Source organism: Deinococcus betulae (assembly GCF_020166395.1).
Taxonomy (GTDB): Bacteria; Deinococcota; Deinococci; order Deinococcales; family Deinococcaceae; genus Deinococcus; species Deinococcus betulae.
The window spans coordinates 1-43,606 of the sequence record NZ_JAIQXU010000035.1; the positions used below are offsets into that span (position 1 = coordinate 1).

Consider the following 43,606-nt stretch of genomic DNA (forward strand, 5'->3'; position numbering starts at 1 on the left):
TTCACTTGGAGCAAGAAGGACTGCCGGCGTGCCAGGAAGTCATCAAGCGAGGCATACATAGCCAAATCACTGTCGAGCCAGTAGAAGCGACCAGTGGCATCAATGAAGTAGGGCAACCACCCAGATTCCATCCCGATGGGGAATAATGGCGTCAACGTGAGCCGCTCTGCGCTTCTCACTTCCCAGCGGTCGGCGATATGTTCACACTGAAAGACCGTATCGCTGATCGTCAGACCATGCACCTGTTCCAGGAACGATCGAGCCGCGTCAAACACGGTCCAGCCTTGGCGTTCCATGCGCGCAAACACGTCGGTTAGGTCAACCCGTCGGCCTTCGAACCAACCACCTTGCTCGAACGCGCGTCGCGCCAATTCACTGAACTCAAGCTGCATCCCGCTCACTGTAGACGTTGACTGTGCCGTCCCGGAACGCACCTCAATCGGCCAGTACATTGACTCAACGGGTATGGCCGAGCAATTCCGTCGTGGACACGCCACTACCACTTGGCCGACACGCCCTAGAGGACCGCAGAACAGGTGGTGCTGGAAGTGGTCTGGCGCACCCGCTGTCTGGCGCTGATTCGCCCTGCCCGGACGGCGCACACCGGCCGGTCTCCTGGGGGGCTCGGCGCCCGTGTTAGCCTCGGGCCGATGACGTTTGCCCAGGCCGTGACCGACCGCACCCGCCGCCTCAACACGCGCCTGTGTGTGGGCCTCGATCCGCGTCTGGACGCTTACCGCGACCTGGCCCACCTGCGCGCCCACACCCTGGACGTGCTAGAGGCCACCGCCCCCTACGCCGCCTGCGTGAAGCCGCAGTTGGCCTTCTACGAGGCGGCGGGTCTGGCTGGCCTCCAGGTGCTGGAGGAGGTCTGCGCCGCTGCCCGAACCTTGGGCCTACCCGTGCTGCTGGACGGCAAGCGCGGCGACATCGGCTCGACCGCGCAGGCGTATGCCCAGGGCTGGCTGACTGGCCGCCACGCCGGCGCCGCTCTGACCGTCAATCCCTTTCTGGGCTTCGAAACGCTGACACCTTTCGTGGAGACCGCCCGCGCCCACGGCGGCGCGGTGTTCGTGCTGGTCAAGACCAGCAATCCGGGCCAGGCCGACCTGCAAGGCGGAGGCGTCAGCAAGCGGATGGCCGACGAGGTCACGCGTCTGAATGCCCAGGAAGACGGCGAGTACGCCAGCGTAGGCGCGGTGGTGGGCGCCACCCATCCGCGCGACCTGGCCACCTTCCGGGCCCAGATGCCCCGCGCCCTGCTGCTGCTGCCCGGCCTGGGGGCACAGGGGGCCACCGCCGCTGACCTGGCCCCCGCCTTTGACCCTGGCGGCACAGGCGCCCTGGCCAGCGCCAGCCGGGGCGTGCAGTACGCCCGTGGACTGGATGTAGACGCCAGTGTGGCGGCCGCGCAGACCTTCCGCGACGAACTGAATGCTGTGCTGAAGGCCTGATACGGATTCCGTCTATTGCGCGAACGCAGCGCGGGAAAGAACCGATTCGTTCACGCTACGCCCTTCAGCCCCCCGTTCTCCTGCTCGCTTTGCGGTGCAGCTGTCCCAGTTCACTCCGCTTGGATCATTGTTCCCAACGATTGAAGCGGAGTCCGTCTGAGGCTCAGGCCAGGCCGTCCAGCAGCCGCGCTATGTCCTCCTCGGTCGTGTAATGGGCAATGCTGGCGCGCACCACGCCCTGCGGATACAGGTCCAAATCCTTGAGGGGCTGAACGGCGTAGAAATGTCCGGCAGCCACATCCACTCCACGCTTGGTCAGGCGCAGCGCTGTCTGTTCGGGCGTTTCCCCCACCACACGGAAAGCCACCGTGCCCACGCGGCCCTGGATGCCCTGCGGGCCGTACACCGTCACGAGGTCGTGGGCCAGCAGGCCGTCCACCAGCCCCGCCATGACGGGGGCCTCTAGGGCCTGAATACGGGCCGAGGCGGCCTCCAGCGCTGGGCGGGTCAGCTCGGCGTGGCCGCCCAGGTCGCGCAGATAGTCCAGCGTGCCCAGCCAGCCGGCCAGCAGCTCGAATTGTGGAGTGCCATGTTCCAGGCCGGTAATGTCGCCCTGGGGAATAAACTCCAGCCGTGGCCAGGGCAGCGTGGCGCGCAGGTCGGGGCGAATCCACAGGGCGCCCAGATGCGGCGCCCAGACCTTGTAGGGGCTGAAGGTCACGAAGTCGGCGCCCCAAGTCTGCACATCCGGGAAGCTATGCGGCGCGGCGTGAACAGCGTCCACGATGGTCCAGGCGCCAGCGGTGCGGGCCAACGCGGTGATGGCTGGAATCTCGGGCGTGACCCCCAGAGCATTGCTGGCGGCCGTGACGGCCACCAAGCGCGTTTGGGGCGACAGCAGCGCCGAGAGATCGTCGGGGTGCAGGGTCATGTCCGGCTGGCGGGCGTGCCAGACCTTGACGGTGACGCCTTGCCGCTCCAGTTCGCGCCAGGGGCTGGCGTTGGACTCGTGTTCTAAGCCGCTCAGAATAATTTCGTCGCCGGGTCCCCACAGCCGGGCGAAGGCAGCGGCCAACCGGAAGGTCAGGGCCGTGGCACTCTGCGCCAGCGCCACATCTTCGGGGGCGGCATTCAGGAATAAGGCGGTGGCTTCCCGTGCCCGGTGCTTGAGGGCCAGAATCTCGCGGCCCGGTTGGTGGCCCGGCATGGCGTTGGTGGCTCCGTAGCGCGTGAGGTGATCGGTCACGGCGGCAATGGCACGCGTGGGCAGCAACCCGCCTGCCGCATTGTCCAGATACGCGCGCCCGCCCTGTAGGGGTGGGAACTGGGCGCGCAGGTCGTCACGGGTGGGCAGGGGGGCGGTCAGGGTCATGGCTGCGAGTCTAGTCCTCTGACTCGGGCCATAGACCAGACAATAAACGCCTCGGCCTAAGCCCTTTTTCAGAGGCTCTACGCGGGCAGAGGGCAGATGCCGGAGAACAGCCACCGCTTTAGCGTGAGACATGACAGAAGCCCAGCGCCCCCCCCGCACCTTTAGGCGCAATTATGTCGGCCTGGAGCACCGAACTGTCGGCCGCGCCAGCTTCACCACCCCGCGCTGCCCCATATGTCAATCGGCTCTGCGCAGCTGCGGAACACGCTGGCAGATTCCGGAGCGGACAGACGACCGAGGTTGGCAAAAGCTTGAGAAGTTCGCGCAGCGGCTAGAGAGCTGGACAGCAGAGCACCGTTTCACTGACGGGCCGCTCAGAGGACAGCAGAGTGAATACCGGGGCGAGGACCACCTCAGGCGAATGGTCCACCGACCCGGCGCCTGAAGGCAAAGCCCCCTATCTTCCCACCCTTTAACTCCGGTCCAATCGTCCAAAGGTGTGATGCGGGCCTCATGCGGTTTCCCTATCCTGCGGCCATGAGTTTCGTGCGTAAGCCCCGGCCCTACTCGTCGGGTCTGCCGTCAGCGCCGCTGCCCCCACCCGCCGCGCCGAGGGTCCGCCGCGAGCGTTCTCCCCGCACGCCGCGTGCCCACACGCCCCGCCTGCGCGCACCCCGGTCCTCATGGGCAGGGGCGGTGACCGCACTGGCGGGCCTGGGCGCCCTGCTGGTGCTCGTGGTCGGCCTGAGTGGACTGTGGAATCAGGTCACGCGCGACTGGCAGTTTCGCGCCGCCGCCGGCAGCGTGCTGGATGTGGTGCGCTGAGTGACCCGCGCCCTGCTGCGCCGCTGGCGTAACCCCTGGCCCCGCACCCCTTTTGTGCGGCGGCCCCAGCCGTGGACGCTGCGCCGAATCCTGCGGGCCACGCTGGCCGGGATAGGCGCCCTGACCCTGGCCACGCTGGGCGTAGGGCTGGCCGGTGCCCTTGCCACCGGAGCTCTGGGCCGGGTGTGGAACCTGCGGGCCGAACTGCAACCTATTGAGGTGCAAGACCGCCGGGGCGCGCCGATGGGCGTCATTGACCACTGCCAGGAGGGTGGCGCGGTGAACGCCGTGCCCTGCCGAGAGTCGCTGAGTGTGCCGCTGACCGGCGTGTCCCCCGCTTTCCTGCTGGCTTACATTGCCAAGGAGGATGTGCGGTTTTTTGCCCACTCTGGGGTGGACCCTGGCCGCCTGCCGCGCGCCGTGCTGACCGGCGCTGGCGGCAGCACCATCACCATGCAACTGCTGAAAAACAGCGTGCTGGCCGGGCACTTCGACTACGACACCGACCGGCGCGGGCCGCTGCTGACCCTGACCCGCAAGGCCACCGAGTTTGTCCTGGCCCCCCTCGTCACCTGGCGTTATGGCCGGCGCGAGGTGCTGGCCATGAGCGTCAACAGCCTGCCCTGGATTGGGATTGGGCAGCGCAAGGGCATTTACGACGCTTCACGCGCAGTCTTCGGCGTGGACCCCGCCGACCTGACCCTGGCCCAGAGCGCCTTTCTGGTGGGCCTGCTGCCCGCGCCGGGGCGCTATCTGGTGAGCGAGGACACCCCGCCTGAAACGGCCACCGCCCGCTTCCGCTGGATGCGGACCCAGCAACTCACCACCCTGAACATTCTGCGCGCGCACGGCCTGATCAATGAGGAACCATACCAGGCAGCGGTCGCCGCGCCACTGCAACCCCGGCTGTGGCAGGTGGAGTACGCCGGCAGCGGCGCTGACCTGCGCGTCGTATCGGCCACCCGCAATCCGGACTACAGCAACGAGCCAGAGCCCGTCTGGGCCATGCAGGGACTCGTGCGGCGCGAACTGCGCACGGCGGGCCTGGAGCCGCGCCGGGTGGGCCGGGTGGTCCTGACGGTAGACGCCGCCGCCCAGGCCGTTCTGACCACGCGGGTGCGCGGTGAGGGCGTCACTGGCGAGCGGGCTCCCGGCGTGGCCGAGGGCGCGGCGATTGTGGACGTGCGCGGCGGCGGCATCGTGGCGCTGGCCAGCAGCACGGGCGGCCTGCAAAGCAGCGAACCGGGCCGGCAGTGGGCAGCGTCAGCGGGGCGGCCCGTGGCCAGCACGGTTAAGCCGCTGCTGTATGCCCTGGCCTTTGGCGAGGGTGTCACGCAGCTGAGCACCTATGCCGACCAGCCCACCCGCTACGCCGGGCAAGCCATCGGCAACAGCACCCAGACCTTCCTGAACCGCCCAGTGACCGTGCGTGAAGCCAATGCCCGCAGCCTCAACACGGTGGCGGTGCAGGTGGGCACGCCGCGCGAGGAGGCTCTGCGGCGGACCCTCAGCGCCCTGAACTACCGCCCCGACCCCGAAAACCGCTCCAGCCCCGCCCTGGGCACCTTCCGCGCTTCGCCGCTGACCGTGGCGGCGGCGTATGCCAGCTTTGCCAATGGGGGCAGCCTCTGTCAGCCGCACCTGCTGGCCGAGGTTTATGACCGCGCCGGGCGGCCCCTGCCGCTGCCGCGCCCAACCTGCGCCCCCCTGTGGGATGAGGTGGTGGCGTACCAGACCTTTGACCTGCTGACTGGGGCGGTCAGCAGCAGCGCCGGCCACGTTCCGTTCCTGCGCCCCAGTCTGGCCCAGCGCTTTGCTGGCAAGACCATGCCGCTGGGCGCCAAATCCGGCACCACTGACGACGTAAACGACACCTGGTGCGCCGCCGTGACCCCGCAGTACGCGATGGCCGTCTGGATTGGCGACCCCGACGGCCGCCAGAGTGTGCCTGTGAACCTCTACCGCGCCCAGACCGCCTGCCGCGAGGTGGGCCTGCTGCGCGACCTCCCCCACGACCGCCGTTCCCTCACGCCCCCACCCGGCATCACCCTGGTCGGCGGGGTCGCCGTGCCCCTGGCAGGCCTGAAGCCGCGCAACCCCACACCACCCACGCCCTAGAGGTCTTTGAGTTATGGTTCTGTCTTCCCTCCTGACTTTGTCTCTCCTGCTGCCCACCCCCATGAGCGCCTCCAGCCTGCTGGGCCTCTCCACGCCGCCGCTGCACTTCACCGTGGCGGTGGACATGACCGGCAGCAGCAAGAATCCCGCCTTCAAGTACGCCGACCAGGCGCGGCTGCTCTCGCAGAGCGTGCTGCTTAACCAGCTGCGCTCGGGGGACACGCTGACGCTGCTGCGCATCTGTGAGGGGGTGCAGACAGTGGCCGATTTCAAGTTTTCTTCCAAGAACGGGGCCAGGATGGCCAAAGCCGACATCCTGCGCTACACCGCCGCACTGACCAAGCCGTGCACCGGCAAGGGCAGCGCGATTACGGCGGGCCTGGCCCAGGCGGCCCGGCGGTCCACCCAGACGGCCAGCGTGGGCGACGTGGTGGTGCTGTTTACCGACGGCGCCCTGCTGGACGACCCACAGCGGGCGTCGGTGAGCAGCACCGTGAAAGGACTGTTGGCGGCCCAGACCACGCGGCTGCTGTTCGTGGCGGGCCTGAGCCCCGAGCCAGGGGCGGGGGGAGTGTCGGTGCGCGACTCGTTCGTGAAGGCGCTGGGCACCAGTGGCAGTCACAGCAAGCTGCTGCTGGCCGGGGCCTACGACCTCTCGAACGTGTACCCCACCTTTGCGAATGTCGTGAAAGGAGCGCGGCGATGACCGAGCGGCCTGAGCCTCTGTCTCCCCCCGCCCTCTCTCCCGACCTCGCCCCCGAGTTTCGGCCCCTGTCGCGCGTGACCCTCAGCGGCCCCGACCTGGGCGACGTGAATCTGGAATTTGCCGAGGAGGAGGCCGCAGCGCCTCTCCCAGCGCCTCCGAAGGTGCCGGACCTGGTTCCTGCTCCAGACGACTTTGACCCCCGCCTCTACGAGCCGGCCCTGCCGCGCCCCGACCCGCTGGCGGCCGAGGGCTTTATGCCGGTGCTGACGCCAGGGCACTTCGTGACCCTGCTGGACGAGTTGCGCGGTGAACTGCAATTGATCCCGGCCGAGGCCGCGCGCGCCGCCCTGGTGTCGCGCTCGCGGCTGCTGACGCTGAACGTGGAACAGTACCGGGTCAACTACGACCTGGCCCGCGTGACCCTGAACCGGGTGCTGGCCGAAACCGGGGTGGGCGTGCGGGGTAGCTGGGCGCGGCAGCAGGAACACCTGGCCTTTATGAATGCCGCCAGCAGCGGCGTAGAGCGCGCCTACGAGCAGGCCACCGCCGAAATCGAGCAGGCCCGCGCCGAGCGCTTCGAGGCCCTGACCCGCGCGGGCGTGCGCCCCGACACCGTCACGGCCGAGGACTTTTACACCCAGCAGGCCGCAGCCCAGCTGGCCGCCGAGGGCCACACCGTGCGCCCCCCAGAGCAAAAAAGTGGCTCCAAGCGCGTATTCAACGGCTTTGCGGTGTTCAGCAAGTTCTTCGTGGGGATTATCAGCGGGGTCAGCATCAACCTGCTGTTCAACCCTGAATCCCGGCTGTACCTCACCCTGATTGCCCTGACCGCCGGGGTCATGTTCAGCGTGCTGCTGCTGTGGCTGGTGGACGAACTGGCCTACCGCGCCAAGCTGGCCCCCAGCACGCCGGGGATGGCGCGCCCCAGCGCCTACCTTGCCGGAATTGCCGCCGTGGTGGTCCTGTATCTGGGCGTGGAAGGCTACCTGAACTGGGACGGCATTCTGCGCACCACCCAGGAAATTGCCGCCAATGCCGCGCAGCAAGGGCAACTGACCGACCTCAGCGCCGCGCCTGAGGACACAGGCTTTACGCCGCACTGGTCGCTGCTGGTCTTTACCCTGGCCCTGGTGGGGATGGCAGCGGGCGCCGCGCTGATTCAGGGCCGCGAACGGGCCAGAACGGTTCTGGAACGGGAGCGGCTGGGCGCGCGCATGGCACTGCTGAGGGGACAGGGGGCGTGGCAGGAAGCCGCCCGCGCCGCCGACCGCGTGGCATATCTGGAAGACGCCCGCGACCGCCTGGCCCCCCCGCGCGACGTGACCAGCCCCGACCACGCCCGCCTGAACGAGCGCGTGCTCAGCCACTGGGAACAGGAACGCGACACCCAGGTACAGGACATAACCGCCGCTCTGATTCGGGAAGCCCGAGTTCTGCAAGAGACGTTGGAAGAGTTTGCCGCGCAGGTGCAGGCCGCCCGCTTTCCAGCGCCGCGCCGAGGCCTGGGGCGTCTGCTGGGCTAAGCGCTGGTAAGCGGAACGAGGGATGAACCGCAGGGACTAGCGGTTCATACGGACTCTGATTGAATTGAGCAGAATGCTCGCTGAGCTCCGAGCGGACTTGGAAAGCTGCGCAGCAGGCTTGAAAAGCTCCGCAGGAGAGCGAGCAGAAACAGATGCGGATTTCGCGATATGGAAGCGCAGATGGTGCCTGTCCGGCTGTGCTGCAATTCAGCGGAATCCGTATCAAAGCAGAGACAAGGCGCCGCTCTGGCTTAGATCTGGGCAACTCCGGGACACTTACGACTAGAGGCTCTTAAGGCTCACCGCTGGGCGGCGCCAGCACTCCTAACCTCTGTAACTTCCGCCTCACCCCTCCCACGACAGAGGCCCAGGCAACTTTCCCTGGGCCTCCACCTTCTTCTGCGTTACTGCCGCGCCTCTTTAATATCCAGGCGGCCCGTGAATTTGCTGTAATCCACCACCAGTTCGTATTTGCCCTGGGCACCGTTGGCCAGCACGTTCAGGCCCCACTGGCCTTTGGGGCAGACCTGGCCGGCCACCTGCACGCCACGGGGGTCCAGCAGGCGCAGGGTGATGGTGCCCCGGTCCACCTTGCAGATGCCGCGCACCCCCAGGGTTTGCTTCTCGTCAAAGGCATTGAAGCCGTAGCGGCTCTCCCCCGTCGCGTTCAGCATGTACGTGGGGGTCAGGGTGACGTACCCAAATCGCAGACCAAACGTGAAGTACATCAGCGTCAGGACAAGGGCCAGAGCCGCAAAAAGCAAGCGCATTGTGAGTCAGTGTACTCCGCCCACACGGGGGGGCAGGCGCAGAACGGCACTGCCCCCCAGCCGGGGGCGGTTACATCGGCCCAGGCCGCAGCGCTGCCCCCAGCCGGGCCGCCCCGCCGCGCAGGGCTTCAGGCGGCAGATGCGCAAACCCCAGCAGCACGGCTGGCATGCCCATACCGCTGACCAGTGGCCCCACCGGCGTCAGGCCCACTCCCTGTGCGGCGGCCTGGGCCAGCACATCGGCCTCGGTCCAGGGATCAGGCAGAGGCAAGTAGACATGCAGCCCGGCGGCGACAGGCACGGCAGACCAGCCGGGCAGGGCGGCGCGTAGAGCCTCCAGCAGCACCTCCTGCCGGTGGGCCAGCACCTGCCGGGCGCGGCGCAGATGGCGGCTGTAGGCGCCGCTGCCCAGCACGTCGGCCAGCGCCAGGGCGTCCAGGCGGCCCGGCACCCGGTCAGTCAGGGGGCGGGTGCCAGTCAGCACGCGCAGCACCTCGGGCGGGGCCACCAGAAACCCGCTGCGGGTCACGGGGGCCAGGCTCTTGCTGAAGCTGCCCAGCAAAATCACCCGCTCGGGGGCCAGCCCCTGCAGGACAGCAGGCGGGCGACCCGCGTGGTGCAGGTCGGCGGCGTAATCGTCTTCCAGAATAAAGGCGCCCGTGTCCCGCGCCCAGGCCAGCAGCGCCTGCCGCCGGGCGGCGCCCAGGGTGACGGCCGTGGGGTACTGACACCCCGGCGTGACGTAGGCCAGGGTCGCCGCGCCCGGCAACTGCTCGGTTTGAAGACCTGCGCCGTCCACGGGCACCGCCACCACCTGCGCCCCGGTAGCGGCCAGAGCGGCGCGCGCGCCCGGATAGGTGGGGTCTTCGGCCACCGCCACCCGCCCCGGTTCCAGAAACACGCGGGCCAGGGCGTCCAGCGCGCCCTGCGTGCCGCCGGTCAGCATCACCATGTCGGGCGTGACCTGCGCCCCGGCCGAGGCATTCAGGTGCGCGGCCAGGGCGCGGCGGGTGTCCAGCGGCCCCAGCGGATCGGAGTCCCCGCCGCGCGTGGCCTGCCCGGCGCGGCGGGCGAGCGCCTGCGTCCACGGCCCCTCGGGGTACAGCTCGGGGACCGGCTGGCCCACCCGGAAATCCACGGCAAAGGTGCCGCCTGCCTCCTGCACCTGTCCGGCCAGGGCGCGCTGGGCCCAGCGGCTCAGGGGCAGGGCAGCCGGCATGGGGGGCGCGGCCGTCAGGGGCGGCGCGCTAACGACCGTGCCGCTGCGGCCCAGGGCGCGCACGTACCCTTCGGCCTCCAGCTGGGTCAGGGCGTCCACCAGCGTGTTGCGCGACACGCCCAGCGCGCTGGCCAGGCGGCGGTGACCGGGCAGGCGAGCCCCCTCGGGAATCAGGCCGCGCGACACGGCCTCACGCAGCAGGCGGGCGGTGTGGGCGCGGCGCGTTTCGCCGGGCTGTGCAGGCGGGAGCGGCAGGTCTTCCAGCCAGGCGCCACTGGCCTCTGTGCTAGTGGGGAACGTGCTCAGCGGCGCAGCTCCCGTTCCAGCCAGGCGCGCTGCCCCCCCTCGGCTTCCAGCGCCTGCCCAGCCAGCGTCAAAAAGCGCTCGGCGGCAGCTTCGGCGGCCGCCGTGGTGGTTCCGTACGTGGCCGGGTCGCGCAGCAGTTCGCGCAGCAGCGGGAAGACTGGCGTGGCCGGGTGCAGTGTTGCCCCCACCCGCACATCGGCTGGCCAGTTCAGCAACCAGTCCAGGGCGTAGGGCGCAGGTTCCAGCACACAGCCGCCAGGGTAAGGAATCCGGCCTGGCGCAGGAAAGGTCACGGCGTCACTCATACAGCCAGCATGCGCCTCAGGAGACAGGGTTGACCAGAGAGAAGAGCACGAATGGAGGTTTAGCCGAGGGACAGTGATGCAACTGGCGAACGGTTGACAGGCGGCCCTCTTCCAGATGTCTGTGCTGCTGGTGGGACAGAGCAGGACCGCTCTCTCCCCTTCAGCCTCAGAGACCGCCGTTCCGAACGCCAGAAACACCCGACGCCACAGCTGCTCCCCAGCACACCCCACAGAAAAGAGGCCGCACGGGCCTCTCTTCTCCTTCCCCGTCCTGTTTAACCCACCGCTGGAGAAGTTTCCAGGGCGCTCAGTACGGCGCGGGTAAAGGTCGCCGTGTCGGCCTGGCCGCCCAGGTCGCGCGTGGGGTGCGCCCGCAGCGCCAGGGCCACGGCGCGGTCAATCTGGTTGGCGGCGTCGGGGCGTTTCAGGCCGTGGCGCAGCAGCATGCCGGCGCTCTGAATGGCAGCGGCGGGGTTGGCGATGCCCTTACCAGCAATATCCGGTGCGCTCCCGTGAATCGGCTCGAACAGTCCTGCACCGTCGCCCAGCGACGCGCTCGGCATCAGGCCCAGGCTGCCCGGAATCACGGCGGCCAGGTCGCTGAGGATGTCGCCAAACAGATTTTCCGTGACGATCACGTCGTAGCGGCTGGGGTTGGCCACGATGAGCATGGCCACGCTGTCCACATACTCATGGTTCAGGTGCACCGTGCGGTACGAGCGGTCACGCAGCGCCTGCACGTCGCGGCGCCACAGTTCAGAAACCTCCAGCACGTTCGCCTTGTCCACGCTGGTGACGCGGCCCTTTCGCTGCTCGGCGGCCCAGAACGCGACTTTGGCGACCCGCTCCACCTCTGGGGTGGTGTACCGCATGGTGTTATAGGCCGCCCCACCCTCAATCTGGCGGTCTCCATCAAAGTAGATGCCGCCCAGCAACTCACGCACAATCAGGATGTCCACGCCGCGCGCCAGATCGGGTTTCAGGGGCGAGAGGTGTTCTAGGCCCGGCTGAACGCGCACCGGGCGCAGGTTGGCGTAGCAGCCCAGTTCTTTACGCAGCGCCAGCAGGCCGGATTCTGGTCGCAGGGCGCGGGGCAGGCTGTTCCAGGGGCTGTCGTGCGCGCCGCCCACCGTACCCAGAAGCACCGCATCGGCGTCTTTCAGGGCGTCACGGGTGCGCGGGGGCAAGGGGTCGCCGTACTGGTCGTAGGCGCCGCCGCCGATAGCATGTTCTTCCAGGGTCAGGTCGGGGGCCACTTCGCGCAGCACGGCCACTGCCGCCGCCGTGATTTCGGGGCCGATACCGTCGCCTGGCAGGGTCACAACTTTGGACATAGAAACTCCTTTGAAGGGGTGTGGAAGGTTGGCTGTGTGAAGAGAGAGGGAAAAACCCTACAGCCTCCGCTCTACACCTTCTTGCTCTTTCATATATTCCAGCCAGCCGCCCGCCTGTTGCACGTCCAGGGCAAACTGGGGCACCGGCACAAAGGTCAGGGTCTGCCCGGTGCGGGTGTTGGTGATGGTGCCGCCGGCCAAGTCCAGCTCGGCCGGGTCGCCGTCCTGAAAGGCCTCGACAATCCCGTCGCATTCCAGGGCCAGGAAGCCGTTGTTGATGGCGTTGCGGTAGAAGATGCGCGCAAAGTTGGGAGCAATCACGGCCCCAACCCCCGCCCCCCGCAGCGCCCACACCGCATGTTCACGGCTGGACCCACAGCCAAAGTCGGCTCCGGCCACGATGATGTCACCCGCCTGCACGCGCCGCACAAAGCCCTGGTCGTAATCTTCCATCGCGTATTTCGCCAGTTCGCTTTCTATGTCGGTGGTCAGGTGGCGGGCGGGAATAATTTCGTCGGTGTTGATGTGATCGCGGGCAAAGACGTGCACGGTGGGCATAGAAACTCCTTAGGTAGAAAACGCAAGATTCAACAGCAGAGCCAAGGCGCCCGTGACCGGAACACCCAGGGGCGGCCATATTGCCGAACGCTGGTGGTGCTGCGCGGTAGCCAGGCCCAGACAGATCAGCCACAGCGCTGCCCACAGCACCCATGACACCGGAAAGGTCAGGTGACGCCACGCCACCGATTCATCCAGAGTGAATTTCATCAGCAGGGCGACAGGCACTGCAGTCACCGCGCTGGCCTGCACCAGCCGCGCCCGGTCGACAGGCCAGCGCCACAGGCCATAGCCCAGCCAGGCAGCCCACAGCAGGGCACCCAGGCTAAGCAGGCCCGGCACGGTCATCTCAGGCGTCTCCAGCGGCGAAGGCCCGCAGCTCCTCGGGCACTTCCTCGCCGTACAGGTCGCGCCAGGCAGCGCCATCAAAGGTCACCTCAGATTCCATGAAGGTCTGAGCCAGTGGGTCGGGGTCCGTCAGAGCGTCCACCGGCACGTCCAGCCGCACGGCCACGGGCACCGGCAGCGCGGCGCCTTCGGGCACACTCAGTTCGTCCGCAAAGGTGCCCAGCAGCAGCTCGGTGGTCCACTCGGCCCACTCGGCCGGGTCGCCAGCTCCAGTGGCGTCTTTCAGTTCGGTGCGCAGGCGCTCGGCGTCCTCATCGGGCACCTCGCCGGGCGCCCACTCTATGCGGCCATCGGCGTAGACGGTCACGGCCACCGTGTCCAGGTCAAAGATGTCTGCCAGTTCAGGGGGAAGGCCGTCCTCGGTGGCCTCGCCGTCTTCATAGGAAATCCAGGTGTCACCGTTTTCGGTGTAGCTGCTGCCGCCCGCCTGCGGGGTGACCTCGACATTGCCCAGGGTGGCGAAGGCCAGGCTCAGGGGCGACTGCAAGGGGGCGGGCTGGCGCAATTCAAAGGTCACACGCCGGGCCAGAGGGGCAGGCGCCGCCTCGTCCTGCACGGCGTCCTGGTGCAGGGCCAGCCAGCCGGCGTCGTCCTCGCCGTGCCACTCGCGCGTCAGGGCTTCCAGGGCTTCAAGCAGTTCAGCAGGTGGCTCGGGTTCGATGTCCACGCGGCCCTCGCGCCACTGCTCGGCGCGGTAGGCGGCCACCACTTCACCCTGAAGGCGCGCCGCTGGGTGCTGCATCAGGTAATTCAGGGCCGCGCGGGGGTCGGCGTTGGACGGAAACGAGGTCCACTTCTGGCCGTCAAACGAGTGCCCTTCTTCACGGACCCGCACCCGGCCGCCTTCCACGCGCAGGTCACGGCCCTCGGGCTTGGCCCCAATCGCCAGTTCGCCGGTCAGGCGGCGGTGCGGCGGCACGGGGATGGTCTCCACGTCCTCGGCCGTGTCCAGAAACTTGTCCACCCGCCCGTGCATGACCAGTTGCGTGCGGTAAGCGCTGTTCCAGGCCGCGCCGTAGGGGTGCGCCAGCTTCAGGGCCGATGCCAACTCTTCTCGCAGCCGGGCGTCCTCAGGGGCCCTGACGAACGTCAGCACCCCATCGGCGTCCATCAGGGCTTCAAAGGGATGCACGGCGGGCATCAGGCCCAGTTGTTTGCGTCGTTTGGCTTCTCCCATAGCGGTTAGCTTAGACCGGCCTGCGCAGCCTGGGGCGGGGTGAGGCGTCGGCGCCCTAGGCCCGTAACCGTTCGCGCAGCGCCCACACTACGACGAACAGCGCTATGGGCCTGACGGGCGACACCCCTAACTTCAGGAGGCCCACCAGCACCAGCCCACTGGCGCCCGCCACGATAGCTTGCCGGGCGACCTCCCAGAACCGGTCGCCAGAACGCCACCAGGCCATGAAAAGGACGAGCGTGAGCGCCAGCACCAGGCCTCCGGGCACCGCCTGCGCGGCGCGCCTGGACAGCGGCAGTTGCTCGGCGCCCAGCAGGCGAAAGGCCAAGACCATGCAGGCCAGCACGTAGCCCCCAAACAACCCTCCCTGCGCCCAAATCTCCACTGTTAATCGGCAGCATTGTACTCACGCGGGTCGCTGATGTAGCCCGCAATGGCGCTGGCGGCCACCGTCGCCGGACTGGCCAGGTAAACCTGCGCGCTGGGGTCGCCCATGCGGCCCACGAAATTGCGGTTGGAACTGGAGATACACACGTCGTCCGGGCCCAGCACCCCCGAATGCATGCCCAGGCAGGCCCCACAACTGGGGTAGCTGACGCTGGCGCCGGCGTCCACGAAGACTTCTAACAGACCTTCCTGCGCCGCCTGTTTCCAGATGGCCTGGGTGGCGGGCACCACGATCATCTGCACGTTCTCGGCCACCTTGCGGCCCCGCAGAATCCGTGCCACATCGCGCAGGTCGCTGATCCGGCCGTTGGTACAGCTGCCCACGTAGGCGTGAGTCACAGCGATCTGGTCGCTGCCCGCCACCCGCCCGTTGCTGGGAATGTGGGGGTAGGCCACGGTGGGCTCGACCGCGCTGGCGTCAACCTCGACCACCACCTTGTAGGCCGCGTCCGGGTCGGAGTGATATTCGGTGTACTGCTCGGGCGAGACGCCGCGCGCCGACATGTAGGCCCGCGTGGTGTCATCCACCGCCACGATGCCGGTTTTGCCGCCGGCCTCAATCGCCATGTTGGTGAGGGTGAAGCGGCCTTCCATGTCCAGCGCGTCGATGTAGTCCCCGACCCACTCCATGACCATATAGTTAGCGCCGTCAGCCCCAATCCGCTTGATGACCTCCAGCACGATGTCTTTAGGCGTGACGCCCGGCTGCGTCTGCCCCGTGACCCGAATGAGCATGGTCTCGGGCACCTTGAACCAGACCTTGCCCGCGTAGATGGCGCCGGCCAGGTCGGTGCTGCCCACGCCTGTGGCAAAGGCGCCCAGTGCCCCAGCGTTGCAGGTGTGGCTATCACCGCTGACCAGGGTCTGCCCCGGCTTCATCAGGCCCGTGTTTTCCAGCACCACATGGGCGATGCCGCCGCGCCCCACGTCGTAGAAGTGCTTGATACCTTTGGCCTGCACCCAGCTCTTGAGCTTCTGGTACATCTTGGCGGCCTTGATGTTCATGGCGGGAACGCTGTGGTCAGGGACCGCCACAATCTGGTCAGGATTGAACACCTGGTCCATGCCGCGTTCTTCCAGCATGCGCAAGGCAGCGGGCGTGGTGATTTCATGGCACAGGACCCAGTCGGTGGCGCACTCCAGCAGTTGGCCGGGCACCACCCGGTCGTGCCCACTGTGCGCCGCCAGAATCTTTTCCGCGATAGTCATTCCCATAAGAATCCCTCCAAACAAAAAGCCCCCGGCGCAGGTGGCCGGGGGCGCGGTGAATGAACGCTAGGCTGCGCTCAACGCCCCCAACGAAGAAGAAGAAGGTTGGTCTGGGCGGTGAACATGGCGGCAGTGTACGGGGTACGGCGAAGGGGCTGGAAAATTGGTGTAGATGGGTGCGAATCAGCAAAGTTGCCTGATGACTTTCTGATGAGAGGCCTGCCCCCGTCGGGTGGATAGGCTGGTCGGCGGGTCAGTGGTCAAGTTCGTATGTCAAACCGTTTAAGGTCCATTAGAATCCTGAGCGGCTATGAAGAAACTGCACCTTCCCACCGCCATGCTGGGCCTGACCGTTCTGCTGACCGCCTGCCCTCAGCCTGATCCGCCGCAGCCTCCTAAACCAACTCCCTTCGCCTTCACGGTCAATCTGACTGGTGTCAGCTCTGCACCCGTCAAGGTCACGAACACCACGACGAACGCCGTCTTGAATGAAGGGGCGCTGGCCAGTGGGAAGACGTTCAGCGACCTGAGCGCCGGCACTGTGCTGAAGATTGAGCCCGGTGCAGTGAACGGGTACACTGCGCCTGCGGCTCAGACCGTGACGCTGGACGCGAACAAGACGGTGACGCTGGAGTACAAGGCCGTACAAGCCCCCGGCAACGCTGTTAAGAATGACAGCATTCAGGGCACGGTGACGGGTATTCCTTACGCGGGTAAAGTCGTGCTGGCGGATGCCAGAGGATTTGATGCGAAGAACGCAGGGACCCTGAGTGCCTCTGGCAGCGTGTCACTGCCACTTAATGTTGCCCCAGCAAACCTTTTCCCCATTCTGCCCACTTATGGAAGCGACTGCACCTTTACTGGCACAGCTAGCGACAATCCCAGCGTCCGCTTCTTCACCTCAATGGATGTCATGAACGCCGAAGAAGACCTGTTGGCCTCTATTGAGGAAATTGCGTTAACAGGTGCAGTTGCTGGTAGTCGTGTCGTTCGCGTGTACAGCACCTCAGCGGCAACGATTAAGGGCACAGTAAACTGCATGTACACAGGCAGCTACACCTTGGACCTAACGCTACAAGCGGGCTGGAACGCGATCACCTCAAGTTCGACCGCGTCAAGCTCTGGCCTGAAAAGCGTCACTGGCGATGTCCGCAGTGAGCTGCGCGCCAGATTATATGAGCCCCGCGTCACGGTCCAACTGCCCGACGCCGCGCTTGATTTTACCGCCAACGATACGGTGACTGTTCCCGTTAACTTCTATCAAGACGGAGCCTTCAACGGTCAGGTCAGCTTGAGCACCAGTTTTCCCGGCCTGACGGTGGAGCCGGCCACGCTGACGCTTCCTGCCCTCAGCACCCAGAGCGCGGGCGCCGCAGCCTACCTGCGTGGCCTGGGCCTTTCGCCACAGCGCGTCAAGACCAATCTGACCTTCCGTTACAGTGGCGGCTACGCTGAAGGGCCATTCCGCCTGATAGTCAAAGACGCCGCAGGTAAAGAGGTAGGCGGGGGCAGCGGTACTTTTGATGCGCGGCGCCCAGGTATCGGGCTGAGCGTCTCCGATTCTTACAATCTCGTCTTGCGCCCCGAAAAGACACTGAATATTAATGTCAGTGCGCAGAGTATTGGGGGCTTTACCGGAGACGTGACTTTTAGCGCCACCGACCTGCCCACAGGCGTGACAGTTACGCCAGTCACTAAGTCTCTCAGCAACTTCGCTTCGGCGCCCGTTACACTTCAGGCCGCTGCCAACGTCGTGCCCGGCGCCTATAGCATCACTATGACGGCTGAAGTCAACGGTGTCATCAAAGCCACAAGTAAGGTGAATATCACCATTCCTAAGCCGAGCGTGAGTATCTCGGTGCCCTTCTACAGCAATGTGTCAGTTCATCAGGGTAGTGAAAGTACCGTTTCGGTTGATGTCAGAAGTGTGGAAGGCTTTACTGGAGCCACCACTGTCACACTGACAAACCTGCCAGCTGGGGTGACAGCCACAGCGAAGCCGGTCAACATTACTCCTGGTACCACCACAACGATGCAGATTCCGGTGCGTGCCGCCGCCGACGCTGGGCTAGGCAATGCGACTATCACTGTTACCTCGCCTGACCTGACCTCGAACTCTCAAGACACCACAGTTACGTTGAGCGTGCGTCCGGCCCGCACTGCCCTGAACGGCAGTGTCAGCCAGGCAACGCGCGCCACTGAAGGTGTATGGGGCATCACTGGCGGTCAGTATGACAACGCGGCAGGCATTTATATGTCGGCCCTCACCCGCTTGACCATGGCGGGCGCGGCTACCACAGTCTATGTACCTGGTGCGTCCCCGCGCCTGATTACCACCAGCGGCGGCATCATCGCTGGCGAGGCCACGAAAGAAGTGCTGATCAGCGATACAGGGATCAAGACGACTTTGCCTGCGGGCCCTAGCAATGCCGTAGTGATGAGTAGCCAGACAGATAGCCTGGGCCGCGTCTGGCTGATCCGGCGGGTCATAAGTGGTGTGGGCGGCTACACGGATAACCTCGCCGTCTGGAACCCCAGCACCGGCACCGTGCAGGACGTGAACGTTGAGGCCAACTACGGTTACTCTGGTGGGCAGTTCATCTTTAGCCCAGATGGCAAAAAGGCGCTGTACATCAACGAGTCCATCGGTGACACGCTTAAGATTGATACGGTTGCTACCACAGCCAGCAAACTGACGATGGTAAGTGGTGCCAGCGGTGGCGCTATTGCCAATGACGGCACTGTTTGGTTTAGCACCTACAACCAACTGGCCCGCGTCAATGCCGACGACAGTGTGACCAAGTTCAACGTCAACGTTGGGCGCCTGAAGGGATTCGACTTTAATAACTCCGGTGTGCTGTGGGGGGCTGATTCCTACTCAGTGTTCCGGGTTAACGCTTCTACGAGCGCCGTAACCTCTATCACGGTAGGCGACATTACCTCGGCAGTCCTGGCGACTTCAGGTGGCCTCAATGTTATTACGCAGGAGTATCTGGTCTCTGGCAATCGGCCTTACTACCTGTCTTATCTGAAGTAAGCTCCGATACGGGAAAGGCCGCCTCTTCCGATCAGGAACGAGGCGGCCTTTCTTATCGTCCTTGCGCCTCTATTCCTACCCCAAATCCAGATCAATCATCGGCGGCGCCTCTGCCCTCACAGGCTCTGCCGTCCGCTGCACGTTGGGAATGGCCACTGGCGTACTGCGGTCCAGTGGTTCATGGGCCTGCCCAGGCTGCACCCAGACGGTGCCGGGGCTAGCAGGACCGCCCAGTGGGCGCGGGCTTCGGGGCTGGGCCTGCTGGCGGGCGGCGCGAATGATGCCGTCTACCTCTTCTTTACTCAGCAGGCCTTTTTGTTCCAGGGTGCCCAGAATGCCCAGCACCATCTTGCGGGTGAACTCGGCTTCTGTGGCGGGGTCTTTGGTGCTCATACGCAACAGGGTAGCGCGGAAGTGATGTCCCACCAGGGCGCGCGGCGTTCCGTGAAGTGGGCCAGGGCACGGACGACGAACAGCTAGGGAATGATATCCTTGTGCCCGTCTGAAAGCGTGGTGTGAATGGTCACCCACACGGCATAACAAGTCGCCCTACAGTGGCTGAGGGCGAACGCAGGTCGGCAACACAGGGCAAAGCTGCCGAGGAGGAGTTAAGGATGTACCGAGGAAGAGAAGGGCAGTGGGCCTTCCTGCTTCACCGCCTGTCAGGGCTGGCGATTCTGACTTATTTGCTGCTGCACGTCTTCAGCATTGGGTCGTTTATTTTTGGCGAGCGCTTTTACATGGCCATTCACGAGACCTACGACTTGTGGCCCTTCCGGATTGGGCTGTTGTTTGTCACGGCCGGCGTGGTGTATCACGCCTTTAACGGGCTGCGCATCATCATCATGGACTTTACGGGGTTTGGCGTCGCCTACCAGCGGCAGATGTGGTACGGCGTGCTGCTGATCAGCGTGGTGGCCTTTATTGGCGCGGCCTGGACACTGTACCCGCGCCTGATGGGAGGCTACTGATGATTCGCGCCCGCACCTTCACCGATGCCCGGCAGCAGTCCCACAATAATGCCGAACTGAACTGGTGGATTTTCATGCGGATCAGCGGCCTGATTCTGGTGTTCCTGATTCTGGGGCACATCTACATGACCTTTATTCAGGTCAGTGAATCGGACGCCACCTTTGACGCTGTGGTCAATAAACTCGCCAGCCCCGCCTGGAAGTTCTACGACTGGCTGATCCTGGCCCTGTCCCTGATGCACGGGGCCAACGGCGCGCGCTACTCCATTGAAGATTACGTGCGCTCGCGTCCCAACCGGGCCTGGGTCAAAGGCGTGTTTTACACCGTCATTGCCCTGGTGTTCGCGTTTGGCACTGTGGGCCTGTTCTCCATCTAATCCGGCAAAGGAAGACTGAAAATTATGCATCATCGTTATGACGTGCTGGTGGTCGGCGCAGGCGGCGCAGGGCTGATGGCCGCGCTGTACGCCGCCAAGGGCAACGTGAGCGTGGCCTGCATTTCCAAGCTGTACCCCACCCGCTCACACACGGGCGCGGCGCAGGGCGGCATCGGCGCGGCGCTGGGCAACGTGCAAGAAGACCACTGGGAATGGCACATGTTCGACACCGTCAAGGGCGGCGACTATCTGACCGACCAGGACGCCGCCGAGGTGTTCGCCAAGGACATCATTGACGCTGTGTACGAGCTGGAACACATGGGTCTGCCCTTTTCGCGTACGCCTGAGGGCAAGATTGCCCAGCGCAAGTTCGGCGGCCACACCCGCGACTTCGGCAAGGCGGCCGTGGAGCGCAGCTGCTACGCCAAGGACCGCACGGGCCACATGATTCTGCAGACGCTGTACCAGCAGAACGTTAAGGCGGGCACCACCTTCTTTAACGAGTTCCATGTCACCGACCTGCTGATTGAAGATGGCCGCTGCCGGGGCCTGGTGGCCTACGAACTGTCCACCGGCGAGCTGCACACCTTCCATGCCAAGGCTGTCATCTTGGCGGCGGGTGGCTACGGACGCGTGTTCAAAATCACCTCGAACGCCCTGACTCTGACCGGCGACCTGATGAGTATTTATTACCGCAAGGGGCTGCCGCTGGAAGACATGGAGTTCTACCAGTTTCACCCCACCGGCCTGGCCAAGCTAGGCATTCTGGTGACTGAAGGCATTCGCGGTGAGGGCGGCATTCTGCGCAATGACAGCGGCGAGCGCTTCATGGAGCGTTACGCCCCCACCATTAAAGACCTCGCGCCGCGCGACATCGTGTCGCGCTCGATCATCACGGAAATCCGTGAAGGCCGGGGCGTGGGCCGCGATAAGGACGCCGTCAACATTGACCTGACGCACCTGCCGCGCGAGGTCATTGAAGGCAAGCTGGCCGAAATTACCGACCTGGCGCGGACGTACCTGGGCATGGACCCGGTTAAGGACCTCGTGCCGATTCAGCCCACGGCGCACTACGCGATGGGCGGTATTCCCACTGACCTCAACGGCCTGTGCCTGAGTGATGGGTCCGGCGGCAGCATTGAAGGGCTGTATGCGGCGGGCGAACAGGCCTGCGTCTCGCTGCACGGCGCCAACCGCCTGGGCACCAACAGCCTGGGAGACCTCGTGGTGTTCGGCCGCCGGGCGGGCATCTACGCTGCGCAGTACGCCCGTCAGGTCGAATACCCCGACATGCCCGAGGGCGCGCAGCGGGACAGTCAGGACCTGCTGGACCGCCTGCGCGATGCCAGTGGCAAGGACAACGCCGCCGCCATCCGCAAGGAACTTCAGGAATCCATGATGAACAACGTCGGGATTTTCCGGAACGGCAAGGACATGGAAAAACAGGTCGGCATTGTGCAGGAACTGAAGGCGCGCTACCGCAACGTCAGTGTGTCGGACCCCAGCCGCCGCTACAACAGCGAGCTGATCGAGGCGATGGAACTGGGCTTTATGCTCGACTGCGCCGAAGCCATGACCAGCAGCGCCCTGAACCGCACCGAGTCGCGCGGGGCCCACGACCGCGAGGACTACGCCGAGCGCGACGACACCAACTGGCTGAAGCACACCATGGCCTACAAAGACCTGAACAACGACGGCAACGTCGTCATCGGCTACAAGCCGGTGGCCCTCAAGGGCTTCACACGGGCCTTTGAACCCAAGCCGCGCGTGTACTGACCCGTCTCTGCCCGGTGAAGGGGCTCTTTGCTCACTCTTCACCCCAGGCAAAGCGAGTAGGAAGAAGAGGCCGGACTTCCCTGGAGGCCCCGCAAATGAGCCGCCATGAACGCGCCGGAATCCAGCTGACCCCGCAAGGAACCCCATGACCCAGATGACTGCCCCCACCAGCACCAGCGCCGCCCCCGTGGGCGTGCTCATGCTGAACCTGAAAGTCAAGATTCTGCGCTTTGACCCCGACAAGGACAAGAAAGCGCACTGGACCACCTACGATGTCGAAGCCCAGCCGGGCGACCGTGTGCTGGACGTGATTAACCACGTCAAATGGTACCTGGAGCCCAGCCTGACCTTCCGCCGCTCGTGCATGCACGGCATCTGCGGCAGCGACGCCATGCTGATTAATGGCCGCAACCGCCTGGCCTGCAAGACACTGGTGCGCGACGTGGCCAAGAACGGCGGCACCATTACCGTCGAGCCGATTCGCGGCCTGAAGGTCGAGAAGGACCTGCTGGTGGATATGGAGCCGTTTTTTGACTCCTACAAGGCCATCATGCCGTACTTCATCAACGAGTCACCGGCTCCTGCCACTGAGCGCGTTCAGAGTGAAGAGCAGGCCGAGCGTATGGCGCACTCCAGCAACTGCATTCTGTGCGCCTGCTGCACGACTTCCTGCCCGATCTTCTGGGTGAACGGCTCTTACCTGGGGCCGGCGGCGATTGTGCAGGCCCACCGCTTCATCTTTGACACCCGCGACGAGGCCACGCACCAGCGCCTGGGCATTTTGAACCAGAACACGGGCGTCTGGCGCTGCCGCACCGCATACAACTGCACCGAGGCCTGCCCGCGCGACATCCCGATCACCCAGTTGATTGAGGAAGTCAAGCGCGCCGTGATGTACGGTCAGGCGTAAGACGTAGCAGCACAGGGAGTCCCGGCCACCGCGCCGGGGCTTTTTGTTAGGTGGAGGTTGGCTATGAAACCTCTCTACCGCCTGTAAACAAGAGGATGCCTTTCGTCCAACTCCTCAGGGGCGGCCCTCAGACCAAGAGGCTTGGAGTTCGGGAGACAGGCAATCTTCCATTCCGCACGCCGGGTTACCAAGGTCATGCCTTTACATCACTCTGCGCCACTGCTCGTACACCTTCCGCCTGTTGCGTTGACCAATTGGGAAAAGGCCGGGGTGTCCCCCCTCTCTTGCTTACCCCTCCGACACTGTCCCGAGCCCCTTGAATGCTTGCCAAGCCTGCTGGGCTTTCACCGTCTTCGCGCACAGGGGGTCAGAGATTTTCTGAACTTGCTCGGACTCCAGCCTTCCCAGAAACCCTACTCTCCGAGTCCGTCTTCCCTAACTGGCCACAGCGTCCTGGGTATAGACCCGGTGGCCACCGCTCCGCTTGGCGGCGTACATCCGGGCGTCGGCCAGCGCCAGCGCCGCGTCGAGATCGGGGGCCGTGGCCTGCACCACCCCGATGCTGGCAGTAACCCCCAGCGCCTCGGGCAGGCCCCAGCGGTGGGTCACCAGCGCGTCGGCCAGGAGGCTCAGGTCAGCGGCCAGGTCTGGGGCACCTAGCCCCGCCCCTGAAGGACGCACTACCACAAACTCCTCGCCGCCGTAGCGGGCGCACAGGTCGCCGGGCCGCAGAGCCGCCTGCAACAGTCCCGCCACACCGCGCAGCACCTCATCACCAACATGGTGGCCAGCAGTGTCGTTAATGCGCTTGAACTTGTCCACGTCCAGCAGGGCCACCTGCGCAGGCTGAAGGGGCGTGGCCAGCGCCAGGACGGCGGCGCCTGCTTCCATCAGGTGCTGGCGGTTATACAGCCCGGTCAGCCCGTCGCGGCGGCTCAGTTCCTGAATGTGGTCGTGGGCGGCGCGCAGATCACTCAGGGCCGTTTCCAGCTGCACCGCCCGTCCCCGTTCCCGCTCGGCGTCGGCACGTGCCTGGGCTGTGCAGTGCCAGACTTCTAGGGCGCGCATGGTGCGCTCGCGGCGAGTGCCTTCGGCGGCCTTCCAGTTCTCGCTGTGCTGGCGCTCGGCGCTCAGAGCGCCGGCCAGGTCACCTGCCTCTTCCAGAGCCAATGACAGGGCGTGCAGCAGTTTGGGCTGCTCCCACAGGGTCACGAGTGGCAACTCGGCGCGCAGCCGCCCGGCCGCCTGCGCGCCCTGTCCCCTGGCCCGCAGCAACTGGCATTCTGTGACCAGCAGGTCGCTGCGAGTCTGCCGGATCGACAGGGGCGGCAAGGCATTCAGGGTCGCCAGATGCGCCTCGGCCGCTTCCAGGTCGCCCTCGGCCAGGGCGTCTTCAGCCAGCACCATGCGGGCCACGGCGTACAGGTCAGGCCAGGCGTCGGCGGCCAGGGTCAGGACCATGTTCAGGTGGTGCCGACGTTCCTCGGCGGTCAAGCCCAGGGACGCCGAGTAGGACGCGATATTGAGGTGCGCCACGATCAGGGTATCTAGCTCACCTGCGGCGCGGGCGCCGGCAATCACTTCACGCAGCGGCCCCAGCACCCGTTCGGGCGCAATATCCAGAAAGAGGTTAGTCAGGTCGTGCCGGGCGCGCCACTCGCCGTTCACGTCACCGCACGCCTGAGCCACCCGTAATTCTTCAGCATATAGGAGGTGGGCCTGATCGATTTCCAGCGAATCGGACAGGATGTTGGCCTGCACATTCAGGGCGCGGCCCCGCCACGGACCAGCCAGGTCCGGCAGCACCGTCACCAGACTCTGCATGGCCCGGTCAGGCGACCCCTCGCGCCAGTCCAGATAGGCCTGAACGACCGTCAATTCCGGCGAGGCCCGGCGAGTGCCGAGCTCAGCGCGCACCCCACGCGGGTCGCGGTTGCGGGCCTGCCACAGCTCTTCCATAGCTCCCGTTATAGGGGCCGCACCCTGACAAGTCTGTGGCAGGGTGCGGCATCAAGGCCGGGTGATACGGCTTCTGTCTGTACCGCTGACAAACCGGGAGGGCACCGATTGGCCAACTGCACGCCCAGAACCCGTTTTTCTTCTCGCTCTCCTGTGGACTTGAAGAGCGGCTTTACAAAGCCGTGCTACTCCGCTCGGAGTCCATGATCTCTACGATTCAATCAGCGTCCATAGGAGCGAGTCAACTTCGCTCCCGTTCACCGTTCAGTCTTTTGACACTTCGGGAAGCCACTGCCCTTCTTCTAGCAATGTCAGAAAAGCGGCCACCACCTGCGGGTCGAAGTGGAGGCCGGCCCCGCGCTGAATCTCCTGCACCACCTCCACGTGCGACCACGCCGGCTTGTAGGGCCGCACCCGGCCCAGCGCGTCGTAGACATCGGCCAGCGCCACCACCCGGCCCACCAGGGGAATGGCCTCACCGGCCAGGCCACGCGGATAGCCGCTGCCGTCCCAGCGCTCATGGTGGGTCCAGGCGATTTCCTCGGCCATGGTCAGCAGCGCCGAGTCACGCCCGGCCAGCATCTGGGCACCGCGCGCCGCGTGGGTCTGCATCAGCGCCCATTCGTCGGGGCTCAGGCGACCTGATTTCAGGAGCACCTCGTCGGGAATGGCAATCTTGCCGATGTCGTGCAGGCGCGCGGCCAGTTGCAGCATGGCGACTTCTGAAGCGGGCAGACCCAGCCGCTGAGCCAGTAGGGCCGCCAGAGTCCCCACGCGCCGCGTGTGGTCGGCGGTTTCCGAATCCCGGAACTCGGCCACCACCGCCAGGCGTTCCAGCAGGGCAAAGTGGCTGGCCTCCAGCTGGGCGGTGCGCTGGCGCACCAGGTCTTCCAGGGCCTCGGAGCGGCGGCGCTCCTTTTCGGCCTCGGCCCGGTGCTGCTGGGTTTCCAGTCGGAAGCGGGCGAGCTGAAAGCGCGTCTCGTTGGCCTCGTCCCGCAGGGCCAGTTCAAGGGTGTGGGTCCGGCGCTGGGTGTCCAGGGCCAGGGCCAGGTCGCCGGCCTGCTCCTGCACCCCAGCCGTCTGACGCAGCACGCTGACCAGACCGCTCTGCGCCCCAGCCGCTTCCATCAGGGCACAGGCCACGTGAAGGGTCCTCAGGGCCCCAGCAAGGTCGCCGCGCCGCTGCTGCTGCCGGGCCTGCTCTTTGTGCAAATAGGCCTCGCCCAGCCGGTCCTGCGCCGTGCGCGCCGCCTCAAAGCTCCGCTTCAGCCAGGCCTCAGCCACGTCCTCAAAGCCCCGGTCAAATTCCACCTGGGCCAGGGCTGCCGCCGCTGTGCGCAGCAGCCGCGCGTCGTTCATGCGCGCGGCTATCTCGGCGGCCTCGGTCAGCAGCGGGACGGCCTGAGCCAACGTCGTGCGGCCTTTCTCCGGGTCGTGGTCCAGAGTGGCCATGCCCAGGTCGGCATAGGTCTCGCCCAGGTAGGCCAGGCCGTACCCGACGCTGCGCTCCTGGCCCAGCGCCCGCTGCATTTCCACGCCCCGCAGGTGCAACGGCACCGCCGCCTCGTATTCCATGCGTTTGTGGAGGGTCAGGCCCAGGGCCTGCACCGCGTCTGCTTCTTGCAGGCGCGCTCCCATCGCCGCGTACTGACTCTGGGCCTCGCGCTGATAATCAATGGCCGCCGGGTCGCCCAGCTCGCCCAGTGTCTTGCCCAGGCACAGCGTGGCGTCGGCCAGCAGATAAGCCGCGCCCGGCCCAGTCGCCAGTTCAACGGCTTCGTTCAGCAGCGCCAGAGCAGCGCGCAGTTGCCCCGTCATCATGTGCCCCAGGCCCAGCAGGGTCAGGACTTCGGCCAGGAGGCGAGGATCACCCTCCTGACGTGCTAGCGGCAGGGCCTCTTCCATCAGAGGCAGGCACCGCCACACCTCGGCGGTGCGGGCGGCACGGGCCTCCTGAAGCAAAGTCTGCAGGTGCCCCGCCGGAAGAGGGGTCTCCTGGGAACGTGCAGCGTTCCCGTGCGACTCTTGCATGGTGCATTCTGACAGTTGCCGTCAGGGTTCGGGAGGCACCCCCGAAGAGGGTATGGAGAGGAAAACTCGGCCCTTCCACCCCACCTGAAAGCTGCTCAGGTCAGAGGGAGGCCCTCTCAGCGGCTCTGCTCAGCACACCCGTCCGCTCTGCATGTAAGCACCAAGATCTCCTGGTGAGTGCTGTTATTCATCCGGTGATGGATGACGGCTCGTCGGTCAGCGCAAGGCTCTGGCAGTTCAGGCGCGGCCCAGCAATTTATTCTGCTGGTAACGAGAGCAGCTGATCGGCTTCGCCGCACGGTCAGCGGCGGCCCAGTCTCTTTGCCCAGCCCTGGCTCAGAATTGCAGGGCGTAGCGCACGCCCGCGCCGTCAATGCACTCGCCCACCCCACGCTCTCGGGTGTCTACCGTCAGGGTGCAGGTCAGCAGTGCAGGTGGCTCGCCCTCGGCGCGGGCAATCAGGTTGCCGGTATAAGCGGGCACGGGCCGCCCAGCATCCACGCGCGTCTGGGCCGCCACAGCCGTCGGCTCGCCACTGACGTTGGATGTTCCAAACGCCACACTGACGCCCAGGCCGCCCGGCAGGCTGCCGCCCCCGATCAGGTAGGTGCGCCCGGTATAGGTGCGGCCACCGATGGTCAGCGTCGCGTTGTCCGGCGCAAAGGGGTCACCCAGGCGGGGGCTGAGGGTGCCCCGCGTGAAAGACACGGTGCCTTCGGCGCCGCTCTGGGTGTTCACGATGCGGCCAGGCTGAGCGGCAGTGACCGCTGGCGCACAGGCAGCCAGCAGGGTCAGCAGCGCCGCGCCAAGAAGCGTCTGTAGGGCAGTCATGGTGCGGCCAGTCTAGGCGCTGAACCCTGACCCAGCGTGAGGGTTACGCGCAGCGGGCTGCAGGCCCCCCCGACCTCCTACTGGGCAAACGCCTGCAAAAAGGCTTCCTGCTGGGCAGTTTCGACAGCGTGGGGACTACGGGCCTGGCGCACCAGGATCAGGGCGCTGTCAGCGTCCATGCCCGCCTGCACCAGCAGACACGCCGCCGTCAGGCCAGCGCGCCCCAGTCCACCCCGGCAATGCACGACCACGCACCGACCCTCAAGCAGATGCGTCATCAATTCGTCCAGGTACGACGCAAAATCGTCCGGGTCGTGCGGCGCCCGCCCATCGGGAATGGTATAGGGCACGACCTCCAGGCCATGTGTGCCAGCGGCGTCGTGGTAGCCGTCCATGCCCAGCAGGTCAAACTCAAAGTCCTCCAGCAGCGGCGCAATAACGCCCGCGCCCTGCTGCGCCAGGGTCCGCATATCGGTCAGCATGTCCCGGTCATGGGTCACACCGGGCTGATAGACGCTGCCCCCCTTCTTCCCCGGCGCGAAGGTCAGGCCCAGCTGGCCCGGCCACAGGCCCGTGGGCACCCAGTCAATGCGGATGGGCGACTGCGCACTTGTCATGGGCGCTCCCGGCGGATAGTCATAGGTTGACCCAACCTCGTAGACAGACTTTTCCATTCTCGATTCGTTGACATAGCCTCACCTGCTCTGGAAGCTTCAGCCTCAGAGGCGGTCCCTCGCCTTGCCCAATTCGTCATCATAGGCGCACCTGCTCTTCCTGGAGCCACCGCGCCGCGTCCAGCGCGTGATAGGTGATGATGGCGTCCGCTCCGGCGCGGCGCATGCCCGTCAGGGTTTCCAGCACGGTGCGGCGCTCATCCATGTAGCCGGCCTGGGCGGCGGCCTTGACCAGCGCGTACTCGCCACTGACGTTGTAGGCCACCACCGGCAGGTCAAACTCGCGCCTCAAGAGGCTCAGCACGTCCAGGTAGGCCAGGGCCGGCTTGACCATCAGGGTGTCGGCGCCCTGTTCGGCGTCCAGGCGGGCTTCGCGCAGCGCCTCACGGTGGCCGCCCGCCGGGTTCATCTGGTAGCCAGCGCGGTGCCCCACGCTGGGCGCACTGCCCGCCGCGTCCCGGAAAGGACCGTAGTAGGCGCTGGCGTACTTCACGGCGTAGCTCATGACGGGAATGTGGGCAAAGCCCGCCTCGTCCAGCGCGGCGCGAATGGCGGCCACCTGGCCGTCCATCATGGCACTGGGCGCCACCACGTCGGCCCCCGCCTGCGCCTGAGACACCGCCGTTTGTGCCAGCAGGGTCAGGCTGGCGTCGTTGTCTACCGTCCAGGCGTCGGCGCCGCTTAAGCCCGGCACCTCACACAGGGGGCCGCAGTGGCCGTGGTCGGTGTATTCACACAGGCAGGTGTCCGCGATGACTGTGACGCCTGGCACCTGCGCCTTGATGGCCCGCGTCACCCGCTGAATCACCCCCTCTTCGGCGTAAGCCTGGGTGCCCAGGGCGTCTTTGTGGTCCGGAATGCCGAACAGGATGACGCTGGGAATGCCCAGCGACAGGGCCTCCCGCGCCTGCTCCACGGCGCTGGCCACCGAGTGCCGGGACACACCGGGCATGGTCGCAATGGGCGTGACGTCCCCACGCTCATGGACGAACAGGGGAGAGATGAACTGAGAGGGGTGCAGCTGCACTTCCTGGGTCAGGGCGCGCAGGGCAGGCGTGCGGCGCAGGCGGCGGGGGCGGTCTTGCATGGCCTCACGCTAGCGCGGCCTGGCCGGGGCAAATGCAAACCCGCCCTGACCTCAGGCCAGAGCGGGTTCGGAGTGATGGGACAGCCTCTTTGCCCTACGCGCTGCCCAGCAGGCGGCGCACGGCAAAGCGGATGCGGCCCAGGCTGGCCACCTCGTCGAAGGCGGTCAGCAGAATCTGGTCGCCGTGGGGGGTCAGCAGTACGGGGCCGCCGTCCACATCCAGCAGCAGCTCCTGCCAGCCGCCGCTTTTCAGGTTGGTTTGCAAGCTGCCAATCACAGCGCGGCCAGCCGCCACCAGGGTCAGTTCGGGGCCGGTCTGCTCGTCACTCAGGCCCACTTTGGCGACCACCTGGCCGTCAGGGGCCACCAGCGCCGCGTGGCGCACGCCGCGCACCGACAACAGCTCACCAATCACGCGCCCTCCGGCCGGGGCAGGTTGGGCAGGTCCAGCACGATGCGGGCCAGCGTCTGCTGGGCGTTGCGGGTGTCGGTGCCGCGCGTCATGGCGGCCCCCAGAATAAAGTCGGCAATCGTGACTGCCACCACTTCAATGCGCTCGCTGGTAAAGGCGATGCGGGTGACCTCGCCCGCGCCCAGGCGGCGGCAAGTGCGGTCCATGCCGACCCGCAGGGCACTCAGTTCGGCGGCCAGCGCGTCGCCGCCGTCGCCGTGGCCTTCAATGGTCAGGCCGTCGGGGCCGACCAGGGCAGCGGCCACCACACCTGGCAGGGTCCGCAGAGGGTCAAGAATCACAGCGTGGCCTCCAGTTTGCGGGCGGTATCGCGGCCGTACAGCCGGGCCTGACCCAGGTTGCTGCGCCCGTCAATGGCCAGCAGCAGAAAGTAGTCGGTTTTGATGGGATGCAGGTACACCGCCAGACGCTCGCCCCGCAGGTACAGTTCACGGGTCTGCCCGCCGTTCAGCGTCACGTCGTAGGCGCTGCTGGCGGCGCGGAAGATGCCGGCGTGTTCGGCCACCATCAGGCTCAGGTCCAGGTCGGTGGTGCTGTGCCATTCAATCAGGAGGCCGTCTAAGCCAGCGAGAGCGGCGGCCCACGCGCCGTCCACGTCCTTCACAAGTTGGGAAAGGTGTTCGAGCATGCTGAGGACATCATAAGGGCCGGCGCCAGGCCAGGCACCGACACGCCCGGACAGCCCCGGTGGGGGCCACTGGGGGCACTGGCCCAGCTGGGCGCCGGGTCAGGGAGTTGCCAGCCGCTGCGCCAGCTGCCGCTGCTCGGCGAGGCTGAAGCCGTAGGCGTCCAGATAGGCGGCTGGGCTGCCCCAGATCTGGTCCAGATACGCCAGCGGGCGCAGGACAGCCTCCGGCGCGCTGGGCACGAAGGGCAGCAACCTGGTCCATTCCTCCGGCGTGCGGCGGGCCTGCTGGTCGGCGTAGAACTGGGTCAGGGCCAGGCCAGACGCCGCGTAATCTGCGCCAATCTGCTCTCTGGACAGGCCCGCCAGTTCGCCGCACAGGGCCGCCACCAGGCCTGTGCGGTCCTTGCCCGCGTGGCAGTGAATCAGCAGCAGCCCTTCAGGGGCGTCCAGGAGGGCACCCAGCACGGTCACCATCCCATTTGCGCCGTGTTCAAGCAGCGCCACACCGATGTCGGCGTTGCAGGGCGCGGCTGCGGTAAGGCAGCAGCGGCAGATTCAGGTAAGCCGGGTGGCCCAGAAACGGCGGCGGGTCCTGCCCCCGTTCAGCGCGGGTGCGGAGGTCCAGAATGCGGGCCACTCCCAACGCCAGCACGCCGCTTCTCCCCTGCCCACCCAGGCGGCTGAAGTTCCCGCTGCGGTACAGGCCGGGCAGGGTCTGGCGGAAGTTCAGGGCACCATCTGGCACAGGGGTCATGAGGCGTGACGATAGCTGGCCCCAGCCGCCGGGCGGGGTGGCCTGAATCCCGATATAGGCGCGGCTTTTAGGCTACAATAGGGCTATTGAGGGAGTCGGTTCTATTACGCCCCAGGCATAATTTCGTGATAGAATCTCTCCATTCCCGGAAAGGCCGGGCCTCACCATTCTGGCTGCCGGCTGACCCAGCTGCTGCAGCCGCCCTGACTGGAGCCACATGACTGGAATTCATCCTGTTGACATCACCAGCGAAGTCAAGACCAACTTCATCAACTACGCCATGAACGTGATCGTGGACCGTGCGCTCCCGGACGTGCGCGACGGTCTGAAGCCCGTGCAGCGCCGCATCATGTACGCGATGATGCTTGAAGGCCTGTACGCCAACCACAAGCACGCCAAGTCGGCGTCGGTGGTCGGCGAGGTCATGAAGAAGTACCACCCGCACGGCGACAGCAGCATCTACGACGCGATGGTGCGCCTGGGCCAGTGGTGGAACATGCGCTACCCGATGGTTCACCCGCAGGGCAACTTCGGGTCCATTGACGGCGATCCGCCCGCCGCCATGCGTTACACCGAAGCGCGCATGACCAAAGTGGCCGAGGAAGTTCTGGCCGACCTCGAAAAGAAGACGGTGGACCTCAAGCCCAACTACGACGAGACCACCGAGGAACCGTCGGTGCTGCCCAGCGCGGTGCCCAACCTCCTCATCAACGGCGCGTCGGGGATTGCCGTGGGCATGGCGACGAACATTCCGCCGCACAACCTCACCGAAATCTGCAATGGCCTGCTAGCGCTGATTGAGAACCCAAATATTGGCCTAGATGAGATGATGACCCACGTACAGGGGCCAGACTTCCCGACTGGCGGGCGCATTTCCAAAGCCGGCATCCGCGAGGCCTATACCACCGGGCACGGCGGCCTGAAGGTGCGCGGCAAGGCCCGCATTGACGAGAAAAACGGCCGCACGCAGATCATCATCTCGGAAATTCCCTATCAGGTGAACAAGACCAACCTGATTCAGACGATCAGCGCCATGTACAAGGCGGGCAAAATCCCGGACATCAGCGCCCTGCGCGACGAGTCGGACCGCAAGGACCCCGTGCGCATCGTGATTGACCTCAAGCGCGGCGCGATTCCCACACTGGTCCTGAATCAGCTGTACAAGTACACGCAGCTGCAAGGGACGTTTACCGTCATCAACCTCAGCATCGTGAACGGCGAGCCGCGCGTGCTGCCGCTGATTGACACCATGCAGTATTTCCTGGCCCACCGCCGGGACGTGGTGACGCGGCGCACCCAGTACGAGCTGGACAAGGCCCAGGAACGCGCCCACATCCTCGAAGGGCTCCTGAAGGCGCTGGACCACATTGACGAGGTCATCAGCCTCATCCGGGCCAGCAACACCGGCGCCGAGGCGCGCGACGCCCTGATGGCCCGCTTTGGCCTGACCGAAGTGCAGTCGCAGGCGATTCTGGACATGCGCCTGCAGCGGCTGGTGGGCCTGGAGCGCGAGAAGCTCCAGGGCGAGTACGACGAGCTGCAAAAGACGATTGCCTTCCTGCAGTCCATCCTGGGCGACGAGAAACTGCTGTGGCGCGAGATCAAGAAAGAAATCCGCCACATCCGCGACAGCTACGGCGACGAGCGGCGCAGCGCGATTACCCTGCTGGAAGAGGACATCAGCAAAGAAGACCTGATCGCCGTTGAGGACATGGTCATCACCATGACCAAGGCCGGCTACCTCAAGCGCACCAAGCTGGACGCCTACCGCGCCCAGAGCCGGGGCGGCCGCGGCGCGTCGGGCGGCAAACTGCGCGAGGAGGACGTGAATACCCGCGTCTTTGTGGGTAGCACGCATGATTACCTGCTGTTCTTCACCGACGCTGGGCGCGTGTTCCACGAGAAGATTTACGACCTCCCAGAAGCCGGGCGCGACGCCAAGGGCACCCACATTCGCAACCTGTTGCCCAGCCTGCGCGAGGACGAAAACATCGCCTCGGTGCTGAGCGTTGGGGGCTTTGACGAGACCGGCTGCTTCATCTTCGCCACCCGCAAGGGCATCGTGAAGAAGACGCTGATTACGGATTACGGCAACATCACGTCGGCGGGCCTGATTGCCATCAACCTGCAACCCGGCGATGAGCTGATTAGCGTGGGCATCGTGCAGGACGGCGACCATGTGGTGCTGGCGACCCGCAACGGCAAGGCCATGCGCTTTGAGAGCAGCGAGGTGCGGGACACGGGCCGCGCCACCCAGGGCGTCATTGGGATTCGCCTGCGCGACGGCGAGGATGACGCCGTGGTCAGCATGGCGCTGGTGCCGGGCAGCGACGTGGACAGCGAACTGCTGGCCGTCAGCGAATGCGGCCTGGGCAAGCGCACCCCCGTGGCCGACTACCCCGCCAAGGGGCGCGGCGGCATGGGCGTCATCACCCTGGATGTCACCGACAAGACCGGGAAACTGATGACCTTGGCGCGCGTGGGCGGCAACGAGGAACTGATGGTGCTGACCGAGAAGGGCACCGTCATCCGCACCCGCGTGGAAGAGGTGCGCGTGACGGGCCGCAACGCCCAGGGCGTGAAGGTCATCAACATTGCCGACAAGGACAGCGTGATCAGCGCCTTCCCCATCCGCCGCGAGGACGACCTCTAAGCCTGCGGCCTCTTGGCCGGCCCAGGGCGCGACAGCCCTGGGTTTTTTCTTCCCTGCGATGTGGATTGGGTGAGGCCTCTTCCCTTTCCCTGCGCGGAGTAGACCTGCGCCCAGCGCCGTTGCATTGCCAGATGACCCGTCAGCCAGTCTGTAACCTCAACGTGGATTAAAGAAACAAAACTGTTTACAAAAAAGTGATTTTGGGTTACACTGTGACCATGTCGGGAATGGTCCCGGCGCACAGTTCTCCACACCTTCCGCCTCAGGAGGCGACCACAATGACCACGACAAATACCCGCACCTTTGTTGATACCGTGACCTACCGCCCCGGCGCCGTCATCCTCTACCCTGGCAAAAGCGACATGCTCTACCGCGTTTCGACCGGTCTAGTCCGCGTGCACACCATGGACGACGACGGCAACGGCCTGACCCTGCGGTATGTCAAGCCCGGCGAGTACTTTGGCGAGGAAGCCCTGGCGGGCGTCAACCGCGCCTACTTTGCCGAAGCCGTAACCGACAGCGCCATTGACGTGATCAACCCCGCCCTGATGAGCGCTGAAGACAACCTCGTGGTGACCACGCACCTCGTGCGTACCCTGGAGCGCGCCTACGAGAGCATCTACCGCCTGGTCGGCAAGCGCCTGCGCGCCCGCATCGCTGGCGAGCTGCTGGAGCTCAAGGACACTGCCCTGGCTACCCAGTTAGACAGCGGCGAGACCCTGATCTACGCCACGCACGACGAACTGGCTGCCGCTGTGGGCAGCGTGCGCGAGACCGTGACCAAGGTGGTGGGCGAGTTGAGCCGTGAAGGCGTGATCAGCGCCGGCTACGGCAAGATCACCCTCAAGAACGAGGCCGCCCTCAGCGAGATTGCCGCCGCATAATCCCAGCTGTTTAGCGCCGCCGTCCCCCCGGACGGCGGCGTTTTGCTGTGTCTCTGCCTGTTCTGTTTCTGCCTACGTGACACCCAGACTGGACACCGGGCATTCCCACCGCTCTCGCCTCTGCGTACACTCAGCCGGTGACCCCGATCTATACCCCAGAGCGTCCCCTGCGCGTGGCTGTCATTGGCAGCGGCCCCAGCGGCGTGTATGCCGCTGAAGCCCTGTTCAAGCAGACCGACGTGCCGGCCGAGGTGGACGTGTACGACCGCCTGCCCACGCCCTACGGCCTGGTGCGGTACGGCGTGGCGCCCGACCACCTGACGATTAAAAGCGTGACCAAGGGGTTTGAAAAGACCCTGGCCGACCCCCGCGTGCGTTTTCTGGGCAACGTGGAGTTTGGCACCGACCTGACCCATGAGGAGGTGCTGGCCCACTACGACGCCGTGCTGTACGCCGTGGGGGCCAGCAGTGACCGCCGCCTGGGCATTCCCGGCGAGGACCTGACTGGCAGCATGAGCGCCACTGAATTTGTGGCCTGGTACAACGGTCACCCCGACGCGGCGGCGCGCGAGCTGCTGCTGCACGCCAGCGGTGTGGCCGTGGTCGGCGTGGGCAATGTGGCGCTGGACGTCAGCCGGATCCTGGCGAAAACCACCCAGGAACTGCACGGGAGTGACATTGCGGCGCACGCCCTGACGGCGCTGGACAGCAGCCCGGTGCAGGACATCTGGATTCTGGGTCGCCGTGGCCCGGCGCAGGCGGCCTTTACCACCAAGGAACTGCGCGAATTTGGCGAGCTGAGTGACGCCGAGCCGGTGGTCATCCCTGCCGAGATCACTCTGACGGACGCTGAAGAAGCGGCCATCACCGACAACACCAGGAAAAAGAATGTCGAGGTACTGCGTGAATTCGCCGCCCATGAGCCCGAAGGCAAACCCCGCCGCGTTCACCTGCGCTTTCTGGTCTCGCCAGTCGAGATTCTGAATGATGGTCAGGGGCGCGTGGGCGGCTTAAAGGTCGAGCGCAACCGACTGGACGAGAACGGCAACGCCGTGGGCACCGGCGAGTACGAGGTGCTGCCCGCCCAGATGGTGCTGCGCTCGGTGGGTTACCGGGGCGTGGCGCTGCCGGGCGTGCCCTTTGACGAGAAGCGCGGCGTGATTCCCAACGCGGAAGGCCGGGTGGAAGGCCGCGCCGGCGAGTACACCGCCGGCTGGATCAAGCGCGGCCCCAGCGGCGTGGTCGGCACCAACCGCAAGGATGCCACCGACACCGTGGCCCACCTGCTGGCCGATGCCAAAGCGGGCGTGCTGCCCGGCGCGGCGCAGCCCACCCGAGGGGCAGTAGACGCGCTGCTGGCCAGCAAGGGCGTTCACGTCTACACCTTTGCCGACTGGCAGGTGCTGGACGCCCACGAACTGGCCGAGGGCAAAACGCTGGGGCGCCCCCGCGCCAAGGTGGTTCACCGCGAGGCCATGCTGGGGCTGCGCCGAGGGTAAGCGGCCGCGCTGAGCTTGTGCACCAACTAGGGGGCGGTCAGCGAACTCCGGGCCCCTGGCGTAAGGCCTGAAGCAGCTTTAGCGCTCTCTCAGCCTGACAGAACGGCCAGTACGCCGAACTCCAACAGCACCCACTTGCGTCCCTGCGCCGACACCGGCGGGGGACGTTTTTTTTGCTTCCTCTGCGATACTCAGCGGCATGAGTGCCTCTGTCATGACGGCCGACGTGCTGGTGGTTGGCGCCGGTCCTGCTGGCCTGCACGCCGCCTTTTACGCCGCCTGGCGCGGCCTGAGTGTGCGCCTGCTGGAAGCACGAGGTGAGGTTGGCGGCCAGCTGAGCGCCCTGTATCCCGACAAGCGGGTGTATGACGTGCCGGGCCTCCCAGCCACTCCGGCCGCCGATCTGGTGGCTGGGCTGTACCGGCAGCTGGACGGGCTGGACGTGACGACCCACCTGCACACCCTGGCATACACCCTGGAGCAGCTGAAAGGCAGCTGGACCGTGCAAGCTGAGACGCCGGAAGGCCCACACACCTTCACCGCAGGCGCTGTGATTCTGGCACTCGGCCTGGGCGCCCTGCGGCCGCGCGAGGTGCGCCTGCCCACGGGTGGCCACGCGGATGTCCGCACCGACATTCCCGACCCCAGCGGATTTGCGGGCCGGCGCGTCCTGATTGTGGGCGGCGTGCCGCAGGCCACCCGCGCCGCACTGGAACTCAGTGGAGCCGGAGCACATGTCACCCTGACGCACCGCCGTGTGGGCTTCCGGGGCAGCGCAGCCGAGTTGGCGGGGCTGAACGCCGCGCAGGCTGCGGGGCAGCTGGAGGTGCTGGCGCCCGCCGTTCTCAGTCACCTCAGCCCCGGTGCCGCGCACCTGAGCGTGGACGGCCAGGATCACACCGTCCCCGCCGACACCGTCCTGATTCTGAATGGTTATCTGCCAGACCTGAGCGCGGCCCAGACCTGGCCGCTGGCGTGGCAGGGCGAGTACATCCCCGACGCGCTGGGAGGCCACACCGCTCTGAACGGCGTGTTTGTGGCGGGCGACGTGGCGCGTTCGGGCGCCGACTTCAAACTGATTTCGGTGGGGCTGGCGCAGGCGGCGGTGGCAGCCAATCACGCCGCACACCATGTGCGCCCAGACCTGAAGGTGCGTCCCGGCCACAGCAGTGAAAAGCGGCTGGCGTAAAGACGTAGGGCGCAGGTTGTAGGCAAAGCAGAATCAGCACACCTAAGGACCCCATCAGGAAGTCCAGGTGGTCAGTCTCCCCCTGCTGAAGCCGCCGGCCTGTCGTCCGTCCAGCCGGTCAGTTCAGCAGGCCACGGTGGAGGCGTGGCTGCAGGCCCCGCTCGCGCACGAGCGCACGGACCTCCTGGCAGCGGCACGAGCGGTAGGTACACAGCAGCGCCTCGGGGTTACGGCTCAGCAGGTTCACCGTAGCGTCCACCAGGCGGCGCACCCGGTACAGGCGCAGGGTGGCGCCGCCCACCTGGGTGCTGCGCAGCCCCAGATGGACTTCAGGCGCGAGGGTGTCAAAGTCCGCTGAGCAGTTGGGGAAGGCGGTGGGGACCACCTGACCCTCAAGCGGCACGTAGCGCGTCAGCAGTGGCATGCCAGCCACATGTTCGCCGTAATGCACGCTGGTGTTGCTGCCAAAGTCCACGCCCATTAGCAGCGCATAGCCGTCCAAGTCGTACAGCGCGCCAATCGGCTGATAGGGACTTTGCAGAGACTGGGCCTGCGTGATCCGCGCGGCCTCCTGTCCCAGCGCAATGAAACTCAGGGTGGGGTGAAACGACCGCAGCGCCTCGGCGCGGTCCACCAGTTCCTGAGGCACGCGCCCGATGTCGCGGCTCACCTTGGAGGTCCGGGTAAAGCGCGCGTTTGTCACCGAGGTCGGCCGTGAGAGCAGCGTGCTGTAGGTAAAGGCAGGGGCTACCACCGTCGCCGTGCGGGCTGCCAGCGCATCAACCACCGCCGCCGCCCCGCCCTCCAGAGTGCCAAAGGCCTTCAGGCTGGCATGGATAATTACATGCTGCGTGCCGTCCAGCCCCAGCGCTGCCAGTCCTTCATCCAGTTCGGCAGGCGTAACAGCGGATCGGCGCAGCAGGTTCAGCACACTGGGCAGTTTACTCCTCTTGCTGCTGCATTCCACCCGCCAAGCCCACTGAAAGCCGTGCTGTCCAGTCCAAAGAGAAAAGATAACTTGACTATTCTTATCAGGTTTATCAGGATAGAAGGCGTTGTGGGATATGAGCCCTGGCCGCCCTTTTTTGAAACCTCTTGCCCCAGCCAGGCCGTCAAGTGACCGCCGGCCTCTTTAAGGAGAAACCGCCCATGACCTCCCTTCCTTCTCAAAGCACAGTGGGCCTGTATTACGGCTCTTCTAACGGCGCGACCCAGCACGCCGCTGACCTCATCGCGGACGCCCTGAAGAGCCTGACAGGCCTGACCCTCCAGCCTCAGGACATCCGCAAGGCCGACCTGGCCCGCCTGCCCGAGCATCAGGTGCTGCTGCTGGGCTGCTCGACCTGGGATATCGGCGAACTTCAGTACGACTGGGAAGACCAGCTGGAGGCCTTCCAGGCGCTTGACCTGACCGGCGTGCAGGTGGGGTTCTTTGGCTGCGGAGACCAGTACGGCTACCCAGAAACCTTTCAGGACGCGCTGGGCATTCTGGCCGCCGCCGCCCAGGCCAGTGGCGCGGCCCTGATTGGCAAGGTCAGCACGGCCGGCTACGACTTCGGCGCCTCACGCGCCGTGCAGAACAACCTGTTTGTGGGCCTTCCGCTGGATGAGGACAACCAGCCCGAGTTGACTCCGGAGCGGGTGCAGCGCTGGGGGGCCCAGGTGGTCCACGAAGCCCAGCTACCTCTCCTGACCGAAACCCGATAACCAGAGCACCTGTCGGCCTCTTCAGGACATCGCTTTTTTGCTGCCCTTTGGCTCTGCACTCCCCCACCTTTCGGCTTTGACGTAGATAAGGCGAGCCTCTAGCCCATCTCTCTGGACGTAGAAACGCGCCCCGGCTTCTGGCTTCCGGGGCGCGCGCGGTTTGCTGCTCGGTTACTTCACAAAGAGCATCTGGCGGTAAGTAGGCAGGGGCCAGTGCTGCTCGGCCACGACCTTTTCCAGTGCGTCAGCGGCCGTGCGCACGGCACTCATAGCGGGCAGCACGTGGGCGCGCATGTGGTGGGCCTTGTCATGGACCTCGTCGCCGCCGGTGGCCGCGTTCTGCTCACTCAGACTCTGCACGGCGTCGTACAGGGCGTCAGCCGCCGCCTCAACCTCACCCGAGATGGCGGTGACGGCGCGGCCAGCCCCCGCCGCCCGCAGGTCACCCAGGTACTTCACAGCAGCGGGCAGGATCATGGTGCGGGCCATGTACTCGGTGGTCTCGCCCTCGATGTTCACCGTCTTGAAGTAAATGTCGTACATGATTTCCTGACGGGCCGCCAGCTCGCGGTCGCTCAGGACGCCAAACTTGGCGAACAGCGCAGCATTTTTCTCGTCGGTCAGGTGCTCGACGGCGTCCAGGGTGGTGCGCAGGTTCAGGAGCCCACGGTCCTTCTCGGCTTCCTGGTGCCACTCGTCACTGTAGCCGTCGCCGTTGAACACAATGCGCTTGTGGGCGCTGTAGGTGGCCTTCACGATGTCGGCCAGGGCGGCATTCAGGTCGCCGCCGGCCTCCAGCTTGGCCTGCAATTCGGCGGTCAGGGCGGTGACCGCGTCAGCCACGATGGTGTTCAGGACGGTGATCGGGAAGGAAATGCTCTGGCTGCTGCCCGCCGCGCGGAACTCGAACTTGTTGCCGGTAAAGGCGAAGGGGCTCGTGCGGTTGCGGTCCCCCGCATGGCGGGGCAGCGGGGGCAGCACGCTGGTGCCCAGGCCCAGCAGACCGGCTTCCGTGCCACGCCCACCCTGACCAGATTCCAGACGGTCAAAAATCTCGCTCAGTTCGCTGCCCAGGAAGATGGAGATGATGGCGGGCGGCGCCTCGTTGGCCCCCAGGCGGTGGTCGTTGCTGGCGCTGGCCACGCTGATGCGCAGCAGGTCCTGGTGTTCATCCACGGCCTTGATCACGGCGCTGGTGAAAAACAGGAACTGCATGTTCTCGTGGGGGGTGTCGCCGGGTTCCAGCAGGTTCTCGCCCTTGTTGGTCGCCATGCTCCAGTTGCAGTGCTTCCCCGAGCCGTTCACGCCCGCAAAGGGCTTCTCGTGCAGCAGGGCCACCAGGCCGTACTTGCGCGCCGTGTTGCGCAGCACCTGCATGGTGAGCTGCTGGTGGTCAGCGGCGATGTTGCTGTCCTCGAAAATAGGCGCAATCTCAAACTGGCCGGGGGCCACCTCGTTGTGACGGGTCTTGACCGGAATGCCCAGGGCGTACAGCTGGGTCTCGGCGTCGGTCATGAAGCTCAGTACGCGGTCGGGGATAGCGCCGAAGTAATGGTCTTCGAGTTCCTGGCCGCGCGGCGGCTGGGCGCCAAACAGGGTGCGCCCGGTCATCACGAGGTCGGGGCGGCGGTAAAAGTACTCCTCGGCAATCAGGAAGTATTCCTGCTCGGCGCCCAGGGTACTGCCCACGCGCGTGCCCTCGCTGGCGCCAAACAGTTTCAGGGCCGGCGTTACAGCCTTATTCAGGGCTTCTACCGAACGCAGCAGCGGGGTCTTGGTGTCCAGCGCCTCGCCGGTCCAGCTGGCAAAGGCGGTGGGAATGCACAGGGTCGCGCCGTTGGCGTGGCGCATGATAAAGGCCGGGCTGCTGGAATCCCAGGCGGTGTAGCCGCGCGCTTCAAAGGTGGCGCGCAGGCCGCCGGAGGGAAAGGACGAGGCGTCGGGTTCGGCCTGAATCAGTTCCTTGCCGCTGAAGGTGGCGATGGCCGCGCCGTCGCCGTCGGGCGAGACGAACGAGTCGTGCTTCTCGGCGGTGGCGCCGGTCAGCGGATGAAACCAGTGGGTGTAGTGGGTCGCGCCCTTTTCCATCGCCCAGGTCTTCATGGCCAGGGCCACGGTGTCGGCAATACTGGGATCCAGGGTCGCGCCGCGCTCCAGCGTGGCCTGAATGCTCTTGAACGTCGGCTTGCTCAGGCGCGCCCTCAGCTGCTCCAGGGTCAGTACATCGCTGGCATACACGCCGGTCACGATGTCGCTGGGGGTGGCGGTCGCGGCGGCGTCCGTGCGCCAGTTGCGGGCCGCAGAAATCACGTCGAAGTCATGGTTCATGTCGCTCCCTGTGCGCGGCAGGGCGGGGTGGGGCGCCGCGTGGTGTCCGTCCCTCAATTCCACGTAAAGCCCCCGCCCCTGCCGGGCGTCCTCGCCGGCGAGTATAGGAGGGTCAGCAGAGAACGGTCAACGCATTCTCCTGAACAAGATGCGACTTTTGACATCATCTGTCCCGTTTAGCCGACTCTAGATTGCACTTTGTTGCGGTCGGCTAAATCGTCTGGTCAAATCAGGGAAGACAAGTTGCACCGCGCCTCTTTCAGCTGGAGAACGCCGTAGCATTTCGGCACAGCCGTTCCCACCTCCCTCTTTCCCCTGGAGACCCTCTGTCCATGTCCCCCCGTACCCCCACCCCGCCGCCCACCCGCGAGCAGATTCTGGCTCAGCTGCAAGAGGCGGAGGTCAAGTTTCTGCGCCTGCAGTTCACCGACATTCTGGGCACCACCAAGAACGTGGAAGTGCCCAAATCGCAGTTTGCCAAGGCCCTGAGCGGCGACGTGACCTTTGACGGCAGCGCCGTGGAGGGGTTTACCCGCGTCGAGGAATCCGACATGCTGCTGCGCCCGGACCTGGGCACCTTTCTGATCTACCCGCAGTTTTCGCGCGAGGAAGGCGAGCGCGGCAAGGTGGCGCGCCTGATTTGCGACGTGACCCTGCCGGACGGCACCCCCTTTGAGGGCGACCCCCGGCAGGTGCTCAAGCGCCAGATTGCCCGCGCCCAGGACAAGGGCTTCGAGATGTTCGTGGGCACCGAACCCGAGTTCTTTCTGTTTGAACGCACCCCGGACGGCACCGGCAGCACCGTCACCCACGACCGCGCCGGGTACTTTGACCTGGCCCCGATTGACAAGGGCGAGCGCATCCGCCGCGAGATCACCAACAAACTGGTCGAAATGGGGTTTGAAATTGAAGCCGCCCACCACGAGGTCGCGCCCGGCCAGCACGAGATTGACTTCCGGTACGCCCCGGCGCTGGAAACCGCTGACCGCATTGCGACTTTCAAGTTTGTGGTCAAGCGTGTGGCGCTGGAATACGGCCTGCTGGCCAGCTTTTTGCCCAAGCCCATGCCGGGCGTCAACGGCAGCGGGATGCACTGCCACCTGAGCCTGTTTAAGGGCGGCAGCAACGCCTTTGCCGACCCTGAAGGCGAATACGGCCTGTCACGCACCGCCGAGCAGTTCATAGCCGGCCTGCTGGACCACGCCGCTGGAATGGCGGCCGTCACCAACCCGCTGGTCAACAGTTACAAACGTCTGGTGCCGGGGTTTGAGGCGCCCGTGAATATCGCCTGGAGCACCAGCAACCGCTCGGCGCTGATTCGTATTCCAGCCAAACGCGGCAATTCCACCCGCGCCGAGGTGCGGATGCCTGACCCCAGCTGCAACCCCTACCTGGCGCTGGCGGTGATGCTGGCCGCTGGCCTGGACGGCATCGAGCAGGGGATGGAGCCGCCGCCCGCCATTCAGCGCAACATCTTCAAGATGACGGTGCGCGAGAAGCGCCATCACCGTGTCAAAGAACTGCCCACCGACCTGCGCGAGGCCGTCGAAGAACTGCAAAAAGATGAAGTGATGGCGCGCGCGCTGGGCGAACATGTGCTGGATCATTTTGTGGAGGCCAAGCAGGCCGAGTGGCGCGAATACAGCGCCGCTGTGCACCCCTGGGAGCTGCAACGCTATCTAGACCTGATTTAAGGTGAAGCCAGAGGCAGGCGTCGTCATCAGCCGCTGACAAATTCATGAAGCGGGGGCGTGCCCTCCCCCACTGACCTGGATTCTGGAGCAAAGCTGTCGCAGACAGGGCCTAGGCCCAGAGAGGGGCGCAGCGTGAGGGGACAGAAAGACACCGCCGCCCCCCACGCCCCCAGAACAGACTTGCGCCGCCAGCCTCATCCGAGCGAGTGGCGCCGAAACTCTGGCACAGTTTGAGCAATTGTATTGCCAGATTTTAGAGCTAGGGCGCAACGCAGCTCCCGACTCACTCTCATTCTGACAAAAACATTTCAAGGCGACTCATGAGGCGCGCATTGACAGACTTTAAAGCCGCTTCTAAAATTGCCGCATCTCTACACCGCACCCGGGACAGTTGGCCCGAAGTGCATCTATAAT

The 43,606-nt window shown here is 65.6% G+C and carries 40 protein-coding genes; 16 read left to right on the plus strand and 24 right to left on the minus strand.

Annotated features, from left to right (window positions below):
- On the minus strand, window positions 1–392 hold a 392-nt coding region (locus tag K7W42_RS19635), incomplete at its 3' end, for an SUKH-3 domain-containing protein (protein WP_224576845.1).
- A 258-nt stretch (window positions 393–650) separates the two neighbouring features.
- Here K7W42_RS19635 and pyrF point away from each other — a divergent pair.
- Window positions 651–1,454, plus strand: coding sequence for an orotidine-5'-phosphate decarboxylase (gene pyrF / locus K7W42_RS19640; RefSeq protein WP_224576846.1), 804 nt, complete (start codon window positions 651–653; stop codon window positions 1,452–1,454).
- 163 nt (window positions 1,455–1,617) lie between these two features.
- Here the strand turns inward: pyrF and K7W42_RS19645 are convergent, their stop codons facing one another.
- A complete protein-coding gene (locus tag K7W42_RS19645) occupies window positions 1,618–2,826 on the minus strand; it encodes a cysteine desulfurase-like protein (RefSeq protein ID WP_224576847.1) in 1,209 nt (402 codons plus the stop codon).
- 537 nt (window positions 2,827–3,363) lie between these two features.
- On the opposite strand from K7W42_RS19645, the gene K7W42_RS19650 reads away from it, so the two are divergent.
- From K7W42_RS19650 to K7W42_RS19665, 4 genes are read left to right on the plus strand one after another with little or no spacing between them, the layout of a single operon-like run.
- Window positions 3,364–3,651, plus strand: a complete 288-nt coding sequence (locus K7W42_RS19650) for a hypothetical protein (RefSeq protein WP_224576848.1) — start codon at window positions 3,364–3,366, stop codon at window positions 3,649–3,651.
- Entirely contained in the window at window positions 3,652–5,769 is a 2,118-nt protein-coding gene (locus K7W42_RS19655) for a transglycosylase domain-containing protein (protein ID WP_224576849.1), read from the plus strand.
- 13 nt (window positions 5,770–5,782) lie between these two features.
- Window positions 5,783–6,475, plus strand: a complete 693-nt coding sequence (locus tag K7W42_RS19660) for a vWA domain-containing protein (RefSeq protein WP_224576850.1) — start codon at window positions 5,783–5,785, stop codon at window positions 6,473–6,475.
- Entirely contained in the window at window positions 6,472–7,998 is a 1,527-nt protein-coding gene (locus tag K7W42_RS19665; protein WP_224576852.1) for a hypothetical protein, read from the plus strand. Before K7W42_RS19660 ends, K7W42_RS19665 begins: the two co-directional genes overlap by 4 nt.
- Window positions 7,999–8,402: 404 nt before the next feature.
- Here K7W42_RS19665 and K7W42_RS19670 read toward each other — a convergent pair whose 3' ends face one another.
- The 9 genes from K7W42_RS19670 to K7W42_RS19710 all read right to left on the minus strand — a co-directional run bounded on the left by K7W42_RS19670 (window position 8,403) and on the right by K7W42_RS19710 (window position 15,737).
- Window positions 8,403–8,768 carry a hypothetical protein gene (locus tag K7W42_RS19670; protein ID WP_157457610.1) on the minus strand — a complete coding sequence of 122 codons (366 nt, stop codon included), beginning with the start codon at window positions 8,766–8,768 and terminating at the stop codon, window positions 8,403–8,405.
- Between the two features lie 70 nt (window positions 8,769–8,838).
- Complete coding sequence (gene pdxR / locus K7W42_RS19675; RefSeq protein WP_369411402.1) at window positions 8,839–10,317, minus strand: MocR-like pyridoxine biosynthesis transcription factor PdxR; 1,479 nt, start codon at window positions 10,315–10,317, stop codon at window positions 8,839–8,841.
- On the minus strand, window positions 10,290–10,598 hold the full coding sequence (locus K7W42_RS19680; protein WP_224576853.1) for a hypothetical protein: 309 nt from the start codon (window positions 10,596–10,598) through the stop codon (window positions 10,290–10,292). Before K7W42_RS19680 ends, pdxR begins: the two co-directional genes overlap by 28 nt.
- 275 nt (window positions 10,599–10,873) lie before the next feature.
- Window positions 10,874–11,932, minus strand: a complete 1,059-nt coding sequence (gene leuB / locus K7W42_RS19685; protein ID WP_157457607.1) for a 3-isopropylmalate dehydrogenase — start codon at window positions 11,930–11,932, stop codon at window positions 10,874–10,876.
- A gap of 57 nt (window positions 11,933–11,989) precedes the next feature.
- Complete coding sequence (locus tag K7W42_RS19690; RefSeq protein ID WP_224576854.1) at window positions 11,990–12,490, minus strand: 3-isopropylmalate dehydratase small subunit; 501 nt, start codon at window positions 12,488–12,490, stop codon at window positions 11,990–11,992.
- A 9-nt stretch (window positions 12,491–12,499) separates the two neighbouring features.
- Window positions 12,500–12,838, minus strand: a complete 339-nt coding sequence (locus tag K7W42_RS19695) for a hypothetical protein (RefSeq protein WP_224576855.1) — start codon at window positions 12,836–12,838, stop codon at window positions 12,500–12,502.
- Window position 12,839: 1 nt separating this feature from the next.
- Window positions 12,840–14,075 carry a hypothetical protein gene (locus K7W42_RS19700; RefSeq protein ID WP_224576856.1) on the minus strand — a complete coding sequence of 412 codons (1,236 nt, stop codon included), beginning with the start codon at window positions 14,073–14,075 and terminating at the stop codon, window positions 12,840–12,842.
- 55 nt (window positions 14,076–14,130) lie between these two features.
- Window positions 14,131–14,409, minus strand: a complete 279-nt coding sequence (locus K7W42_RS19705) for a hypothetical protein (protein WP_224576857.1) — start codon at window positions 14,407–14,409, stop codon at window positions 14,131–14,133.
- A 53-nt stretch (window positions 14,410–14,462) separates the two neighbouring features.
- On the minus strand, window positions 14,463–15,737 hold the full coding sequence (locus tag K7W42_RS19710) for a 3-isopropylmalate dehydratase large subunit (protein WP_224576858.1): 1,275 nt from the start codon (window positions 15,735–15,737) through the stop codon (window positions 14,463–14,465).
- Between the two features lie 304 nt (window positions 15,738–16,041).
- On the opposite strand from K7W42_RS19710, the gene K7W42_RS19715 reads away from it, so the two are divergent.
- Window positions 16,042–18,768, plus strand: coding sequence for a hypothetical protein (locus K7W42_RS19715; RefSeq protein WP_224576859.1), 2,727 nt, complete (start codon window positions 16,042–16,044; stop codon window positions 18,766–18,768).
- Between the two features lie 75 nt (window positions 18,769–18,843).
- Here K7W42_RS19715 and K7W42_RS19720 read toward each other — a convergent pair whose 3' ends face one another.
- On the minus strand, window positions 18,844–19,161 hold the full coding sequence (locus tag K7W42_RS19720; RefSeq protein ID WP_224576860.1) for a hypothetical protein: 318 nt from the start codon (window positions 19,159–19,161) through the stop codon (window positions 18,844–18,846).
- 161 nt (window positions 19,162–19,322) lie between these two features.
- On the opposite strand from K7W42_RS19720, the gene sdhC reads away from it, so the two are divergent.
- The 4 genes from sdhC to K7W42_RS19740 all read left to right on the plus strand — a co-directional run bounded on the left by sdhC (window position 19,323) and on the right by K7W42_RS19740 (window position 22,802).
- Window positions 19,323–19,739: a succinate dehydrogenase, cytochrome b556 subunit gene (gene sdhC / locus K7W42_RS19725; RefSeq protein WP_224576861.1), complete on the plus strand. Its 417-nt coding sequence runs from the start codon at window positions 19,323–19,325 to the stop codon at window positions 19,737–19,739.
- Window positions 19,739–20,116: a succinate dehydrogenase hydrophobic membrane anchor subunit gene (locus K7W42_RS19730; protein WP_157457598.1), complete on the plus strand. Its 378-nt coding sequence runs from the start codon at window positions 19,739–19,741 to the stop codon at window positions 20,114–20,116. The genes sdhC and K7W42_RS19730 overlap by 1 nt, the downstream gene beginning before the upstream one ends.
- Window positions 20,117–20,140: 24 nt before the next feature.
- A complete protein-coding gene (gene sdhA, locus K7W42_RS19735) occupies window positions 20,141–21,892 on the plus strand; it encodes a succinate dehydrogenase flavoprotein subunit (protein ID WP_224576862.1) in 1,752 nt (583 codons plus the stop codon).
- A 145-nt stretch (window positions 21,893–22,037) separates the two neighbouring features.
- A complete protein-coding gene (locus K7W42_RS19740) occupies window positions 22,038–22,802 on the plus strand; it encodes a succinate dehydrogenase iron-sulfur subunit (protein ID WP_224576864.1) in 765 nt (254 codons plus the stop codon).
- Window positions 22,803–23,237: 435 nt separating this feature from the next.
- Here K7W42_RS19740 and K7W42_RS19745 read toward each other — a convergent pair whose 3' ends face one another.
- From K7W42_RS19745 to K7W42_RS23065, 10 genes are all read right to left on the minus strand, one after another.
- Complete coding sequence (locus K7W42_RS19745) at window positions 23,238–24,761, minus strand: GGDEF domain-containing protein (protein WP_224576865.1); 1,524 nt, start codon at window positions 24,759–24,761, stop codon at window positions 23,238–23,240.
- Between the two features lie 264 nt (window positions 24,762–25,025).
- On the minus strand, window positions 25,026–26,792 hold the full coding sequence (locus K7W42_RS19750) for an HD domain-containing phosphohydrolase (protein WP_224576866.1): 1,767 nt from the start codon (window positions 26,790–26,792) through the stop codon (window positions 25,026–25,028).
- 336 nt (window positions 26,793–27,128) lie between these two features.
- Window positions 27,129–27,623 carry a hypothetical protein gene (locus tag K7W42_RS19755; protein ID WP_224576867.1) on the minus strand — a complete coding sequence of 165 codons (495 nt, stop codon included), beginning with the start codon at window positions 27,621–27,623 and terminating at the stop codon, window positions 27,129–27,131.
- A 77-nt stretch (window positions 27,624–27,700) separates the two neighbouring features.
- Window positions 27,701–28,297 carry a cyclin-dependent kinase inhibitor 3 family protein gene (locus tag K7W42_RS19760; RefSeq protein WP_224576868.1) on the minus strand — a complete coding sequence of 199 codons (597 nt, stop codon included), beginning with the start codon at window positions 28,295–28,297 and terminating at the stop codon, window positions 27,701–27,703.
- Between the two features lie 79 nt (window positions 28,298–28,376).
- On the minus strand, window positions 28,377–29,384 hold the full coding sequence (hemB, locus tag K7W42_RS19765; RefSeq protein ID WP_224576869.1) for a porphobilinogen synthase: 1,008 nt from the start codon (window positions 29,382–29,384) through the stop codon (window positions 28,377–28,379).
- 94 nt (window positions 29,385–29,478) lie between these two features.
- Complete coding sequence (locus tag K7W42_RS19770; protein ID WP_224576870.1) at window positions 29,479–29,799, minus strand: roadblock/LC7 domain-containing protein; 321 nt, start codon at window positions 29,797–29,799, stop codon at window positions 29,479–29,481.
- Window positions 29,796–30,137: a roadblock/LC7 domain-containing protein gene (locus K7W42_RS19775; protein WP_224576871.1), complete on the minus strand. Its 342-nt coding sequence runs from the start codon at window positions 30,135–30,137 to the stop codon at window positions 29,796–29,798. The genes K7W42_RS19770 and K7W42_RS19775 overlap by 4 nt, the downstream gene beginning before the upstream one ends.
- A complete protein-coding gene (locus tag K7W42_RS19780) occupies window positions 30,134–30,484 on the minus strand; it encodes a roadblock/LC7 domain-containing protein (protein ID WP_157457590.1) in 351 nt (116 codons plus the stop codon). The genes K7W42_RS19775 and K7W42_RS19780 overlap by 4 nt, the downstream gene beginning before the upstream one ends.
- 99 nt (window positions 30,485–30,583) lie before the next feature.
- A complete protein-coding gene (locus K7W42_RS23060; RefSeq protein WP_369411400.1) occupies window positions 30,584–30,949 on the minus strand; it encodes a tyrosine-protein phosphatase in 366 nt (121 codons plus the stop codon).
- Window positions 30,950–30,974: 25 nt separating this feature from the next.
- A complete protein-coding gene (locus K7W42_RS23065; protein ID WP_255639506.1) occupies window positions 30,975–31,238 on the minus strand; it encodes a tyrosine-protein phosphatase in 264 nt (87 codons plus the stop codon).
- 217 nt (window positions 31,239–31,455) lie between these two features.
- Here K7W42_RS23065 and gyrA point away from each other — a divergent pair, with 217 nt between their 5' ends.
- From gyrA to K7W42_RS19805, 4 genes are all read left to right on the plus strand, one after another.
- On the plus strand, window positions 31,456–33,891 hold the full coding sequence (gene gyrA / locus K7W42_RS19790; protein WP_224576872.1) for a DNA gyrase subunit A: 2,436 nt from the start codon (window positions 31,456–31,458) through the stop codon (window positions 33,889–33,891).
- Window positions 33,892–34,169: 278 nt separating this feature from the next.
- Window positions 34,170–34,775, plus strand: coding sequence for a helix-turn-helix domain-containing protein (locus tag K7W42_RS19795; RefSeq protein ID WP_198170356.1), 606 nt, complete (start codon window positions 34,170–34,172; stop codon window positions 34,773–34,775).
- A gap of 137 nt (window positions 34,776–34,912) precedes the next feature.
- Window positions 34,913–36,274 carry an FAD-dependent oxidoreductase gene (locus tag K7W42_RS19800; RefSeq protein ID WP_224576873.1) on the plus strand — a complete coding sequence of 454 codons (1,362 nt, stop codon included), beginning with the start codon at window positions 34,913–34,915 and terminating at the stop codon, window positions 36,272–36,274.
- A 94-nt stretch (window positions 36,275–36,368) separates the two neighbouring features.
- Window positions 36,369–37,463 (plus strand): NAD(P)/FAD-dependent oxidoreductase, encoded by a 1,095-nt coding sequence (locus K7W42_RS19805; protein WP_369411403.1) that lies wholly within the window; start codon window positions 36,369–36,371, stop codon window positions 37,461–37,463.
- Between the two features lie 118 nt (window positions 37,464–37,581).
- Here the strand turns inward: K7W42_RS19805 and K7W42_RS19810 are convergent, their stop codons facing one another.
- Complete coding sequence (locus K7W42_RS19810) at window positions 37,582–38,394, minus strand: AAC(3) family N-acetyltransferase (RefSeq protein ID WP_224576878.1); 813 nt, start codon at window positions 38,392–38,394, stop codon at window positions 37,582–37,584.
- 218 nt (window positions 38,395–38,612) lie between these two features.
- On the opposite strand from K7W42_RS19810, the gene K7W42_RS19815 reads away from it, so the two are divergent.
- Complete coding sequence (locus K7W42_RS19815; RefSeq protein ID WP_224576880.1) at window positions 38,613–39,170, plus strand: flavodoxin; 558 nt, start codon at window positions 38,613–38,615, stop codon at window positions 39,168–39,170.
- A gap of 171 nt (window positions 39,171–39,341) precedes the next feature.
- Here K7W42_RS19815 and K7W42_RS19820 read toward each other — a convergent pair whose 3' ends face one another.
- Window positions 39,342–41,498 (minus strand): glutamine synthetase III family protein, encoded by a 2,157-nt coding sequence (locus K7W42_RS19820; protein ID WP_224576886.1) that lies wholly within the window; start codon window positions 41,496–41,498, stop codon window positions 39,342–39,344.
- Window positions 41,499–41,830: 332 nt separating this feature from the next.
- Between K7W42_RS19820 and glnA the strand changes: the two genes are divergently transcribed.
- The gene (gene glnA / locus K7W42_RS19825) at window positions 41,831–43,192 is read left to right on the plus strand and encodes a type I glutamate--ammonia ligase (protein WP_224576882.1); all 1,362 of its coding nucleotides are present in this window, start codon (window positions 41,831–41,833) and stop codon (window positions 43,190–43,192) included.
- Window positions 43,193–43,606 lie beyond the last annotated feature (414 nt).

Coding starts and splice junctions, on each gene's coding strand:
- pyrF (WP_224576846.1), top strand. CDS start 651: ATGACGTTTGCCCAGGCCGTGACCGACCGCACCCGCCGCCTCAACACG.
- K7W42_RS19645 (WP_224576847.1), bottom strand. CDS start 2,826: ATGACCCTGACCGCCCCCCTGCCCACCCGTGACGACCTGCGCGCCCAG.
- K7W42_RS19650 (WP_224576848.1), top strand. CDS start 3,364: ATGAGTTTCGTGCGTAAGCCCCGGCCCTACTCGTCGGGTCTGCCGTCA.
- K7W42_RS19660 (WP_224576850.1), top strand. CDS start 5,783: ATGGTTCTGTCTTCCCTCCTGACTTTGTCTCTCCTGCTGCCCACCCCC.
- K7W42_RS19665 (WP_224576852.1), top strand. CDS start 6,472: ATGACCGAGCGGCCTGAGCCTCTGTCTCCCCCCGCCCTCTCTCCCGAC.
- K7W42_RS19670 (WP_157457610.1), bottom strand. CDS start 8,768: ATGCGCTTGCTTTTTGCGGCTCTGGCCCTTGTCCTGACGCTGATGTAC.
- K7W42_RS19680 (WP_224576853.1), bottom strand. CDS start 10,598: ATGAGTGACGCCGTGACCTTTCCTGCGCCAGGCCGGATTCCTTACCCT.
- leuB (WP_157457607.1), bottom strand. CDS start 11,932: ATGTCCAAAGTTGTGACCCTGCCAGGCGACGGTATCGGCCCCGAAATC.
- K7W42_RS19690 (WP_224576854.1), bottom strand. CDS start 12,490: ATGCCCACCGTGCACGTCTTTGCCCGCGATCACATCAACACCGACGAA.
- K7W42_RS19695 (WP_224576855.1), bottom strand. CDS start 12,838: ATGACCGTGCCGGGCCTGCTTAGCCTGGGTGCCCTGCTGTGGGCTGCC.
- K7W42_RS19700 (WP_224576856.1), bottom strand. CDS start 14,075: ATGGGAGAAGCCAAACGACGCAAACAACTGGGCCTGATGCCCGCCGTG.
- K7W42_RS19705 (WP_224576857.1), bottom strand. CDS start 14,409: ATGGTCTTGGCCTTTCGCCTGCTGGGCGCCGAGCAACTGCCGCTGTCC.
- K7W42_RS19710 (WP_224576858.1), bottom strand. CDS start 15,737: ATGGGAATGACTATCGCGGAAAAGATTCTGGCGGCGCACAGTGGGCAC.
- K7W42_RS19715 (WP_224576859.1), top strand. CDS start 16,042: ATGAAGAAACTGCACCTTCCCACCGCCATGCTGGGCCTGACCGTTCTG.
- K7W42_RS19720 (WP_224576860.1), bottom strand. CDS start 19,161: ATGAGCACCAAAGACCCCGCCACAGAAGCCGAGTTCACCCGCAAGATG.
- K7W42_RS19730 (WP_157457598.1), top strand. CDS start 19,739: ATGATTCGCGCCCGCACCTTCACCGATGCCCGGCAGCAGTCCCACAAT.
- sdhA (WP_224576862.1), top strand. CDS start 20,141: ATGCATCATCGTTATGACGTGCTGGTGGTCGGCGCAGGCGGCGCAGGG.
- K7W42_RS19740 (WP_224576864.1), top strand. CDS start 22,038: ATGACCCAGATGACTGCCCCCACCAGCACCAGCGCCGCCCCCGTGGGC.
- K7W42_RS19745 (WP_224576865.1), bottom strand. CDS start 24,761: ATGGAAGAGCTGTGGCAGGCCCGCAACCGCGACCCGCGTGGGGTGCGC.
- K7W42_RS19750 (WP_224576866.1), bottom strand. CDS start 26,792: ATGCAAGAGTCGCACGGGAACGCTGCACGTTCCCAGGAGACCCCTCTT.
- K7W42_RS19755 (WP_224576867.1), bottom strand. CDS start 27,623: ATGACTGCCCTACAGACGCTTCTTGGCGCGGCGCTGCTGACCCTGCTG.
- K7W42_RS19760 (WP_224576868.1), bottom strand. CDS start 28,297: ATGGAAAAGTCTGTCTACGAGGTTGGGTCAACCTATGACTATCCGCCG.
- hemB (WP_224576869.1), bottom strand. CDS start 29,384: ATGCAAGACCGCCCCCGCCGCCTGCGCCGCACGCCTGCCCTGCGCGCC.
- K7W42_RS19780 (WP_157457590.1), bottom strand. CDS start 30,484: ATGCTCGAACACCTTTCCCAACTTGTGAAGGACGTGGACGGCGCGTGG.
- K7W42_RS23065 (WP_255639506.1), bottom strand. CDS start 31,238: ATGACCCCTGTGCCAGATGGTGCCCTGAACTTCCGCCAGACCCTGCCC.
- gyrA (WP_224576872.1), top strand. CDS start 31,456: ATGACTGGAATTCATCCTGTTGACATCACCAGCGAAGTCAAGACCAAC.
- K7W42_RS19795 (WP_198170356.1), top strand. CDS start 34,170: ATGACCACGACAAATACCCGCACCTTTGTTGATACCGTGACCTACCGC.
- K7W42_RS19815 (WP_224576880.1), top strand. CDS start 38,613: ATGACCTCCCTTCCTTCTCAAAGCACAGTGGGCCTGTATTACGGCTCT.
- K7W42_RS19820 (WP_224576886.1), bottom strand. CDS start 41,498: ATGAACCATGACTTCGACGTGATTTCTGCGGCCCGCAACTGGCGCACG.
- glnA (WP_224576882.1), top strand. CDS start 41,831: ATGTCCCCCCGTACCCCCACCCCGCCGCCCACCCGCGAGCAGATTCTG.